Genomic DNA, 55,301 nt, shown 5'->3' on the forward strand with positions numbered 1-55,301 from the left:
AAGGACCGCGTCCCCGCGGACGTCATCGGCGCGCTGGGCCGGCTGCACTACGACATCGCCATGTCCGCCCACGAGTTCGCGCTGCCCGCACTGACGCGCCTCGCCGGCCCTGGCCACATCCTCTACGGCAGCGACTACCCCTTCATGCCCGCCTCCCACACCGCGGAGAACACGGCCGGCTTCGCCGCGTACGACGGATGGACGGATGCCGAGCGCGCCGACGTGGGCCGGACGAACGCCCTCCGGCTGCTCCCCGCCCTGGCCGCCCGCCTCGCCGCCTAGACCCGGTCGGGCCCGCGGGCGGCCTCTGTCGGGCCGTCAGCCAGGCCGGTCCTCCGCCCCGTCAGCCGCCGTCGTCAGCCGGGCCGCCCCGGTGCGGGCGGACCCCGCGCAGGTCCGAGTCGGCGAGGGGCTCGAGCGTGCCGCGGGTGTCCAGCCGGTACAGCAGCGCCACGGCCGGTCCGATGAGCAGGAGGGCGACGAGGCTGACAAGCGACAGCCACGCCAGGGTCTGGGGGTCGCCCGCGGCGTCCGCCACCGTGAGGGAGGTGGGGATGAGGTAAGGGCGCTGCGCGAGGCCCCAGGCGAACACGGCCGTCCCGACGGCCGCGACGGCGCCGAAGCGGGCCCACCGCGCCCTGCCCCGCAGGACGAGCAGTCCGGTGGCGGCGAGGGAGGCGGCAGAGGCGGCGGCGAGGGCGAGGCCCGCGCCGCGGGTGAGGCCCTGCCAGACGTGCGGGGCGTCGCTGCGGGTGGCGAGGAGCACACCGCACGCGGTGACGGCGACGGCGCCGAGGGCGACCAGCGCGCGGAGCCGGAAGTAGCCGACGAGGTCCGGGGCCTCGAAGCGGGCGGCGTCGGCGGTCAGGAACACGGCGCCGAGGAGGGCGGTCTCCGCGACGGTGAACAGCCCGAACGCCAGCGGGGCGGGTCCGGCCCAGACATGCGCCGCGGCCTCGGTACCCGGTGCGGCCCGCCCGGAGGCGATGCCTCCGACGGCCACGCCGAGGCAGAACGGCGTCAGCAGCGAGGCACCGGCGAAGGCGGCACCGTACAGGCGCCGGCGGGACAGCCGCCGGACGGGCTTGCGCAGCGCGAAGCCGGCCCCGCGCACGACCATGCCGAGGGCGGCCAGGGCGAGCGGGAGCCACATCGCGGTGAACACCGTCTGGAAGAGCACGGGGAAGCCGGTCCACATCAGGACCAGGACGAAGACCAGCCAGACGTTGTTGACCTCCCAGACGGGGGCCATGGCGTGGTCGATGAGCCGACGCGGGCGCCGTCCGCGCGCGGCCCCTCCGGCCGCCAGGTCCCAGAACCCGGCGCCGTAGTCGGCTCCGCCGGCGCAGGCGTACGCGGTCACCGCGAGCAGCAGCACGAAGGCGACGAGCCCGGCCATCACCGCCCGCCGCCCTCGGAGGGCGCGGAACTCCCGGGTTCGGCCGCGGCGTCGGCGGCGCCGGCGGGGGCCGGCGGGCGCGGCCCGTACGGGGTCGCCGCCTCGGGGGCCTCCGCACCGTCCGGGCCCGGGCCCGCGCCCGAACCGGGCCCGGCCGGCTCATCGGACAGGCGCCACCGGTCGCGCATCTTCAGCAGGACGACCACGAACGCCGCGAAGACCAGGACGTACACCACGGCCACCAGGGCGAACACCGTCCACAGGGCGCTGGAGCGGGTCGGGGTCACGGCCTCGGCCACGCGCATGTGCCCGTAGACGATCCACGGCTGGCGGCCCACCTCTGTGGTGATCCAGCCGCATTCGACGGCGACGACCGATCCGACGCCCGCGCAGGCGGCTCCCCGGTAGAACCACCGGGAGCGGGGCGGGCGCCGGTGCCGCAGCCAGGCCAGCCCGTACCAGGCGGCGAGCAGGGCGAGCGCCGAGCCGATGCAGACCATGACGTCGAAGGCGCAGTGGGCGATGGTGGCCTGCGTGGCGTTCGGCCGGTCGGCCGCCGGCACGGCGGTCAGGCCCTGCACCACGGTGTCCGGGCTGAAGCCGGCGAGGATGGAGTCGAGCTGGGGGAACTTGATGCCGCCGGTGATCGACCCGTCGGGGTGCAGGCGGCCGAAGAGGTACTCCGGCACGTGGCTGTCGGTCTCCCAGACGATCTCCATCGCCGCGAACTTCACGGGCTGCTCGCGGAAGACCGCCCGGGTGATCGAGTCGCCCAGGAACAGCTGCACGGGGGTGGCCGCGGCGGCGAGGGTGAACGGCACGGTGAAACCGAGGCGGTGGTACCGGTCGCGGCGCCCCCGCAGCCACCCGACGGCGTAGACGCCGGCCACGACGTAGCCCGCCGTCATCAGCATCGCCACCACGAAATGCCAGTACTGGGGGCCGAACATCGGGGTGAAGACCGCCTTCCAGACGTCCACGTCGACCGGGTCGCCCCGCGAGTCGAGCGTGAAGCCCTGCGGCGTGTTCATCCAGGCGTTCGCGGACAGGATGCCGAAGGCCCCGAGCAGCGCCGCGGCCGGCAGCGGCAGCCCGAGCAGGAAGTGGGTGCGCGGCGGCAGCCTGCGCCAGCCGTACAGGTAGATGGCGATGAGCACCGCTTCGAGGAAGAAGGCCCAGGCCTCCACGCCGAAGCCGACGCCGAACACGTCACCCCACCGGCCCATCAGCCCCGGCCACAGCAGCCCGAACTCGAAGGACAGCACGGTTCCGGTGACGACGCCGATCGCGAACTGCACGGCCATCACGGCCGACCAGCGCCGGGCCAGCAGCAGGGCCACCGGGTCGCCGCGGCGCAGCCCGCGGTGGTGCATGACCAGGGTGATCAGCGGCAGCGCCACTCCCATCGGCACCAGGATGATGTGCGAGGCGAGGGTGAACGCCATCAGCTGCCGGGCCGGGAGGAGTTGGGCGGGGGCGTCGGCCGCCAGAAGGTGGACCGTGGTGTGCATCGCGCTCCTCGCCTCGCCGGGTGGACCGGTCCCGGCCGGCGGGGGTATCTCGGCCGCAGCCCGGGTCCGGTACGCCACGGAAGCACCCTCTGCGCCGATCGGGGGCCCGGGCGGCGTGGTCTTGGCCCACGCGGACCAGCGGCAACGCCCGCTCGGAGTACACCCGCGGGCGCGCGGCGGGGGAGGGGCGGGCGCACAGGCCCCGGCCGGTGACGGCCGGGGCCTGCGAGGTCAGGAGGGCCAGCCGCCGTACGGGACGGTGATCAGTTCCATGGCGTGGCCCGCCGGGTCCATGAAGTAGACCCCGCGGCCGCCGTCGTTGTGGTTGATCTGCCCCGGAAGGCGCCGCTGCGGGTCGGCGTAGTGCTCGATGCCGCCCTCGCGGATCTTCGCGTACGCGGCGTCGAACTCGTCCTCGGAGACGAGGAAGGCGTAGTGCTGCGGGGTGATGGCGTCCTCGGGGACCGAGGCGAAGTCCAGGGTGACTCCGTCGGCCAGGCCGACCGCGATGAAGGGGCCCCACTCCCCGGTGATGTCGAGGCCGAGGAGATCCGCGAAGAAGGCGGCGGACTCCCGGTTGTCCCGGGCGTGGACGATGGTGTGGTTGAAGCGAACCGACAAAGGAATGCCTCCAAGGGCATGTCCCGGCACCTCCATGCCTCCCCCGGACGGTGACCGGCACGCGATGCTGCAGGGGATCATACGCGGAACCATCGGCGGGGCAAGCGGCGGCAGTCGGCCCGCCCGCCGACCCGGCGCCCGCACCGCGGCCGCGCGGCCCATACAGAAATCCGACAGGAAAGTCTCGTAAGGTGCGGCAGGTCGGACATTCAGCCCGAAAAGGGCGGAGTACCTCGACCGGAAGGACCGTCGTGACCGCCGAGCCCCCGACCGCCGGCCCGCACGCCCCGCAGCCCGTGGCCCCCGACGCCGAGCGGGCGGCCCGGGCCGGGCGCCCCCGGCACGACCATGCCGCGGACTGGATGTTCTGCGGCGTCTACGGCACGGTCCTGGCCAGCGGCCTGCTCGCCGCCCTGGACGAGAAAGGCGGCACGTACACGCCCTTCAGCGACGCGAGCTGGGTGCTGGTCACCGCGATCACCGCCGCCTTGGCCCACGGCTACGCCCACCACATGTCCGGGCACCGGCAGGACCCCTCCCCGCGGCGATGGCGCCTGCTCGCGGTCGAGCTGTGGCACGAGTGGCCGATGGTGGCGGCCGCCCTGCCGACCGTGCTGCTGCTCGTCCTCGCGGGCGTCTTCGGCTGGGAGGCCCCCGGCACCACCGCCGCCGGCCTCGGCCTCAACACCGCGCTGCTCTTCGGCTGGGGCACGGCCCTCTCGCTGCGCCGGGGCTCCCGGCTCCCGTCCGCCCTTGCCGTCGGCGCCGCGGACGCCGCCATCGGATTCGCGATCATCGTGGCGAACGCCCTGATCAAGTAGGGCCGCCACGGCGCCCCCCCCGGCGGCGCAGCCGGCCCCGGCGGCGCGTCAGGACTCCACCACCTCGACGTGGTCGCCGACCGCGACCACCAGCACCCGCGTCCCCGGCCCGGTCGTCCGCCAACGGTGCCGGACACCGCCGGACAGCAGCAGCGTGTCCCCGCGCCCCAGCCGGTGCACCCGCCCCTCGGCCTCCACCTCCACCGAGCCGTCCGCCACGTACACCAGCTCGTCGTTGCGGTGCCGGAACTCCCGGTCCGCCTCGTGCGCGCCGACGAACTCCAGCGCGTGCAGCTGGTGCCGGCCCCGCACCACCGGCCGCACCTGCGCCGCCCCGTCGAGCCCGCTGTCGTCGGAGGCACGCACCACGTCGACCGCCCGGGTCTCGTCCGAAGCGGCGAAGAGCTGCACCGCCGTCGTCTCCAGGGCGTCCGCGATGCGCTGCAGCGAGCGCATGCTCGGCCGCGCCCGGTCGTTCTCGATCTGGCTCAGGAACGGGGCCGAGAGCCCGCTGCGCCCCGCGACCGCGGCGAGCGTCAGGTCGAGGGCCCGGCGCCGCCGCCGCACGGCAGCCCCCACCCTCGGTGCGTCCCCGGTCCCCATGGTGTCCCGTCCTTCCCCGCCCGGCGGCACGTTCCCCCTGGCCCGGGGGCGCCTGAGGGCACCCTACGCGGCCCGCGCCGCGCAACCGCAGACGGTTTCGCACTGCCGTCACACTGCCGTCACATGCGGGCCCTACGGTCAAAGCCAGTTGCTCCCATCAAAGAAAATTTGACGAAGGACGTGCGCGTGCCCGCCATCGACCAGAACTCACGCCGCCGGCGCCCCACCGGCCTCATCGCCCTCGACGAGACGGCCGCCTTCGCCGGCCACACCCTCTTCGCCCCGCTCACCGGCAGCGGCGCGACCTACCTCATCGACCTCCACGGCCGCACCGTCCACCAGTGGAAGCTCCCGTACCGGCCCGGCCGCCACGCCAGGCTCCTCGGCGACGGAACCCTCGCCTACAACGGCGTACTCCCCGGCGAGGAGGCGCTGTTCCCCATGTGGCACAAGTACCGGGGCGGCGCCATGCTCCACGCCGCCCCCGACGGCCGCATCCTGCGCGAACACCACGACCCCCTCCAGCACCACGACGCCCACCACCTCGACGACGGGCGCATCCTCTACACCGCCCTGGAGCCGCTCACCGGCCCCGACGCCGCGGCCGTACAGGGCGGAGTGCCCGGCTCCGAAGCGGCCGGCGGCACCGTCTGGGCCGACACCATCAAGGAGGTCGGCCCGGACGGCACCCTGCTCTGGTCCTGGCGCGCCTCCGACCACCTCGACCGCGCGTCCTTCCCCCTGCACGAGGCGTACGCCCGCGAGCACTGGCCGCTGGTCAACAGCGTCACCCCGCTGCGGGACGGCAACATCCTCGCCAGCCTGCGCAGCGTCTCCGCCGTCGTCGTCATCAGCCGCGCGACCGGCGACGTCCTCTGGCGCAGCCGCCCCGGCACGGTAAGCCAGCAGCACGCCCCCACCGAACTCGACGACGGCCGCCTCCTCGTCTTCGACAACGGCGTCTTCCGCCCCGGCCACGACGTCCCCCACTCCCGCGTCGTCGAGATCGACCGGGCCGGCGGCGACGTCGTATGGGAGTACCACGACCCCGCCCGCGAGTTCTTCTTCGCCCCCTTCATGGGATCGGCGCAGCGCCTCCCGAACGGCAACACCCTCGTCACCGACTCGCCCTCCGGCCGGCTCTTCGAGGTCACCCCGGACGGCTACCTGTGCTGGGAGTACGTGGTCCCGTACTTCGCCGGCTACGGCGAGAGCGAGGTCCGCGGCCTCTTCCCCTCCGAGCCCAACGCGGTCTTCCGGGCCTACCGCTACGCCGTGGCCGACATCCCCTGGCTGGAGGCGGACGCGTGACCGCCACACCGCCCCCCGCCTCCGCCCCCTCCTCCCGCACCCGCCCCGATCCCGACGCCGTGGACGCGCCCGTGCCCCTGCGGCGGCTGGTGCCGCTGTCCGCGCAGCACGTCCTCGCGATGATCGCCGCACCCGTCTCCACCGTCTTCCTCGTCGCGGGCACCCTGGACATGCCGCCCGGCGCCACGGCCTCCCTCCTCAGCGCCGTCCTCCTGCTGTGCGGGGCGGGCGCCCTGCTCCAGTCCCTCGGGGTGTGGCGGATCGGCGGCCGCCTCCCGTTCGTCATGCTCCCCGGCGGCGCCGCCACCGCCCTCTTCCTCCAGATCGCCCAGGAGCACGGCGCACCCACCGCCGCCGGAGCCGTCCTCCTGGCCGCCGCCCTGCTCCTGGCCGTGCTGCCGCTGTACGCACGCGTCGTACGGCTCTTCCCGCCCCTCGTCATGGGCGTGACCGTGCTCCTCATCGGCATCGCCATGATCCGGGTCGCCGCCCGGCTCGTCACCGGCCCGGACGGCACGGGCGAGCCCCGCGCAGTGCTCCTCGCCGCGCTGACCGTCGCGGCGACCGTCGCCGCGTACGTGTTCCTGCGCGGCGTCTGGCGCCAGACGTCCGTCCTCATCGGCATGGCGGCGGGCACCGCCGCGGCGGTCGCGACCGGCCTGGGCGCCTTCACGCCCGCGGCCGGCAGCGGCTTCGCACTGCCCGCGCTCCTGCCCTTCGGCGCGCCCCGCTTCGACGTCGTCGCCGCCCTCCCGCTGCTCGTGTTCAGCCTCACCACACTGGCCGAGATCACCGGGCAGACCGTGCTCAACAGCGAAACCGTCGGCCGCACCCCCGACCCGGCACGCGACGTCCCGCGCGTCGCACGCGCCGACGCGCTGGTGTCGCTGGCCGGAGGGCTGTTCGGCACGTCCGTGATGGTCACCAGCGCCGAGAACATCGGCATCGGCCGGCTCACCGGCGTCCGCAGCCGCTTCGTGACGGCGGGCGCCGGGGCGCTCCTGGTCGCCCTCGGCCTGGCGACACCGGTGTCCCGTGCGCTGGCCGGCATACCCGAGGCGGTCGTCGGAGGCTCCGCGCTCGTCGTCTACGCGGTGATCGCCGTGATGGGCGTCGAGATGCTCCGCCGCGCGGACCTCTCCGGCACCGGCAGCGGCACGCTGACCGCCTCGATCGCCCTGGCGGTTGGGCTGCTGCCGCTGCTCGCCCCGGACCTCTACGCCGGCTTCCCCGGATGGGCCCGCACGATCCTCGGCAGCGGCGTCGTCGCCGGCACGGTGACGGCGGTCCTCCTGGGCGCCCTGCTGCCCCGAGGGGCCCGCCCGGGCCCCCTGCCGGTCCCGCCCGCACGCGAATGAGCCGGCTTCCCGGGGCGCGTCAGTCCAGCGGCACCACCGCGACGGGCGCCGGGCTGTGGTGGACGGCGGCATGGGCGACGGGACCGACGTGCGGACCGAGCGGCAGCCTGCGGGTCCGGCGGCCGACGGCCAGCAGGGTCGCACCCTTCGCCGCGTCCACGAGCCGGGCGCCCGCCGCGCCGGTGACGGCCTCGTGGCCGACCCGCACCCCGGGGTACGTCTTCCGCCACGGCTCCAGGAGCTCCTCCAGGGCCTCGGCCGCCCGCTGCCCGAGCTCGTCGCCGATGTGCGGGTCCACCACCCCGGCGTACACGTAGACCGGGGGCAGGCTCCAGCAGTGCAGGACGTGCAGCGTGCCGCCCCGGCGCGCGGCCTCGGTGAACGCGAAGCCGAGGAGCCGGTCGCTGTGGTGCGCGAGGTCGATCCCCGCGACGATCCCGCCGTCCGGGGCCGGCCCGCCGCCGTCGTCGGGGGCGCGCACCAGCACGACCGGATGGCGGGCCGCGGCGACGACGCCAAGCGCCACCGAGCCGGCGAGGAACCCGCCGAGGGCCCCGAGCCCCCGCGAGCCCAGCACCGTCAGCTCCGAATCGTCCGCGGCCCGGCCCAGCACCTCCTCGGGCCGGCCCCGGACGCAGCGCACGTCCACCTCCAGGACCGCGCCCCCGCCGCGCGCCCGCTCGGCGGCGGCCGCGAGGAGCGCCGCGGCGCCGCCGTCCGGGTCCGCGGACCGCGCCCCCGCCTCCACGTGCAGCAACTGCAGCGGCACATCGCGCAGCACCGCCTCGCGCGCCGCCCACGCGACCGCCGCGAGGCTCCCGGGTGAGCCGTCCACGCCCACCGTGACCTGGGCCGTCATGGCATGCCTCCTCGGGGGTTCCGTATCCAGCCTGCCCCGCCGCCACGGCCGCGGCCAGGGCCCGAGCGGGCTGTACGGGGGCCCGAACGGCCCCTCCGCGGCCGCGGGACGGCAGCCGCACCGTCCCGCGCGCGTGTCGCGTACGACCGCGGCCCGCCCCGATGGCGATAGTCGGCGCATGGACACCGCAGTGGCGGTGGCGGCCGCTCTGCTGTCCGCCGCCGCCTTCGGCTTCGCGTCCGTCCTCCAGCAGAAGGCGGCGCAGCAGGCGCCCGCGCAGGAGGCCCTGCGGCTGCGCCTGCTGCTCGGGCTGGCCCGCCGGCCCGCCTGGCTGGCCGGCATGGCCCTCGTCGTCCTCTCGTACGCCCTCCTCGGCATCGCCCTCGCCTTCGGGCCCCTCGTGCTGGTGCAGCCGCTGGCCGCCACCGACCTCCTCTTCGCGCTGCCGCTGCTCGCCCGCCGCCGCGGGATGCCGCTGACCCGGCGGGACGTGGCGGGGATCGCCTGCACGGCCGGAGGCATCGCCATGTTCCTCGCGGTGCTCCCGCCGGCAAAGACCTCGCCGGTGCCGACCGCGGGCGAATGGCTGCCGCTGCTGCTCGGCATCGGCGGGGCGGTGACCGTCCTGGCGGCCGTGGGCCGCCGGAGCCGCGCGGCGGCCCGGACGGCCCTCTACGCGATCGCCGCCGCCCTGATGTTCGCGCTGCTGGACAGCCTGACTAAGAGCGCGGGCGGGCGGTTCCGCGGCGACGGGCTCGACGGGTTCGGGCACTGGGAGCCGTACGCGGTCGTCCTCATCGGCGTGATCGGGCTGGTGCTGTCCCAGAGCTCCTACCAGGCGGGCTCCCTCGCGATCAGCCTGCCGATCATCGACTGCCTCGAACCGGTCGGCGCGGTGCTGATCGGCGTCGCCCTCTTCGGGGAGCAGCTGGCCACCTCGCCCGGGGCGCTCGCGGTCCAGGCGGTGGGCGCCGCGACGGCGGTCGCGGGCATCGTCGTCCTCGACAGGTCGCCGCTGGCCCGTGCCTGACCACGGCGCCGGCGGCAGACGCCCCGCCCCGGGCCCGCCGCCGGCGCCCCGGTTGCGGCGGCGCGGCGGCGCGACACCCTGGAAAGGGCCCACCGGCCCCCGGAGGGGCCCGACCGGCCCGAGCGCGGCGCCGGGCCCGCAGGACAGCCTGGCATCGACACCTCCGTGCACAAGAGAGGAGGCCGCGCCATGAAGGCACTCGTCTTCCACGGGCCCGGACAGACCTCCTGGCAGGACGTCCCGGACCCCTCGGTCGAGGACGCCGCCGACGCCGTCGTCCGCGTCGACGCCGTCGCCCTCTGCGGCACGGACCTGCACATCGTCAAGGGCGACGTACCCGAGGTGGCGCCCGGCCGGATCCTCGGCCACGAGGCCGTCGGCACCGTCGTCGAAACCGGCGGCGACGTCCGCAGCGTGCGCCCCGGAGACCGGGTCCTGGTCTCCTGCATCTCCGCCTGCGGCCGGTGCCGGTTCTGCCGCGAGGCCCGCTACGGCCAGTGCCGCGGGGGCGGCGGCTGGATCCTCGGCCACCTCGTCGACGGCACCCAGGCGGAGTACGTGCGGGTCCCCTTCGCCGACCTCTCCGTCCACCCGCTGCCCGGGACCCTCGCCGACCACGAGGCCGTCCTGTTCGCGGACATCTTCCCCACCGCGTACGAGGTCGGCGCCCTCAGCGGCGGCGTCCGCCCCGGCGACACGGTCGCCGTGGTCGGCGCCGGCCCCGTCGGCCTGGCCGCCATCGCCACCGCACGCCTCTACAGCCCCTTCCGCATCATCGCGGTCGACCTCGCGGCCTCCCGTCTCGAAGCCGCCCGCCGGCTCGGCGCCGATGCCACCGCGACCGCGCGGGAGGAGCCCGAGCGGCTGGTGGCGGACCTGACCGACGGACTCGGCGCGGACGTCGTGATGGAGGCCGTCGGCCTGCCCGAGACGTTCGAGCTGTGCACCCGGATGGTCCGCCCCGGCGGCCGCGTCGCGAACATCGGCGTCCACGGCAAGCCGGCCGTCCTCCACCTCGAAGACCTGTGGATCAAGGACGTCAGTCTCACCACCGGCCTCGTCGACACCCACTCGACGCCGATGCTGCTCAGGATGGCGGCGGCCGGCCGCCTGCCCGGCGCCGCGCTGGTCACCCACCGCTTCGCGCTCGACCGGATGGAGGAGGCGTACGACGTCTTCTCCCGCGCCGGCGACACCGGCGCCCTCAAGGTCGTCCTCGGCGGCCCCCAGCACGACACCCTCGCCGTACCGCCCCGGGAGCAGTGATCACCGTGAAGAGCAGCCCGCACACCCCCCGACCCGCCTCCGGCGCCCCCGCCGGCCGCACCGACCTCGGCCGCCGCCTGGCCGCCCGCCGCGCCTCCCTCGGCCTGAGCCGGGAGGAACTGGGCCGGCGGTGCGGAGCGGACGCCAACTACATCGCCTACCTGGAGGAGCACGCCGCCTCCCCGTCCATCGGCACCCTCATCCGCGTCGCCGACGCCCTCGGGGTCACCGTCGACGACCTGACCGGCGCCAGCTCCGACCGGGCGCCGGGACGGGCCGAGCCCCGCCGCGACTCGGCCCTGGTCCCCCTGGACGAGGCCGAGTGCCGGCGGCTGCTGGGCACCCACGGGGTAGGGCGGATCGCGGTGTTCACCGCCGAGGGCCCCTCCGTGCTGCCCGTCAACTACATGACGGCCGGCCCCGCCATCGTCTTCCGCACGGCCGCCGACACGGCCGCCGCCCGGGCGGGCGGGACCGAGGCCGCCTTCGAGGTCGACCACATCGACGACGTCACCGCCGAGGGCTGGAGCGTGCAGGCCGTCGGCCTGCTCGAAGCCGTCACCGACCCCGACGAGCGCCAGCACCTCGTCGTCACCGCCCGCACCCACCCGTGGGCGGGCGGGATCCGCGTCCACTGGATGAAGCTGACCCCCGTCCGGCTCACCGGCCGCCGCGTGGTGCACGGGTGACGGGCCGGGGCTCCGAAGCCGACCGCAGGCCGTGAACAGCCCCTGGCGCCAGGAGTACCTCCGCGTCCAGCAGGCCCTCTCCCCGCACGGCGCGGAGCTCGACGCCGGCGTGCCCGCCCGGGGCCTGCACGGGGAGGCGTACCGCGGGCGCGTCTTCCGGGACGGGCTGTTCGTCCTGCCGTACCTCACGCTGCTCCGACTGCCCGCCCGGTGACCCCGCGGCACGCCGCCCCGCCCGGGGAGGGCCGCCCCGGCGCCGCCCCCGCTCGGTGGCGGACCGCACCCGCCTCGCCCACGCTGGACGTAGGGAGTCGGAAGGAGTGGGGCATGAGCACGCAGCAGGAGACTCCGCGGATCGTGGTGGGCGTGGAAGGGTCGCCCTCCTCCCGGGCCGCCCTTCGCTGGGCGGTGCGGTACGCCGGGCTCGTCGGCGGCAGGGTGGAGGTCGTCACCGCCTGGGAGGTCCCCGGCGAGGCGTCGTGGTCCGCCCCCGCCGTGGACACGACGTTCGACGAGGAGGACGCCGAGCGGCGCCTGGTCGAGGAGGTCCGCACGGTGCTCGGCGAGGACGGCGCCTCCCTGGTCCGCGAGCGCCTCGTCCACGGCCACCCCGTGGAGGTCCTGGTCGACGCGGCGAGAGGAGCCGACATGCTGGTGGTGGGCAGCCGCGGCCGCGGCGGCTTCCGGCGCGCCCTGCTCGGCTCGGTCAGCCAGCAGGTCGCGCTGCACGCCCCCTGCCCGGTGACCATCGTCCGCCCGGAGGCGCCCGAGGGGTGAGCGCCCGGCCCACCGCCCGGACGGCGGTCCGGCCACCGGTACGTACGCAGGGCGGAGGTGCGCCATGGACGACCGGACGACAGGAGCGGGAGGCAGGCCGCCCCTGCGCAGCGCCGACCGCGCCCGCACGTGGCTGCGCCGCGCCTTCGCCGCGGCCTGCCTGATCGCCGCCGTCTGCGGGACCGCCGCCGGGTACGCCTCCTGGTCCGACGGCACCCGCGCCGCCGAGGCGCTCGCCCGCGAGCGGCACGCAGTGACGGCCACGACCGTCGGCACGACCGGCTACCGCTCGGGGGACTGGCCGAGCGACCGGACCTCCACCGCCGCCTCCGCCACCTGGCAGTACCCGCCCGGCCGCGCGCACACCGGCACCGTGCCCGTCCCGCCCGGCACCCGCAAGGGCGACGCCGTCCGCGTGTGGGTCGACGACCGGGGCGCCGTCGCCTCCGCACCGCCCGGTACCGCCGAGCTGGCCCTGGAGGCGCTCCTCCTCGGCGCGGCGGCGGCCACCGGGGTGCTCCTCGTGTCGGGGGCCCTCGTCCGCGTCGGCCTCCGCGCCGTCGACGCGCGCAGCGCCCGCGCCTGGGAAGCGGAGTGGGAGGACGTCGAGCCCCTGTGGAGCGGTCGCCTGCGGCCCGGTCCCGGCGACGGCTGACGGCGGCCCGTCACGCGGGGCCGGCGTCCGGGCCCGCGAGCCTGTTGTCGACGTCCACGACGCCGTCGACGCTCTGGCAGAGCCGCTCGACCACGGGCAGCAGTTCCGCCCTGGGCACCGTCCCGCTGAGGACGACCACGCCGTCGTCCACGTCCACGGTGACCGACGAGGGGGCGATGCGGAGCGTGCGGACGATCACGTCCTCGACGATCTCCTCGCGGATGGCCTGGTCGCGGCGGAGGAACAGCCGCACCAGGTCGCTGCGGCTGAGCACGCCGACCAGCCGGCCGTCCGCACCGACGACCGGCAGCCGCTTGACCCCGTGCCGCTGCATCACGCGCGCCGCGCGGACCACGCTCCACTCCGGGCGGGCCGTCACCGCGGGACTCGACATCAGCTCGCCCGCCGCGGACGTGCCGCCGGCCCGGCGGCGCAGCAGGTCGGCCTCCGAAACGACGCCCACGGGGTGCCCGTCCCCGTCCACCACGGGCACGGCCGTGATGTCGTACTCGTGGAGCAGCCGGGCCACCTCCTTGAACGCCGTCTCCGCCCGGACGGCCACGGGGTGGGGCGTCATCAGGTCCGCGACGCTGCGGTGCCGCATGCCGGCCCTCCCCGCGGGCGTGCCGGGCCGCCCGCCCTGCTCCCCGGGGCCGCCGTCAGTCATGCGCGACCACCGCGACGGGGGCGGCGGCGTGGTGCAGCACCGCGTGGGCGACCGAGCCCAGGTGCGGGCCCAGCGGGGAGCGGCGTCGGCGCCGCCCGACCACGACCAGGCCCGCACCGCGGCTCTCCTGGACGAGCCGCTCGCCGGGAGACCCCCGGAACACGCTGCTCGTGACCGCCACGGCCGGGTACTTCCGCCGCCAGGGCAGCAGCATGTCGTCGACCGTGCGGGTGACGCTCCGGCCGATGTCCCGCTCGTCGTCCGGGTCGAAGAACGGCACGTACGTGTAGGCCGGGGGCAGCTTCCAGCCGTGGACCGCCCGCAGCGCGCAGCCCCGCCGGGCCGCCTCCTCGAAAGCGAAGTCGAGAACCCGGTCGCCCGCCTCGTGGATGTCGACGCCGACGACGATCCCGGCACCGGCATCGGTGTCGGAACCGTCCTGAGCCTCGTCGGCGGTGCGCACGAGGACGACGGGCGTGTCGGTCGCCGCGACGGCCGCCAGCGCGACCGAGCCGACCAGGAAGCCGACCAGTCCGCCGATGCCGCGCGAGCCGAGCACCAGCAGTGCGGCGTCCGCCGCCTCCGCCGCGAGGGCGGCCGCCGGGCGGGCCGTGGGACAGCGGGTGGTGATCTCCAGCTGCGGATGGCGCCGCTGCAGCTCCTCCGCCGCATCCGCCAGCACCCGGTCGGCCCACCGGTCCGCGTCCTGCCCGCCCACCCCGGGGAACACCGGGTCGAGCGGCCAGTCGACGGCGTGGACGAGCCGCAGCGGAACCCGCCGCAGCACGGCTTCACCGGCCGCCCAGAGCGCTGCCGCCCGGCTCTCGGGCGAGCCGTCGACGCCGGCCGTCACGTGGTCGTCCATCGGGAGGGGTTCCTTCCTCGGGGAGCCGGGCGTCACCACGGCATCGCCTGTCGCGCCCGCCCGGCGGTGGCGCCGGCGGTGTCGTCGGAGAGGGCCGTCACGCGCGGGGCGACGGCGACGACCCCGTCGAGCCGTTCGACGAGGTCGAGCAGCAGGCGGAGCCGGCTGCGGCGGGCCACCGTCCCGTCCAGGGTGACGACGCCGTCCACGACGTGCACCTCGACGGCGCCGTCCGGTACCTCCGCGGCGTCCGCGAGCACCTCGCCGACGCGGCGGCGGATCTCGGCGTCCGGACGCAGGAACACCCGGAGCAGGTCCCGGCGGGGTGACGATGCCGACGAGCCGGCCCTCCACGTCCACGACGGGCAGCCGCTCGATGCCCCGGCGCGTCATGAGGCGCGCCGCGTCGGCGGCGCCGTCACCGGCGCGCACGGTGACCGCCGGCGCGGACATGAGGCCGCCCGCCGCCGGGGGGCTCCGCCGATCGCCCGTCCGGGGCGTCCTGCGGGCCGGGCAGCAGGGCCGGAGCGCCGGCCAGGAGGTCGGTCTGCGAGACGACGCCCACCACCCGGTCCTCCGCGTCCAGGACGGGCACCCCGGAGACGTCGTGCTGCGCGAGCAGTTTCACGATGTCCTTGAAGGAGGTGTCCGGCGTGACGGAGACGACCTCGCCGGTCATCAGGTCCGCCGCCTTGGTGTGCTTCATGAGGCCCTCCTGCCGTGCCGCCGCCGTACGCGGCAGACGCCCCGTGCGGACGTGCCGTCCACGATCCGCCGGGGCGCGGGCGCGGCGCGAGGGCCGAACGGGCCCGTCCCGGGGCCGGACGGACCAGCGGACCCCGACCGCAGGCGGGTGCCCGCCGCGGGGTCAGATGCCGCTGCCGCTGCCGTAGGGGGCGTACAGGTCGAGCAGCCGGATCCGGGTGGCGTGCAGGCGGTGGGCGAGGACCTGGCCGACCCAGTGGCCGACGGCGTACCCGAAGGCCGGGTCGGCGTCCATCAGCGCCCGCACCTGCTCCGCGTCGAACTCGTAGGTCCGCACGGGGGTCATGGCCTCGGCGCCCAGCCGCCAGGTGCAGGGCTTGAACAGCCACGAGCAGCCGACCAGCTCGCCTGCGCCGAGGCTCTCGACCACGGCGGCACGCCGTCCGGGCACGTGGACGTCGAGGGTCACGGTGCCGGAGCGGACGATCCAGAACCGGTCCGCCCGGCCGCCCTCGCGGAAGATGCGGGTCCCCTCGGCGAAATTCACCTCGCGGGCCGCCTCCATCAGGCGGGCGCGGTGCTCGGCGGGCAGCGCCGTGGCGATTCGGGTGGGAGAGGGGGTGCTCATGGACGGCCTCCCTGGTTCGGGTCCCTCCAGTTTCGGCCCTGCGCCGCCGCCCCGCACGGGCCCTGCGGGCCCTCCCCGGGTCCGAACGGCCCTGGCGGCGGCCGCGCGGGCAGCGGTGGAACCCTGCAGCCGCTCCGTCCGCGTGCTGGCACCGCCGCACGGCCGCCGGTGCGGCACGATGGTCGCGCGAACGCCCGCGTCGCCAGCCCGGAGGTGCCATGCCCGTGCCCGGCAGGACAGTGCCCGTGCCGCCCGCCTTCCGCGGCTACCGGCCCGCCTGGCTGAAGGGCGACGCCCTGGCGGGCATCACCGTGGCCGCCTACCTGGTACCGCAGGTGATGGCCTATGCGGGCGTCGCCGGCCTCTCCCCGGTGGCCGGGCTTTGGGCGGTCCTGCCCGCCATGGTGCTGTACTCCCTGAGCGGTTCCTCCCGGCTGCTGTCCGTCGGCCCCGAGTCGACCACCGCGCTGATGACCGCGGTGGCCGTGGGGCCGCTCGCCGCCGGCGACCCCGCGCGCTACGCGGGTCTCGCCGCGGCCCTCGCCCTCACCGTCGGGCTGCTGTGCCTGGCCGCCTGGGCGGTCCGGCTCGGTTTCGTCGCCGACCTCCTCTCCAGACCCGTCCTCGTCGGCTACCTGGCCGGGGTCGCCGGCCTCATGCTCGTGGACCAACTGCCCAAGCTCGTCGGCACCGAAGGCGGCGGATCGGGGTTCTTCCCGCAGTTGGCCGTGTTCCTCGGGCAGCTGCCGCAGGTGCACTGGCCGACCGCCGCCCTGTCCGCCGGCTGCCTCGCCCTGCTGTTCGTCCTGCCCCGGCTGTCCCGCGCCGTGCCCGGCCCCCTGGTGGTGCTCGTCCTCGCCACCGCGGCGGTCGCCGCCTTCGGGCTCGACGAGGGCCCGGGCATCGGCGTCATCGGCGCCGTGCCGACCGGGCTGCCCGGCTTCGCCCTGCCCCGCCCGGCCGACCTCGCCGACCTGGTCCTGCCCGCCCTCGGCGTCCTCCTCGTCGGCTACACCGACGTGGTGCTGACCGCCCGCTCCTTCGCCCGGCGCGACGACCCCGTCCCGCTGGACTCCAACCGCGAACTGCTGGCCCTGGGCACCGCCAACCTCGGCGCCGGCGCCTTCCAGGGCTTTCCCGTCAGCAGCAGCGCCAGCCGCACGGCCCTGGCCGACTCGGCCGGAGCCCGCACGCAGGGATACTCGCTCCTCGGCGCCGTCTGCGTCGCCGCCGTTCTGCTCTTCCTCGGCCCGCTGTTGGCGTGGACCCCGGACGCGGCCCTCGGCGCGATCGTCGTCTACGCCGCGCTCCGCCTGCTGGAGGCGGGAGAGTTCCGCCGCCTCGCGGACTTCCGCCGCCGGGAGCTGCTGCTGGCCCTCGGCTGCACGCTCGGCGTCCTCGCCCTGGGGGTCCTCTACGGCGTCCTGGTCGCGGTCGCCCTGTCCGTCCTCGAACTCCTCGCCAGAGTCGCCCGGCCCCACGACGCGGTCCTCGGCACGGTCGCCGGACTGGCGGGCATGCACGACGTCGACGACTACCCGGACGCGCGCACGATCCCCGGGCTGGTCGTCTACCGCTATGACTCCCCGCTGTTCTTCGCGAACGCCGAGGACTTCCGCCACCGCGCGCTGGCCGCCGTCGACGCACAACGGGATCCGGTCCGCTGGTTCGTCCTGAACACCGAGGCCAACGTCGAGGTCGACATCACCGCCCTCGACGCCGTCGAAGCCCTGCGCGCCGAACTCTCGGACCGCGGCGTCGTGTTCGCCTTCGCCCGGGTCAAGCAGGATCTGCGCGGAGCCCTCGACGCCTACGGGCTGGCGCAGGCCGTCGGCCCGGACCGGATCTTCCCCACCCTGCCGACCGCGGTCGCCGCGTACCGTGCCTGGCAGCGCACCGGGGGAGACGGGCCAGGGGAGTGAAGGAGCCTCCACCCCGGCCGTCCGGGCGGGGGAGGGACCGCCCGGACGCCGACATCCCCTGCCCGGAAGGGGCCGGGAGACGCACCGCCGTCCTCGGGATCCGGTCGGGCACGGCTCCGCCGACGGGCCGCCTCGGGACCGAGGCCCGCGCCGGCGGCCCGCACCGCGATGCCGCGGACCGCACCATGCGATTCACCGCAGGTCCCGCCCCCGCACCGCGCGGGGCCGGGCGGCCGCCGCCGCGGGACCGCGCGGCCCTGGCGGCATCCGCCCCCGAGGGGCACCATGGCAGACACACCACCCACCGCTCCCGCTGCCGAGGTGACTGACATGGCATCCACGACATGGACCACCACGGGGGTGTTCACGGGCCCCGGAGGCGTGCGCACGGCGGAGGCCGGGACGCTCGCCGGGGAGCTCGCGGTGCGCACCACGTGGGAGTCGCAGCAGGCGCACGTCGCCGTCCAGTACGTGGGGGACACCGAGTGGCACCCGCTGGCCGGCAGCCCCGTGCCCTGCCCCACGCCGGAGGTCTGCCGCACCGTCCACCAGGGGGCGGTGGACGCGGTACGGGCCGGCGGGGCGGTCCCCTTCACGCTCCCGGCGGCCGCCCGGGCCGCGTACGGCGCGCCCACGCAGGCCGGCGGCTGAGCCCGGCTGCCCGCCGGGCCGGCGGGGAGCGCCGCCTCGGCGGCGCGGCGCCGTTCCCGGTCCTCCGCTGCCGGCGGCGGACCTGCGCGGCGATCACCGCCACCTGGGCACCGCGCTTGACGCCCGGCTGCCCTGCAGCCGGGAGGTGTCCGGTACGGCGGCGGCCCGCGCGGTGGCCGGGGCCGTCCGCCGCCCCCGATGCGCACGTCCGCGACCGCCTCGGCGGCGTGGACGGAGCGCGCCGGGCAACGGCACCAGGGCCCGGGTCCTCCGGCGGCTCCGAGGGTGACGACCCCGTCCGGGACGGAGGAGTCGAGCCCCCGGCGGGCACCACCCCCGTCGGCACCGCGCGGCGGATGTCCACGGTGTGGCGGGGTGCAGGCATGGCGGACTCCTTGGTCGTTCCGGTCGGGACCCCGCCGCAGCGCTCTGAGGCGCACGGGACGGCCCTTCCCTCCCACCCCACGACCCGGGCGCCCCGACGCCCAGGCCCCGGCCGGTCGTCAGGCGGGCAGGTCGACCCTCAGGTGGCCCGACAGGGCGCGCAGGAAGTCCGCCGCGTCGAAGAGCCGGCCCGCGGACGCGACGCCCACCGTCCGGGTGCGGCCCGTCAGGATGCGGTCGACGGCCTCCACCACCAGCGGGGCGGTGACGGCGTAGATGTCGGTGCCGCGGGCGACGGCCCGCCGCTGCGTCCCGCCGTACCGCACGGCGACGTCCACCGTGAACGTCTGGTCGGACCGGCCGTCCGCGGACACCGCCGCCGGCGCGGGCGAGTCCGCCGACACGACCTCCCGCGCCGCTCCGACCGTCATGTAGGTGCGGACCTCGGGCACGTCCAGGTGGCTGGGCACGGTCACCACGTCCGCCATGGTGAACTCGGCGATCACCTCCTGCGTCCCGACGGGCGGCGGGAAGTCCCACTGCGCGCTCGCGGGGGCGTCGTGCCGGTACCGCAGCCCGCCCCCGGTGAAGACGACGCGCCCGCCGCCCCGCCGCTCCCGCGAGACGGCGCCCGCCCTGCGGGTTCCCTCGGTGGGGTGCCAGCTGCTGAGCGCGTAGGCGACGTGCACCTCGTCCGCCGAGGTCCGGCCGTCCAGCGCCGCCGTGGCCAGCAGGTCGCCGAGGGCCCCGTAGAAGGCCATCGCCGGGAGGACCACCGTGCCCGCCTGCCGGGCCCGGTCGGCGAAGGCGGTGAACGTGTCGGCGTTGGCCTCGATCTCGGCGGCCACGTCCACGTACGGGATCCCGGCGCGCAGCGCCGCCTCGACCACCGGGGCGGCCGTGTGCGCGAACGGCCCTGCGCAGTTGACCACGGCCGCCGTCCCGGCCAGCGCCCGGTCCAGGGAGGCCGGGTCCTCGACCGCCGCCGGCCGGGCCTCGCAGCCCGTCCCGGCGGCCGCCTCGGCGAGCTTCGCCGCGTCCCGCCCCGACAGCACCGGGAAGAACCCGCGCCGCAGGAGCTCCGCGACCACGAAGCGCCCGGTGTGCCCGTACGCGCCGAACACCGCGACCGTCCGCGCCGATCCCCTCGCCGAACCCATGGCCGATCCCATCGGACACCATCCCCACTCTCGAACGACCGGCCCGCCACTGCGGCGGGCTCCGGCAACACGCCCATCCTCGCCACCGCCCCGGCAGCCCGGCGAGTGTCGGGAACGACACCACCCGTACACTTTCCGACATGACTGCAGTGGCCGTGGCCGTCACCGACGGGATGCTCCACTTCGAAATGGCCCTCGCCCTGGAGGTGTTCGGCTCCGACCTGCGCCACATCGCGGACCCCTGGTACGAGCTCTCCCTGTGCGGCCCCGAGGCCGTCAGTGCGGGCCGGTTCCGCCTGGAGCCGGACGCGGGCCTCGACTCCCTGCCCCGGGCGCACACCGTGATCGTCCCCGGTTGGGCGGACACCGCGGCCGCGCCGCCCGCGGAGCTCGTCGACGCGGTCCGCGCCGCCCACCGGGCGGGCGCGCGCATCGTCTCGCTGTGCACCGGCGCGTACGTCCTCGCCGCAGCCGGCGTGCTGGACGGGCTCCGGGCGACCACGCACTGGGCGCACGCCGCGGACCTGGCCGCCCGCCACCCGCGGGTCACCGTCGACCCGGACGTCCTGTTCGTCGACAACGGCAGCGTCCTCACCTCCGCCGGCAAGGCCGCCGCCATGGACCTGTGCCTGCACCTGGTCCGCCTCGACCACGGCTCGACGGCCGCAAACGCGCTCGCCCGCCGCCTGGTCGTCCCGCCCCAACGTGAGGGCGGCCAGGCCCAGTTCGTGACGACCCCGCTCCCCGAGCCCGGCAGCCACCCGCTCGCCGCACTCTTCCCCTGGGCCCTCCAGCGGCTCGACCGGCCCCTCGGCGTCGAGGACCTCGCCCGGCGGGCCGCGATGAGCTCCCGCCAACTGACCCGCCACTTCCGCGCCGTGACCGGCACCACCCCGCTCCAGTGGCTCCACACCCAGCGGATCCGGCGCGCCCAGGCCCTGTTGGAGACGACCGACGACACCGTCGACGCGATCGCCGCCGCCACCGGCATGGGCACCGCCACCACCCTGCGCCGCCACTTCCAGCGCACCCTGGGTGTCCCCCCGGACACCTACCGGCGCACCTTCCGCCTCCGCCGCCCCGACCTCACCGCCCCGTTCTGAGGGCGGCCTCCTCCCGCGCCGGTGCCGCGCGTACGGCGTCGAGGCACCGCGCGGCCTGCGCACGGCGCCGACCCGGCCCGCGCCTTCCACCTCGTGATCCCCTCCCTGCCGGGATTCGGCTTCTCCACCCCGCTGGCCGGGCCCGGGATGGACGCGGCCCGCACCGCGGCCGTCCTCGACGGGCTCATGCCCCGTCTCGGGTACGGGCGTTACGGAGTCCACGGCTACGACACCGGATCGTGGATCGCGCCGCAGATGGCCGCGCAGCAGCCGGAACGCGTCATCGGCGTCCACGTCAACGCCATGATCACCTTCCCGTGGGGGAGGACGGCGAGCTCGACGGCCTGACCGACTCCGACCGGCGGCGCTGGCAGGCCCTGCAGGATGCCGACGACAGCTACCTCCAGTGCAACTCCCAGCGCCCGCAGACGGTGGCGTACGCCCTCAAGGCCTCGCCCGTCGGCCAACTGGCTTGGATCGCCGAGAGGTTCGAGGAACTCGCCGACCCGGCAGGCGGCGCGTCCGGGGCGGGGACCGACCCGGACCGCCTCCTGGCCACCGCCACCCTGTACTGGCTGACCGGAACCGCCGCTTCGTCGGCCCAGATCTACTACGAGGAGATGACGGCGAAAACCCGGAGCGACACGGGCGGGGAAGGAGGCGGCCGGGACGCGGCCCCCGCGCGGGGGGCGGTCCCCACCGCGGTGCTGCTCTCCGCCCGCGACGTGACCGTCCGCCGCTGGGCGGAACGAGACCACCACGTGACCCGCTGGACCGAACTCGACCGCGGCGGGCACTTCCTCGCCATGGAAGACCCCGCAGCGCTCGTCGCCGACCTGCGCGCATTCTTCGACGGCTTGCGCTGACCGGCTGACCGGACGGGGCCGCCCGGATCAGCCGGAGGCGGGGGGCTCCGTACGCTCCAGCGCCCAGCGGCGCAGGTGCCCGTCTTCGTCCTCGGTGAGCCAGGTGCCGTCGCCCAGGACCGTCACGTCCCTGCCGACGGCGGCCGGGTACGCCAGCCGGCCGAGCGGGCGCAGCGCCGCCGCGTCGACCAGCCAGTGCCGCGTCTGCGGCGGCCCGCCCGCCGGGAACACACGGCCCGGCACGAGGACGTGGCGGCCGTCGAGGACCTCGGCGGAGCGGAACTCGTCCTCTTCCGGGTCGAGGGCCAGCTCCGCCAGGTCGAGCAGGGCGACCCGCCCGCCGGAACCGGTGTCGTACACGGCCAGCTCGTCGCGGTCGTCGTCCGGCCACACGTGCTCGGCGTACCGCTGGGTCAGCGTGCGGGAGCCGGGGAGGAAGCCCGCCAGCGCGTGCATCCACGTACCGCCGACGATGCGGATCCCGTCGTCGGCGTCCGCGGACCCGGTGGGCTCGGCCCACCACGTCGACCAGCTGTGCCAGGCGGTCCAGCACGACACCGCCAGGGCGCCGCCGTCCGGACGCCACCCCAGCACCGCACCCGACGCCAGCGAGCGGAGCTGCTGCCGGCCCACGACCCCGCCGGTCGCCGCGTCCAGGAACAGCAGCCGGTCCCAGACGTAGTTCTGCCCCGGCTCCGCGTCGTACACCAGGGCTGCCTGCGCCGGGTCGGGCTCCGGCGTCGGCACGACGACGCCGACGAGGCGGCCGTCCGGACTGAGCGCCGGCGCGGACCGGGCGCGGGGCGTGCCGTGCCACGGGTCGTGGGCGAACTCCCACCGCGTCCCGCCGTCCGGGCCCACCGCCCGTACGGAGGCCGCGCCGGCCACCAGGAACCCGCCGTCGGGGGTGGCCGCCGCCCGCTCATGCTCCTCCACCCGGAGGGAGGCGACCGGGCCGGCGGCCGCGCCGGCGAGGAACTCCTCCCGGCCGTGCACCTCCAGCAGCCCGCCCGACCGGACGAGGAGCCGCCCTCCGGCGAGCCCCTCGACGGTGCCCCGCGCCCGGACGGTGCCGAGCGGCACCACGTCGATCGGTTCGTTCCCCGCTGTGTCCATCCCCGCATGCTCGCAAGCCGCCCACTCCCGCCGCCAGCGCTTTCCCCGCCGCGCGTCAACCGCGTCCCGCTCCCGTCACCCCCCGACGAGCCGGACCCGTGAACGGCTGCGCAGGGGCCGGTACCCCAACGGCGGCGGGGCGTGCGGGGTGCGGCGGGCGTCGTGCGCGCGGGAGCATGCGCTCCGCCGCGCCGGAGGCGTCCCCGTTCGGTGCCACCATGCGTCGCGAACAGCGGCTTCAGACGACGAGAGGTTGCAGCGTGACACCCCAGGCGACCGGCGCATCCCCCCGGCAGCTCGAAGACGGACGGCGGGAGGACACCCCCGACGCCCACCCCCTCCCCGGGCCCTGCGACACCCCGGCCCTCCCCGAGACGGGTCCCGCCGGCAGCCCCGCGGCCGCCCCGGCGGACGGCGACCTCCTCATCGCCGCCTCCCTCCTCCTCGCCGACGCCGCGCTCGCCGCCCGCCAGGCCGGCGCCCACCTCACCGGAGCCCTGACCGGCGGCGGTTTCGCCCTTCAGGCCCTGCGCCGCCCCGCCTGGGCCGCCGGCACGGCCCTGTCCTGCCTCCGCGCCCTGACCAGCCGGGCCGGTCTCGGCTTCGCCGCCAACGGCGGCGCCGTCGGCGAAGCCGCCCGCATCGCCGGCAACCTGACCCGCCGCCGGCCCGCCGCGGTCGCCATGGCCGTCGACGCCTTCGCCCTGCGCATCGAGGCCGCCACCGCCGCCCACCCCAACCTCGGCTCCTCCCACGCCCGGCGCCTCACCGACGCGCTCGTCGCGGGCGACCGGCTGGAGGCCGTACGCGCCCTCCACGCCCTCGTCGAGCGGCTCGGCGTCACCCGCGCCCTCACCACCATCAGCCCCGTCATCATGGAACTCCTCGCCCTGATCGGCCTGCTGGACGAGAACCCCGTCAACGACAGCTTCTCCTGGGTGACCCTCGCGGGCGGCGTCCCCACCACCGACCCCCTCTTCGGCCTGCCCTGCTCCCTGATCAAGCACCTCAACCCCGGCCCGGGCCGCGCCGAACGCGCCGACCCCGACCCGATCCTCGCCAAGGTCCTCGGCACCTCCCGCAACGACATCGTCAGCTACATCAACGACATCGGCGCCCTCGGCAACCACGGCCTGGTCCTCCTGCGCCGCATCGCCTGCACCGACGGAGCCGTGCGCCACGTGCTGCTGCTCCCCGGCACCAGCTTCGGCCTGCTCAGCAACAGCACCCCGCAGGACCTGGTCGGCGCCTTCGACGGCTGTCTGCGCACCGACACCACCTACACCCGGGCGGCGAAGAAGCTCCTGAAGCGGGCCGGGGTGCCCGCCGGGTCGGAGCTGATGATGGTCGGCCACAGCCTCGGCGGCCTGACCGCGATGAACCTCGCCACCGACCTCGACGTCGCCTCCGAGTACCGCATCACCCACGTCGTCACCCTCGGCTCGCCGATCGACAACAAGCGGCCCGCCGACCACACCACCCGGGTCGTCAGCCTCGTCAACAAGCACGACGTCATCCCCACCCTGGACGGCCGCGGCCCCGCCTCGCCCCATGACGTCCCCGACAGCTGGGTCGAGCTCTCCTGGCTCGACGAGTCCTACGACTACCCGCTCTCGCACGCCCCGCAGGCGTACTCGGACAGCCTGCGCGGCGAACTGGCCCACCACCGGGACCGGGTGAACGCGCTGATCGGCAGCTACGACGGCGAGATCATCGGCAACCAGCCGTACATGCTCCGCGACAGGTGACCGGCTCCGCGCCGGGCCCGGCGCCCCGCCCCGCGCCCGCTCCCGGGCCAGGCGCCGCTCGGGCGCCGGAAGAGGCACCCGCTCGCGCTCGCGCCCCCGGCCCCGCCCCGGAGCACGCCCCCGCCCGCTGCTGCCGCGCCCCCGAGCCCGTCCCCCCGTACGACCCGAGGGAGAACCACCCCCGATGACCACCCCCGCCACCGCCCTGCCGCTGGAGAACGCCGTGTTCAGCGCGGCCCTGCTCGCCCGCCGCCTGCCCTGGTCGGACGCGCCGGCCCGCGCCCTCGGCCTGGACTCCCTCACCTGCGAGGGCGCCGCCCGCGGCGTCCTCGCCCACCTGCGGCGCAGCCGTTCCGGGCGCCCCGTCCGGCTGCGGACCCCGTTCGGCTCGTTCCTCGTCCCGCTCGGGCCGGCCGACACCGCCAGGCTCCTCGCCGCCGGCGCCGCCGCCGGCGCGCTCGCCCCCGCCGTCCGGCTCGACGAGGCCGGGCGCCGGCACGGCCTGCACCCCCACCACCCGCTGCCGTTCCCCGCCCCGCCCGAGGAGGCCCTGCCCGACGCCGCGCTCGCCGGCCCGCTCGCCGGGGAACTCCGCCGGCTGGCCGCCGCCCGCCGCGACGACCACGCCCTGACGTGGGAGGCGTGGCGGCCGGGCCTGCTGCGCGCCGCCCGCCGGGTGGTGGCAGGAGCGGCCGCGGCCGAGGACACACTGCTCGGCGAGATGCTCCGCAGGGCCGCCGAGGCCGCGGGCAGCCACGCCTACGAGTCCCGGGCGGCAGCCGTGCACCGGCGACTCGCCCCCTACCTGGCAGATCCGGACCCCGATTCCCTGGCCGCCTTCCCGGCCCGTCCCGCGACCGGCCCCGCCGTGCCCGCCGCCCGCGCCGAGGACGGCCGCCCGACCGACGCCGGCCGGCCCGAGGAGGCCCTGGCCCACACGCTGGCCGTGGTCTCCGAGGCGGCCGTCACCACGGCCCTCCAGGCGCTGGCCCTCACCGCCGCGGGCATGCCGGGAGCGGCGGGCGGCCCGGCCGCCGCCGTGGCCCTCGCCCTCGACCGCTTCCCGCCGGTCGCCGCCGCCGTGCACCCGGTCCGGTCCCGGTTCGCCTGGGAGGGCCTCGCCGTCGAGGCGGGCACCGAGATCCTGGCCGCTCCCGGCTGGCTGCGCACCGCCACCGACCCCGCCGACGACACGGGGGCGGAACCGCAGCCGCTGCCGGCCGGCGGGCCGTCACCACTGTGCGGATCGCCCACCGGCTGCGCGGCCGCCGCGGTCGCCGTCCGGGTCGCCGAGGCGGTCGTCCGGTTCTTCACCGAGGACGCCGACGCCACACGGCCCGCCCTGCTCGCGCCCGCGCTGACCCCCGACCGGATGCCGCTCACCCTGGCCCCGCACACCGTGCTGCTCGCGTTCCCCGCCGCCGGCGCGCACCCCGCCGCGCCGCCCGCGCGCGCCGACACCCCGGCCTCGTACGCGGCGTCGGCCCGCGCCGGCGCCGACCGCCTCGACCGGCACGCCCGCAGCCTCGCCGCCTGCGCCGCCGACGCCGGCTGGGACGGGAACGAGACCCGCGAGCGCTTCCGGATGCGGCTGCTGGAGCACGCCGACCGGTGCACGCGCGCCGCCTCCGACATCCGCGAGGCCGCCCGCCACCTCGCCGACTGACCGCAGCCGGCCGGCCGGCAGTGCCGGGCGGGCCGGGCGGGCCGGGCGGCCGCCCGGCCGGCCCGTCGGTCCGCCCCGCCCGGCCGCCGCGGCTACCGTACGAGCGCGTCCCGCCGCCCCCGCTCCCGTACGACCATCTCCTGCACGACGCCCTGCACCTCCTCGGCCAGCCGCCGGGCGGCCGCCGAGCGGGCCCCGATACCCCGCGGCCGCTCGGGCGGGGCGATCGGCTCCCCGATGGCGATCAGCCACTTCGCCGGCAGCGGGAAGAACGACGTCAGCGGAAAGGACGGAACGCCGAGGAACTTCGCGAGCGCGGGCAGCTCACCGATCCGCGGGGAGGACTCCTCGGCCCCGATGACGGCGACCGGCACGATCGGAGCCCCCGTGTGCAGGGCGGCCACCGCGAACCCGGGGTTGAACGGCTGGAGCCGGTAGCGCTCGCGGAACGGCTTCTCCAGCCCGGAGACCCCCTCGGGGAACACCGCGATCAGCTCGCGGCCGGCCAGGCGCTCCATGCCGGCCCGGAGGTCGATCGGCACGGCGCCCTTGCGTGCCGCGTACGGCCCCAGCACCGGCAGGTGGAAGACGAACGGCGCGGCCAGCACCTGCAGGGGCCGCCGCAGCGAACGCAGCAGCGCCTTCTGCATGACGAACGCGTCCAGCCCCCAGGCGCCGGAGTGGTTGGCCACGAGCACGGCGGGCCCCTCGGCGGGCACGTTCTCCAGCCCGAACACGTCCAGCCGGAACCAGTCGTCGATGAACCATTCGAGCAGCCGCTCCCAGGCGTTCTCCCCGGCGTCGCCGAGCACCTGCCGGAGGAAGCGGAGCTCGCTCTTCGCGATGTCGACGACGTCGATGATGCTCTCGGACACGGGAACCCTCTTTCTCGAACACTGCCTCCACCACCAACGGCGGCGGAGCCGGTGTGATCACGAGGAGGCCGCGAATCCGGAATTCGGCTCTTGGTTCGACCCTTCCCCTGCGAACGAGGCGCGGTAGGCGCGCGGACTGGTCCCCAGGCGGGACGCGAAGTGCTGCCGCATGGTCACCTCGCTGCCGAACCCGGCCCGCCGGGCCACCTCGGGAACGGGCAGGTCGGTGCGCTCCAGCAGCTTCTGCGCGGCGGCGATGCGGTGCTCCAGGAGCCACCGCAGCGGCGTGGTCCCGGTGGCGGCGGCGAAGTTCCTGGCGAACGAGCGCGGCGACATGCCCGCGCGGGCGGCCAGCGCGGCGACGCCGAGGGGCTCGTCGAGGTGCGCCAGGGCGTACGCCCGTACGTCGGCCAGTGCGTCCGCGCCGCGGTCGGTGCGGGGCGTCGGGCGCTCGACGAACTGGGCCTGGCCGCCCGTCCGGAACGGCGCGGTGACCATCGAGCGGGCGATGGCCGCGGCGGCCTCCGCCCCGTGGGCGGTGCGGACCAGGTGCAGGCACAGGTCGATGCCGGCCGCGGTGCCGGCGGAGGTCCACACGTTGCCGTCCTCGACGAACAGGGCGTCGGGCTCGACCCGCACACGCGGGTGCCTGGCGCGCAGCAGGTCGGCGAGCGCCCAGTGGGTCAGCGCCCGGCGGCCGTCGAGCAGCCCCGCCTGGGCCAGGGTGAACGCGCCCCCGCACAGGGCGGCGATGGCGGTCCCGCGCGCGTGGGCGCGGCGCAGCGCCGCGAGGACGGGTTCGGGCGCCGGCGCGGTGTGCTCGTCCAGGCCGGGGACGAGGACGAGGCGGGCGCGCGGCAGCCAGGCGAGGGTGCGGTCCGGCGTGAGGGCGAGCCCGCCGCGCATGGGCACCGGCTCGGGCCCGGCGGCGACCCGGCGCAGCTCGAAGGCGGGCACGCCGCGGTCGGTGCGGTCCACGCCCCACACCTCCGTGATGACCGAGACGTCGAAGGCGCGGATGCCCGGGAAGGCGAGCAGGGCGATGCGGTGGGCCGGCGCCGGTCGGTTCATGGTGGCAGTAAACCATCGACCGCCGTCTTCCTGCCGTCTGGAAGCGGGCCCGGGGGAGGGGCAGGATGGCGGCATGGAGATCACGGAGAACACAGCCCTGGTCGTGGTGGACGTCCAGAAGGGCTTCGACGACGCGGCCTACTGGGGCCCGCGCAACAACCCGGCGGCCGACGACAACATCGCCGCGCTGATCACGGTCTGGAAGGACACGGGCAGGCCCCTCGTCTTCGTCCGGCACGACTCGGTCAGCCCGGACTCGCCCCTGCGGGCCGGCTCGGCGGGGAACGCCTTCAAGGACTACGTGGAAGCCGGGCGCGGCATCGGCGCGGGCCCCGAGCTGCTCGTCACGAAGTCGGTGAACTCGGCGTTCTACGGCACCCCCGACCTCCACGCCTGGCTCCGGGAGGCCGGCATCACCCGGATCGTGCTGGCCGGCATCCAGACCAACATGTGCGTGGAGACCACCGCCCGCATGGCCGGCAACCTCGGCTACGACGTCCTCTTCGCCCTCGACGCCACCCACACCTTCGACCTGGCCGGCCCGGACGGCCTGCACCTGACGGCGGACGAGCTGGCCCGCGCGACGGCCGTCTCCCTCCACGGCGGCGGCTTCGCCCGCGTGGTCACCACGGCGGCCCTGACGACCGCGGCCCGCACCTGATCCGCTGGCGGGATGCCGCGCGGTGGGTGGCCGGAATTCGCCGCCGTTATGCTGCGAGGTGCTTGGATCTTGTACAACTGCCGTGGTGCGGTTGTCGGACCGGTGCCGGTGACACGAGAACGCGCGGCCGCTCCGCGCAGCGCGTGTCCTCAACCCCATTCAGCCGCGGCTACGGAGGCCCTGTGAGTACCTTGCGTCCAGAACACCCGGGACACGGCCATGGCGCGGTGCCGCCACCGGGCTGCCCTGCGCACGTTCAGGGCGGCTCGGGTATAGCCAGGCTCTACGGCCCCGAGGCGCTGGCGGAACCGTCCGCCTTCTACGAGCAGCTGCGCGCCCGGCACGGCGCCGTCGCGCCCGTGCTCCTGCACGGTGACCTCCCGGCCTGGCTGGTGCTGGGGCACCGCGAGAACCTCGAAGTGATGCGCAAGCCGACCCTGTTCTCGCGCGACTCGCGCCGCTGGACCGCCTTCCAGGAGGGGCGGGTCTCTCCGGACTCGCCCCTGGGCCCGACGGTCGGCTGGCAGCCCATCTGCGTGTTCGCGGACGGCGCGGAGCACGAGCGGCTGCGCGGCGCCGTCACCGACAGCCTCGCGCAGGTCGACCGGCGCGGAATCCGCCGGTACGTCGTGCGGCACACCAAGCAGCTGGTGGACGCGTTCGCCCTGTCCGGTCAGGCCGACCTGGTCGCGCAGTACGCGGAGAAGCTGCCGATGCTCGTCATGTGCCAGCTCCTGGGCATGCCCGACCGGTACGGGCCCCACCTGGTGAGCGCCTGCCTCGACCTGATGAAGGGCAGTCAGACGGCGCTCGCGAGCAACGACTTCCTGGTCGACACCCTGCGCGAACTCGTGCAGCAGAAGAAGGGCTCTCCCGGCCGTGACTTCGCCAGCTGGCTGATCGGCCACGCCTCCAACCTCACCGACGACGAAGTGCTGGAGCACCTGCGGCTCGTCCTCGTCGCGGCCAATGAGACCACGGTCAACCTGATCGCGAACACCCTCCGCATGGTGCTCACGGACCCGCGGTTCCGCGCCAGCCTCGCGGGCGGCCACATGACCCTCCCGGACGCCCTGGAGCAGGTCCTCTGGGACGCGCCGCCCCTGTCGGTCGTCCCCGGACGCTGGGCGACGGGCGACACCGTCCTCGGCGACCAGCCGATCCGACAGGGAGACATGCTGCTCCTCGGGCTCGCGGCCGGCAACGTCGACCCGGACATCCGCTCCGACCTGTCCGTCCCCGTCCACGGCAACCGGTCCCATCTGGCCTTCAGCAGCGGCCCGCACGAGTGCCCCGGCCGGGACATCGGCAGGGCCATCGCGGAAGCCGGCATCGACACGCTCCTCTCCGAACTGCCCGGCCTGGAACTGCGCGTCGCGGCCGACGAGCTGAGCCTGACCACCTCCTGGGTGTCCACCCGCGTGAACTCGCTGCCGGTGCGGTTCCCGCCCCGCCGGGTCACCCTGGCCGACACCGCGCAGCCGGACGCCGCGGCGCACCCGCCGGCTTCCGCCTTCGCCGCCGGCGCGCGGCAGCACGGGCAGCAGCACGGCGGGACGGCCCGTCGCCCCTGGTGGAAGTCCCTGCTCAAACTGAACTGACTGCAGGCGCAGTTGGCGGATGCGGCCACCCGGCGCCGACCGGCGAACAGGCGCCGGTGTTGTGCCGCTCACCCCAAGCCTGGTGGTTTGACCGCCCCCACCTGCACGTGCCATGTGCGGGCACTATTGGACGCGCCAGTTCCGATGGGTACGATGCGCCGGGATGATGATCACTCGTGCATGGCGCCAGGCTTAGCTGGGAGCCTCACCGACGCCAGCTGCGCGCAGGCCGGTAGTTGCGTCGCACGACGGCTGAAAGGCGATTACGAGTGAAGAGTGAGCCGGGACTCATAGTCCCGCCCATCTACACGCCCATCCCGCCGGCCATCCACCCGCGGTACGAGGCTGTCGAAGCGCACACCGCGGCGTGGGCGGAAGCCTTCCAGGTGGGGTCCGACGAGCTGCGCACGCGCCTCCTGCGCCACAGCATCGGCACCTTCGCCGCCCGCATCCTGCCCGCGGGGCAGGAGCCGGTGGTGGCCCTCCTCGCCGACTTCGTCCTCTGGCTCTTCGCCGTCGACGACGGCTTCTGCGAAGAGGGCGCGCTCGGGCGAAGACCGGGAGACCTCGCGGGCGTGCTCCACCGCCTGCTGCGCGTGGCGCAGAACCCCGAAGCGCCCATGCTCCCGGGCGACTGCCTCGCCGACGGGCTGCGCGACCTCACGCGCCGGGTCTCCCGCCACGGCACGGCGAGCCAGGCCGCGGCCTGGTGCAACGCCCTGCGCGAGTACTTCTTCTCCGTCGTGTGGGAGGCCTCCCACCGCCGGGAGGGGACGGTGCCGTCCCTGGCCGACTACACGCTGATGCGCCTCTACGACGGTGCGACGACCGTGGTGTACCCGCTGCTGGAGATGGGGCACGGGTACGAACTGCCGATGCACGAGCGCGACCAGCCGTACGTCCGGGCGGCCACCGAAATGGCCTCCTTCGTCATCACCTGGGACAACGACCTCTTCTCGCACCACAAGGAGAGCCGGGGCGAGGGCTACTGGCTGAACGTCATCCGCGTCCTGCAGGAGGAGCGCGACCTGACGCCCGATCAGGCGCTGGCCACGGCCATAGAGCAGCGCGACCGCGTGATGTGCCTCTTCATGCGCCTGCAGGAGAGCCTCGTCGACCAGGCGAGCCCGCAACTGCGCACGTACCTCCAGGGGCTCGGCAGCTTCATCCGGGGCTCCCAGGACTGGGGTGTGTCCTCGCACCGCTACACCACCCCCGACGACCCGGCCAGCCTCCCCACCAGCTTCCGGCAGACGCCCGTCGTCGATGACGCCGAGCCGCTGGAGATCCCCGCCATCTCCTGGTGGTGGGACCTGCTCCGGGAGCCGCACCGGCGCGTGCCGAGCGCCCGCATGCCGATGTCCGCCCTGCTCGCGCCCACCCCCTGATGAAAGGATTCACCGTGCCCCAAGGGCTGGAATCGATCCCGCCCGCGCCCGGGCGGGTGCCCCTGCTCGGCCATGCCGTGAAGCTGGGACGCGACCCCCTCGCGTTCCTGCGGTCGCTCCGGGAGGTCGGCGACCTCGTCCGCGTGGACCTGGGCAGCATGCCCATGTACGTCGTCACCAGCGCGGCCCTCGTCCGCGACGTCACCGTCGGCCAGGCGCGGGCCTTCGAGAAGGGCCGCCTGTACGACCGGGTGCGGCCACTGGTCGGCAACGGGCTGGCCACGGCCGGGGGCGACGTCCACCGCCGGCACCGCAGGCTCATCCAGCCGATGTTCCACCAGACGTGCATCGCCGGCTATGCCGAGACGATGAGCAGCCGGGCCCGCGCCCTCGCCGACTCCTGGACGCCCGGGCAGACGATCGCGGTCGAGCAGGTCATGGGCGAGCTGGCCGTCGAGATCCTGGCCGCGACGATGTTCTCCACGGACATCGGGCGGCCCGCGGTGGAGGCGGTGCGCCGGGACCTGCCGGTGATCCTGAAGAACATGCTGCTCCGGGCAGCCTCGCCCAAGGCGCTCGACCACCTCCCGATCCCGCCGAACCGCGCCTTCGACGCCGCGGCCCGCAGCATGCGCCAGGTGATCGACGACGTGATCGCCGGCACCCGCCGGTCGGGCGAGCGGCAGGAGGGCGGAGGCGACCTGCTGTCGGTCCTGCTCGACGCACGGGACGCCGACACGGGCGAGGCACTCACCGACGAGGAAGTCCGCGACGAGCTCGTCACGATCCTCTTCGCGGGCACCGAGACCACGGCCTCCACCCTGTCCTGGGCGTTCCACGAGATCGCCCGCCACCCGGAGGTCGAGAAGCAGCTGGTGGCAGAGGTCGACGAGGTCCTGGAAGGCCGCCCGGCGACCATCGCGGACGTACCGCGGCTGGTCGGGATCCGGCGTGTGCTGGACGAGGTGATCCGCCTCCACGGAGTGACGCTGCTGATGCGCCGCACCACCGAGGAAGTGGAGCTGGGCGGCTTCCGCCTCCCTGCGGGCACGGAGGTCGCCTTCAGCCTCTACGCCCTCCACCGCGACCCGGCGCTGTACGCGGACCCGGACCGCTTCGACCCCGACCGGTGGCTGCCCGAGCGGCGGGGGGACATCCCCCGCGAGGCGTTCGTGCCGTTCGGGTCGGGCAACCGCCGCTGCATCGGGGACGCGTTCGCCTGGACGGAGGCGACCATCGTCCTGGCGACGGTCCTGTCCCGGTGGCAGCTCCGCCCGAGCCCCGGGCACAGCCCGCGGGAAGCGGCGTCCGCGATGGCCCACCCGGATCACGTGCCGATGGAAGTCCACCCCCGCGGCACCGCCCGCTGACACCCTCGTCCGTACGCCGGCTCCGCAGTCGGCCTGACCGCGGGGCCGGCGGGCGGGCGGGGTGTCGGTCGGCTCGGCTAGGGTGCCCGTCGTCGTACATCCGTCCGAAAGGCCGAGGCAATTGACCGGCAAGTCTGCTTTTCCCCTGCCCTTTGAATCCGTGCGCTCCGCACTGTTCGCGACTCCCCGCACCCTGCGGGAGATCGAGATGATGCAGTGCAGCGCGCACATCCGGACGAAGCCGGCGTGGTTCGACAAGATGAACGACCCCGAGGTCGTCGCCAGGTGGACGAAGGAAGCGGTCGCCCAAGGCCTCACCGAGGCGCAAGTGGCGTACGTACTCGCCGAGCTGGGGCACTACGCCGCGCTGCGGGACCCCGGCACCGGCATCGAGGTGTCCGCCGTCGACGGGGTGTGGCAGTCGGACACCCTGGTCGACGCGGGGCTCCGCTCCCGGCTGCGCGAGGCGGTGCGGGTGCTGGAAGAGGTCCCCGAGGAGGAGAAGGACTGGCATCCCGGATCCGGCGGCCAGGTCCTGGACCTGGTGCACCCCTCGCTGTTCTGCCTGGTGCGGGATGTGAGCGGCGGGCCCGAGCGGGCCTGGCGGAACCCGACGAACCACTACTCGAAGCACGAGTTCTCCGAGAAGTTCCAGTGGCTGCCGAGCGACGTCGACGTCAGCGACGACGGCGAGGCCGTGTTCCGCTCGTACGTCAACAACGTGCACCCCGAGGAGCACCGGGAACTCGCCGCCGTCCTGCCCGACCTGTTCGCCCGTATGCTCCCGCTGCTGGAGAACGTGCTCACCGACCTGCGGCACCCGCGGCCCCTGCGGATCGAGGCGGACCCCTACGGCTGGTACGACTCCGAACCGGAACGCCCGGACAAGGCCGCGTTCGACGACGACGAGGCCTACCAGGCGGCGCTCCGTGCGTGGGGGACGGCCCAGGACGACTGGTGGGAGAACCGCAGCCCGGTCGTCCCGGACGCCCCGGAGTTCACCCCGCCCGCGCTGCCCGACGCCGCCTCCCGGGTCGGCCTGCGCGGCCGCCGGCTCCAGGTCATCGTCAAGCTCGCCACGGTCCACCTCACCCCCGAGCAGCCCGAGTACCCGGGCGGCTCCTGGCACGTCGAGGGAATGCTGAACGAGCGGATCGTCTCGACCGGCATCTACTACTGGGACAGCGAGAACATCACCGAAAGCCGCCTGGGCTTCCGCGCGGCACTCGACGACCCGTACTACGAGCAGAACGACGACAACGGGGTGCGCGAGGTCTACGGCCTGGAGAACGAGGACGCACTGAACCAGGTGCTCGGATCGGTGCCGACGCCGGCGGGCCGCTGTCTGGCGTTCCCCAACGTCCTGCAGCACCGCGTCGACTCGTTCCGCCTCGCGGACCCCACCCGCCCCGGGCACCGCAAGATCCTCGCCTTCTTCCTCGTCGACCCGTCGGAGACGATCGTCTCGACCTCCGACGTGCCCCCGCAGCAGCCCTGGGCCGACACCACGACCATGACGCTGGAGCAGGCGAAGCAGTACCGCGAGGAGCTCATGCGGGAACGCAAGTTCTTCGTCGCCGAGCACAACGAGCAGGTCTACGAGAGGGAGTTCTCCCTCTGCGAGCACTGACGGCCCCCCACGGGCCGTGGGGGCGCGCGCGCCGCGTGCGCCCCGAGCTCACCCCCCGGGCGCGGGTCGCCGGCGCCGTTCCCCGCCCGGGGCGGTGGCCGGCGCTTCCGCCCCGGCGGCGGGGACGACCGTACCGCTGGAGAAGTCCGGGTCCCAGGTCGTGTCCCAGACCACCTCCACCTCCACCCCGTGCAGGTCGCGGGCCGCTCCGACCACCCAGGCAGTCGCGGCGGCCCTGGCCGCGTCCGGGCCGGCCGCGGCCGTCAGGCCGTGAGGGGCCCCGCCGCAGACGATGCCGTCGTCGACCGTGAGCAGGCTGTGGCGCCAGCCGTCCGGCGTGGCCATCAGCGTGACTTCCTTCGGCAGGCCGAACACCGGCTGTCCGCCTCCCGTCCCCCGTCCCGGCACGTCCGCCCCCTCCGTTCCTGCGGCAGGACCGCCCCACTCTCGCACGCGCCGGTCCGCAGGCGAACGGGTTTGAACGGGAGGCCGTCGCCCGTGCGGGTGTGCTGCGCACCAAACGGGTGATCACGGTCAAGGCCCGCCCCTTCGCCCGACTAGATTCGGCGGACCGAACCGAGTGAAGGGGAAGCCTGCTGTGAGCGTGCTGGACATGAAGCTCGACCGGTCCTTCGACGTCTTCGACGCGGACCGCGACGGACGGCTGCGCAAGTCGGACGTGACCGGCCTCTCGGACAAGCTCGCCGAGTCGCTCGGCGTCGCCCCGGACGCCGTCGCCGGACTCCGCGGCTCCCTGGAGGACCTCTGGGACACCGTCTTCCAGAAGATGGACCGCGACGGCGACGGCGGCGTCGACCGCCAGGAGTTCCGGGCGGCGTTCCGGGCCCGGATCGTCACCGACCAGAACCGGATCTGGGACCGCATCAGGAGCATGAGCAACGCCTGGACCGAGCTCGGCGACCGCGACGGCGACGGCATGCTCAGCCGCCAGGAGTACGCCGACCTCCTCCACGGCATGTTCCGCCTGCCGCGGGAGACCTTCGAGGAGGCGTTCAACGGGCTCGACTCCGACGGCGACGGGCAGCTGAGCCGTGACGAGATCAGCCGCGCGATGAAGGAGTACTACACCAGCGAGGACCACACCGCCCGCGGCAACCACTTCTTCGGCCGCCTCTGATCCCGGCGGGGCAGGGGGCGGTCGGCGGGGCCGTCCGGCGCCGAACCGCCGCCCCCGCCGCACTCGGGCCGGATCGAAGCCGCTTCGTATCACCCGCCCGCTCGTTGACCCCGAGCGGAAGCCGATCATCCCAGCCCGCTCCCTTGGAGGATCCCTTGATGGCCGATGCCGCACTGCCGGTGATTGTCCTCTCCGACCCCGACCCGCTCCGCCGCCACGAAACGGCCGAGCTGGTGCAGAGCTGGTACCGGACCTCCTTCCGGGTGCTCCAGGTCGGCGGGCCGGCCGAGGTGGTCCGTGCGCTGAACTCGCTGGCCGACCGACAGGTGCCCGTCGCGGCCGTCCTCGCCGACGAGGCCCCGGCCCCCGGTGCCGCGCAGCACCCCGGCGTCCGCTGGCTGCCGCTGGCACGGCACCGCGACGCCGCCCCCGCCGCCGCGGAAAGCGAGGCGCCGGCGGCCGCAGGGAGCCGCGCCGAGGACCTGCGGGGCGCACTCGACGACTCCCTGTGCACCTGGAACGCCCACTCCCGCGGCGAACTGCCCACCGCCGAGGTGCGCGGGAGCCGCTTCTCGCCCGCCGCCTACGCGGTGCGCGACTTCCTCGGCCGCAGCGGGGTCATCTTCCGCTGGCTGCCCGAGCAGGAGGCGCGGGACGCCCCGGTGACCGTCCGCCTCGGCGACGGCACCGAGATGGCGGACCCGTCGATCAGCGAACTCGCCGAGCGGCTCGGCCTCATCCGCCCCGCCGGACAGGACCACTACGACGTCGCGGTGATCGGCGGCGGCCCCGGAGGCCTGTCCGCTGCGGTGTACGCGGCCGCCGAGGGCATGAGCGTCGTCGTCATCGAGGACGACGCTCCCGGCGGGCAGGCGGGGACCACCTCGCGGATCGAGAACTACCTCGGTTTCCCGACGGGCCTCACCGGCGGCGACCTCGCCCAGCGCGCCCTGCAGCAGGCCCGCCGGGCCCGCGTCGAATGGCAGCCCACCCGCGTGGCCAGCCGGGTCTCGCCGGCGGAGGACGGCCGCCACCGGATCGAGTTCGTCAAGGCGGGCACCGACGAGACGGCCTCCGTGACCGCCGCCGCGGTGGTCGTCGCCACGGGCGTGGACTGGAACCGCCTGAAGGCCCCCGGCGTCGACCGCCTGCTCAACTCCGGCGTCTACTACGGCTCGTGCCTCTCCGACGCGCCCTCCGCCGCCGGCGAGGACGTCTACATGGTCGGCGCCGGCAACTCCGCCGGCCAGGCCGCCCTCTACTTCGCCCGCTACGCCCGCACCGTCACCCTCCTCGTACGGGGCACCGACCTCGGCGCCTCCATGTCCGACTACCTGGTCCGCCGCATCGAAGGCACCACCGGCCTGCGCGTCCTCCTCGGAACCGAGGTCGCCGAATGCCTGGGCGGCACGACCCTCACCGGCCTCCGGCTCCGCGACCGCGACGGCAAGGAGCAGACGGTCCCCGCGCACTGCCTGTACGTCCTGATCGGCGGCCACCCCTCGACCGACTGGCTCCGCGGGGCGCTCGCACTCGACGACCGCGGCTACGTCCTCACCGGGAGCGGCGTGGCCGGCGCGGACGCACTGCCGATGGAGACCAGCGTCCCCGGCGTCTTCGCCGTCGGCGACGTGCGCTCCGGATCGGTCAAGCGGGTCGGCGCCGCCGTGGGGGAGGGCGCCGCGGTCGCCCAGTGCCTGGTCGAATACCGCCGCCGCCACCCCGCCCTCTTCCCGGACGTCCGGGCGGTCTGCGGCTTCTGACGGGCGCACGGGAGGGCGCCCGGTGCCGCCGCCCCGCCGCGGGGCCGGGTCGCCCGCGTACGCCCGGCAGGCCGCGGCCTTCCGCCTTGCAATGCACGGCGCCGCCACCCTGCTCTTTCCCGGCCGCGCGGATGGTACTGCGGCCCCTGACGGGAGTACGGCCTCCTGGGGGCGGGGCCGGTTCCGGGCATGGCGCCTGCCGCGCGTCCGGGTCGTCCGTGCAGGCCCGTGAGGTGGGCGGTCTTCCGCCTTGCGGTGCGCTGCGCCGCCACCCCGCTCCCTCCGGGGCGGGCGGATGGTCTGCGGTCTGCGGCTATGAGTACCGCGCTGCCGGGTCGCCCGCATACGCACAGTCAGGCGGACGGCCTTCCGCGATGCCGCCCCTGCGCACGACCGCGCCCGGGGCCGCGTATCGGCGGCCCCGCGGCCTCGGTGCGGAACGAGGCCCTGGGACGCCGTTCCCGCAGGTGGGCGGGCCCGCGGCAGCCGGGGCGGCGCGGCGGCTCGCCGGGGGTCCGGCACAATGGGCCCGGTGCGTTACCTCATCCTCGGCGTCACCGAAGCGCGCAGCGCGGCCGGTTCCCCCCTTCCGATGGGCGGGGCGCGCCTGCGCGCGCTCCTGGCCGCCCTCGCCCTGCGCGCCGGCGGTCCGGCCGCCGCCTCCGTCACCGACCTCGTCGACGACGTCTGGGGCGACCGGCCTCCCGGGGACGCCCCGGCCGCCCTCCAGGCGCTCGTCGCCCGGCTGCGCCGGGCGCTCGGCGGACGGGACACCGTCCTGGCCGACCCCTCAGGCGGCTACCGCCTCGCCGTCGACGACCGCGACGACGTCGACCTGCACCGCTTCACCCGGCTCGCCCGCGAGGGCCGCGCCCGGCTGACGGCGGACCCCGCCGATCCCGCCGGCGCCGCCGCCGGCCTGCGCGCCGCCCTCGACCTGTGGCGCGGACCCGCCCTCGCCGACCTCCCCGAACCCGCCCGCAGCCGGCACGCCGCCGCCCTCGACGCACGGCGCACCGCCGCTCTGCGCGACCGCATCGAGGCCGACCTGCGCTCCGGCGCCGGGGACCCGGCGGGGCTGCAGGCCGAGATCGAGGCGCTGATCCGGGAGAACCCGTACGACGAGACGCTGCGCGCCCAGCAGGTGCGCGCCCTGCGCGCGGCCGGCCGGCCCGCCGACGCCCTCGCCGCGTACGAGCGCACCCGCCGCACCCTCGCCGACGCCCTCGGCACCGACCCGGGCCCCGAACTCGCCGCGCTCCACGCCGAACTGCTGAACCCCGCCCCCGGCGCGCCCCCGGCCGGCCGGCAGAACGCGCCCGAGCGCCCCGGTCACGAGGGCGGCAACCTGCGACCCCGCCTGAACTCCTTCGTCGGACGCGAACCGGAACTGGCCGCCCTCCGGGCCGACCTCGCCGGCCGGCGCCTCGTCACCCTCACCGGGCCGGGCGGCTCCGGCAAGACCAGGCTCGCCGAGCAGGGCGCCGCCGCCCACCCGGACCCGGTGTGGCTGGTCGAACTCGCCCGCCTCGACCAGCCCGCCGCCGTGCCCGGCGCCGTCCTCAGCGCCCTCGGCCTGCGCGAGGACACCCTCGTGGCCCGCGAGGCGCCCGCCGCAGACCCCGCCACGCGGCTCGTCGCACTGTGCGCCGACCGCCGCCTGCTGATCATCCTCGACAACTGCGAGCACGTCGTCGGCGCCGCCGCCGCACTCGCCGAACTGCTCCTCACCCGCTGCCCCGGTGTCCGGATCCTCGCGACGAGCCGCGAACCCCTCGGCGTGCCCGGTGAAACGCTCCGCCCCGTCGGCCCCCTCCCGCCGGAGCCCGCGCACCGCCTCTTCGCCGACCGAGCCGCCGCGGTCAGCCCCGGCTTCACCCCGGACGACGACCCGGACGCCGTCGCCGAGATCTGCACCCGCCTCGACGGCCTCCCGCTGGCCATCGAACTGGCCGCCGCCCGGCTGAGGCTGCTCACCCCGCGCCAGATCGCCGACCGCCTCGACGACCGCTTCCGGCTCCTGACCGGCGGAGCCCGTACGGTCCTGCCGCGCCAGCAAACCCTGCGCGCCGTCGTCGACTGGTCCTGGGACCTCCTCGACGAGGGCGAGCGGACCCTTCTGCGCCGCCTCTCCGCCTTCGCCGGCGGCTGCGACCTGGCGGCTGCCGAGGCCGTCTGCGATGAGGGCGGCGGCTTGGACGTCGCCGACCTCCTCGGCTCGCTCATCGACAAGTCCCTCGTCGTGGCGGTCCCCGACCCCGACGGCCGCGGCATGCGCTACCGGATGCTGGAGACGATCCACGAGTACGCCGCCGAACGCGCCGCCGCAGACCCCGCCGACCGCCTCGCGGCCGCCGACCGGCACGCCGCGTACTTCCTGGCCCTCGCCGAGGAGGCCGAACCGCTCCTGCGCGGCTCCGCGCAGCTGCCGTGGATCCGGCGCGTAGAGACCGAGCTGGACAACCTCCGGGCGGCCCTGCGGCACACCACCGGGGCCGGATCCGCCGAGGCCGGAGAGCGGTTCGCCGCCGCACTCGGCTGGTTCTGGTGGCTGCGCAACTACCGTGCCGAGGGCGCCGACTGGGCGGGCCGGGTCCTGCGGAACCGGTCCGCGGAGCCGCCCGAGGGCAGTCCCGCCTACTGGCGCATGATGCGCGTGCGCATGCTCGACGTCTTCCTGCGCGCGCAGGGCGAGACGCCCGAGGAGTTCCGGACCCCCGCCAACGCCGCGCTCGCCGCAGGGCTGCGGAAGGTGTTCGAGACGCCCGGCCCCGAGACGGCCCGCTTCCCCGGCATGCTGTGGCCCATGACACTCCTCCTCGCCGGAGACGTCCTCGACGTCCGCGGGGCGCTCGACAAGGCCGTCGAGAACTGCCGCCGCCACGGCGGGGACTGGGAGCTCGGCGTCACGCTCCTGCTGCGCACCCACCTCGCCATCGACGTCACCGGCGGCCTGCCCGCCGTCGACGCCGACCTCGCCGAACTCCACGACCTCGCCGAAGTCGTGGGCGACCGGTGGACCCGAGCCCAGGTGGCGGCCGCCGCCGGCGAGGTGGCGCTCTCCCGGGGCCGGTATGACGTGGCGCGCGGCGAGTTCGACGAGTGCCTGCGCCTCGCCCGCGAGGTCGGCGCCCACACGGAGACGCCGTTCATCACGGCCCGCATCGCCGAAGCAGCCCTCTGCGCCGGGGATTTCGCGGGCGCGGAGCGACTCCTCGCCGAGTCGGCCCGCGAGGTCGACCGGTACGGGGGCGTGTACGACGTCCGCGCCTATGCCGGACTGCTGTCGAGCCTCGTCGCCCTCATCCGGGGGGACCTCGCAGGCTCCCGTGCCGCACACGGCCGCGCCCGCGCCGAGGCCGCCCGGTTCGCAGCCCCCGCCCAGCTCATCGCCGGCCTCGACAACATCGACGCCGTGCTGCGGGGCCGCGAAGCCGGCCCGGAGGCGGGCCTCGCCGCCATCGGGCCCGCGCTGGCCGGCGCGGTCGCCGCGCACTGCGCGGAGCGCGTCCTCGCCTCGCTCGCCGACACCGCGGCCGCGCTGCTGTCGCGGGCAGGACGCACCGCGGAGGCCGTACGGGTCCTCGGCGCGGCCACGGCGTGGCGCGCGGGGCACCCGCGCTCCGTGGTGGAGCAGGCCGCCGTCGCGGCGATCCCGGACGAGGCCCGCGCCCTGCTCGGCCCGGACCGCTACGAGGAGGAGGCGGCGGAGGGCGCCGCGCTCACCCCGGCCGAGGTCGCGGCCCTGCTCGCGGCCGGCTGAGCCGGCCGCGCCCCGCGCACCCTGCCGCCGGCGCAGCGTCAGGCCGTGCCGTCCTCGCTGCGGGGCCAGATCGCCACGGCGACGAGGACCGCCGCCCATACGGCGAGCGGGGCGACGGGCCAGTAGTACGTCAGCTCCCCCTTCTGAAGGCAGCGGACACCCCATACCGCCGACAGGACGACCGATCCGCCGAGCCAGTACCGCCACTCCGCGAGCCACTCCGCCAGGTCCCGGCGGTCCCGCTCGGCCCGGCTCGGCGCCGGGGCGGGCAGGTCGGCGGTCAGGGCGGCCAGGTCGCCCGCGGTGCGCGCGTCGAGGGCCCGCCGGACCCGGTCCGCGTGCTCCTGCGCGTCGAGCCGGCCTTCCGCCAGCGCCGAGGCCAGGATGCCGAGCGTGCCGTCCCGTTCCGCGTCCGACACCCGCACCGCGGGCGCGGACGGCTTGCCGAGGCTGTTCTCCATCGACTTCTCCCTTCCCGTATTAGAATACGACTGTATCTCAAAGAAGGTGGGTGGCCCCCGTGCCGAAGACCGTGGACCGGCCGGAGCAGCGCCGGCAGATCGGCGCCGCGCTGCTTGCGCTCGCCGCCGAGCGCGGCCTCGACCAGATCAGCGTCCGCACCGTGGCGGCCGCGAGCGGCCGCTCCGCCGGCGCCGTGCAGAAGTACTTCCGCTCGAAGGAGGAGATGCTCGTCTTCGCCGCCGAACTCGCCGGCGAGCGCATCGAGGAGCGGATGTCCCGGGTCGACACCGGCCTTCCGCTCCGGGAGGCGCTGCGCGCCCTGGTCCGCACCGTGCTGCCGCTGGACGAGGAGCGGCGCGCCGAGGCCGCGGCGCAGCTGGCGTTCGCGGTCCACGCCGCGCACCACCCGCGGCTGGCCGCGATCCGCCGCCAGGTCGACCGCGACGTCCGCGATGCGCTCGCCGCCTGGCTCGAGGACGCGGCGTGCCCGCACGCCGAGGCCGCGGCCGACGCCGTCATCGCCCTCGGCGACGGGCTCGCACTGCGGATGCTCTACGACCCGGCCGGACACGAGGCGCTCCTGGACGCCCTCGACCGCACCCTCGACGCCCTTGTCCCGTGAGCAGCTTCGACAGGGGACTGCGGGAGCCCCGCGAACGGCCGTGCACGCAGGTTCGACCCTCATGTGAAGGCACGTCAAGTGCCGCTCCGGGCAGCCCGGGCGAGGCGCTGCAGCGCGCACGGCTCCGGCCGGCGCTGTCGGACCCCGCTGTTAAGGTCGCCGCATGGCCAACCGCTCATACCTCTACGCTGCCGACACGCTGCCCACCGAGCAGGAGAACGCCCAGGCGATCCGCTGCGTCTCGGAACACAACTGGTCTATCCCGCTCGCCCACAAGCTCCTGGTGGGGCGCGGGACGACCATCGTCCCCTCCATGATCTGGAACCCCCGCATAGGCATCGCGGCGGACTACGCCGGCGGTGCCGCCCTGCTCGGCGACCTCCTGCGCGCCGTCGGCCGCGGACTGGAGGACGACTCCGACTTCGCCCGGTGCGTCGAGCGCACCACGGCCCACCTGGAGAAGCAGCGGGCGCGGTATTTCGTCCTGGAGACGGGCGAGATGGTCTCCCTCACGGACGACGACCCCGAGGCGGGCGTCCGGCGCCTCGTGGCCGACGACATCCCCGCCGCCGTGGCCCAGGCCGAGGCGGCGATCGCCGGCCGCAACGACGCATGGCTGGCCTCGCTCCGCAGCGACTGGGAGGACCACTTCGCCTCCTTCTACAGCGACGCCCTCTACTTCTCCTTCCCCGGCTAGCCCACCCGCCCCTGCGACCGACGGAAGGAGGGCGCCAGGCGTGGAGGCGACCGGGCCGAAGGTGCACGACTGGCGGATTGACCCCCGGGAGTACGCCCGGCAGGAGGCGCGGCGCGGCCGCAGGCATGCCTACGAGCACCTCGACCCCGCCCGGACAGCCTTGGTCGTGGTCGACATGCTGCCCTTCTTCGTCGAAGCCAACCCGTACGCGCACGGCATCGTGCCCCGTATCAGCCGCATCGCCGGGGCGCTGCGCCCGGCCGGGGGAGTGGTGGCGTGGGTGCTGCCCGCCGCGGCGCCGCCGCTCGGCAGGGCGAGCGCCGAGTTCCACGGACCGGCGGCCGCCGCCCTGTTCGCCGCCGCCGGCAGAGGAGAGGGGCCCCTCCGCTCGCGCCTCTGGCACGCCTTCGACGTCCGGCCGGAGGACCTCGTCGTGGAGAAGAGCGCGTACAGCGCCTTCTTTCCCGGCAGTTCGTCACTGCCTCACCTGCTGGCCCGGCGCGGCGTCGACACCGTGCTCGTCACCGGGACCGTCACGAACGTCTGCTGCGAGTCCTCCGCGAGGGACGCCGCAACGACGGGCCTGCGCGTGGTCATGGTCGCCGACGCGAACGCCGCCCGGACCGACAGGGAGCACAACGCCGCCCTGCACACGATCTACCGGTCGTTCGGCGACGTGCGGACCACGGCCGAGGTGCTCGACCTGATCCGATGCGGAGCCCGCCGCCCGGCAGGACCGTAGCGGTCAGCAGCAGTCCTCCGCTTCGGCGTCCGGGCAGGTGCGGTCCGCCGCCACGGACACGACGGCGGTCCGCAGGTCGTCCAGGGCGTGCCCGAGCCGGTCGTCGGCGAGCGCGTAGCGGGTGCGGCGGCCGTCCGGCTCCGTGGCGACCAGGCCGCAGTCGCGCAGGCAGGCCAGGTGGTTCGACAGCCGGGTGCGGGAGACGCCGATCGCGTCCGCGAGGTCCGCCGGGTAGGCGGGCGCAGCCCGCAGCGCGAGCAGGATGCGGCAGCGGATCGGGTCGGCGAGTGCCCGCCCGAACCGGACCAGCACCTCGATGTCGGAGTCGGCAGACGGCACCCCACCACCCTACACAGCCGGCCGGTGCGGGCCGGCGGCCGCCGTGGGCTCCGCTAGGGGAAGGGCGATGTCGCAGGCGGGATCGGCCGCGCCGATCGCGGACCAGTCCGCGAAGTAGACCTCGCGCGGAGGGCCCGCCGGGGCCCGGCCGCGGGCGTTCGCCCACGCGTACACCGCGTCGTACGCGGACAGGATCTGCGGGTAGGCCGTCTGCGCCTTCGTGATGCGCGCGTACGCCTCCACCCGCGCCGGCTCGATCCGGTGGGCCGCCGGCAGCGCGCCCTCCCGGGCCGGATCCACCGGAACGCACAGCTCCACCGGGCCGTCGCCGTCCTCGTTCACTTCCCCGTGGTAGACGACGAACGGGTGGCCGAAGAACCCGCCGTGCGCCTCGGCGACCGGGGCCAGCCGGCCCAGGGCCGCCGGAATCCAGTCGGGGAGTTCCTCCGGCGTGATGTGCCGCTGCTCGACGAGCACCAGCTGCCGTGCCACCTCGCGCGTCCCGATCTCGTACATGTCGTCCGTCATCCCTTCGTCTCCCAGCAGGTGGATGCGGAGGTGCGCGGCCAGCTCCCGCTGGGCCGCGACGCGGCGCTCGACCCCGTCCCAGTACGCGGCGACCAGCCGGGCGGCCTCCGTCGCCGGGGCCGCCAGAACGGCCCCGACCTGCGCCAGCGGCATGTCCAGCCCGCGCAGCCGCACGATCAGCCGGGCTTCGCGCAGCCGGCTCTCCCGGTAGTACCGGTAGCCGGTCGCCGGATCGACACGGTCCGGCGGCAGCAGGCCCTGGCGGTCGTACAGCCGCAGGGCCTTCTGCGACAGGCGGGCCCGTCGCGCGAACACGCCGATCCCGAGCAGTGCGTCTTCCTCCACGCCGGCAACGCTCCCGTCTTCCCCAGGGGCAAGGTCAACCCGCCCGCCCACCAGAAACCCCGCTCCACGCGGCCCACGACGAGCCCCCCGAAGGGGCCCGGCATGCGTGCTCGTACGGCGGCCGCACCGGCGCACACTCCACATCACTGCATGCAAGCGCTCAACTCACCCCGCCTACAGGGCATTTGTTGCGCACGACCCTTGCCCTGTCGACCTCGTTCGCCAATGATGCTCCGGGCGTGTGCCGTCGGGGCGGTGACCGGCGGCCTGCATGCCCCGCCACCACCCCCCACAGGCCGGGAGGCCCGCCGTGCGTGCGAACCGTCACCTCCGCAGATCAGCCGCCACCCTGGGCGCCGCCCTCGCCCTGGTCATCGGCGTGCCCCAGACCGCGTTCGCCGCGCCCCCGCCCGCGCTCCCCGCCAACGCCGAGCCGATGGAACTGGCCTTCCAGCCCGCCTTCGACTACGACACCGACGGCTGCTACCCGACCCCCGCCATAGGCCCGAACGGCGTCCTCAACGGCGGCCTCAAGCCCACCGGCGCCCTCGACGGCAACTGCCGGGACGCCGCCGACCTCGACAACACCAACAGCTACTCCCGCGCCGCCTGCAACAACGGCTGGTGCGCCGTCGTCTACGCGCTCTACTTCGAGAAGGACCAGGCCGTCCCCGGCATCAGCCTCGGCGGCCACCGCCACGACTGGGAACACGTCGTGGTGTGGATCCAGGGCGGCGAGGCCAAGTACGTCGCCACGTCCGCCCACGGGGACTTCGTGATCCACTCCCGCGACCGGATCCGCTGGGACGGCAGCCACCCCAAGGTCGTCTACCACAAGGACGGCTGGGGCACGCACTGCTTCCGCGCCGCCAACACCAACGACGAGCCGCCGGAGAACCACGAGCGCACCTGGCAGTTCCCGGCGCTCGTCGGCTGGTCCGGCTACCCGGCGACCCTGCGGGACAGGCTCAGCCAGGCCGACTTCGGCAGCGCGCACTTCGGCCTGAAGGACGGCTCCTTCCAGTCGCACCTCGCGGAGGCGAAACCGGCGGGAATCCCCTTCGACCCCTACCTCTAGCCGCTCGGCGTGCCGTACGCTCAGCCGCCGCCGCGGTGGAGGAAGAGCAGGAGGTCGTGCGCCTGAGCGGGAGTCAAATCGACCGGAGCGGGCCGAGGGGCCTGCTCGCCGTTGGCGACGGCCGTGAGGTAGGCCTCGGCCTCCTCGGGCGGGACGCCCTCCAGCATCTCGTTGACCAGCCTCATCATCTCCTCGTCGGAGAGCTGCCCCGGCTCGTCGGGATCCGCGGGTGTCCTGTGGTCCATCGCCCCACCTCGCTGTGGAGCCGCCGGCCGCTTCCGACGGCAGCACAGAACATATACGCGGCGACGGCCCGCGCCCGGTACGGCACGCGCGTGCCCGGCGGACACGGCGGCCGGGGCGCTCAGTGGAGCCAGAAGAAGATGGTGTCCTGCGTGCGCCCCGCCGCCTTCGCGGCCTCCCATTCGACGGCCTCGTCCCGCATCGGCCCCAGCAGCACTTCCGCCGTCTCGCGGACTTCCGGGTCGAGCCGGTCGAGGACCGCCTCGTACGCCTCGACGACCTCCGCGGCCCGCGAGGCCGGGAAGGTGCCCATGCAGGGGACGGCGTCGCCGGGATGCGGCAGGCGCAGCGGCGGGCCGCCGAACAGGAGCGAGGCCGGCGCCAGGTCGCCGGGGACCCCGTGGCGGGTCATCTCGTCGTCGACTGTGTGGAACCACGAGGGCCGGTTCCAGTGGCCGAGGTCGTACGTGTCGGAGAACTGCACCGCGACCAGCGCCTGGAAGGCGTACGTGTAGCCGGGCCCCGAGTCCGTGCTGGGAGCGCCCTCCAGCAGCTCCTCCAGCGCTTGGGCGACGGGAACGTCCAAGGGGATGCCCTCGTCCTCGAACCGTGCGTCCGCCCGCGCGCACCTCTCCCGCGCCGCTCCGAGGACCCGGTCCTGCTCGGGCGTCCGCTCCACCGCCGTCAGCAGGCGGATCACGTTCCGCATGTCGCCGGTGCTCATTTCCAGGTTGCCCACAGCCCACTCCTCCGTATGCCGGCGTCCATGATCGCCGACGGGGAGGCCCCGGACGCACGGGCCACACCACAGCGGGTCGGGATGTGCCCGTGATGTCGCCGGTCCCGAGGAACACGACCGGTGCCCCCACGCGACCAGGCGCCGGGTCCGCCGACCGGGGCCGGGGAGCCGCTGCTCCCCGGTCCCCGGCTGCGCGGCCCGCCGCGCCCGAGCGCCGGGCGGCCGGGGGCCTCCCCGCTGACGCCCCGGAGGGCGTCACTCGAAGACGTAGAGCGCCCATCCCCGGGCGCCCACGAAGACGCACCCGTGCTCGCCGACGATCTCGGCCCCCGCCGCGTAGCACTCCTCGCTCGTGCCGTAGAACCCGACGAGCACGGGTCCGGCAGCCGCCGCCTCCGATGCGGCGGCTGCCGTGCCGGTGACGCCCCCGGTCAGCAGCGCGGCCGCCAGCGCGGCAGCGGTCGTCCACGTCCTGATGCGCATGTGCCCCTCCTCCGTCGTTCCCGCACCGGGCCGACTGCCGCGGCGCGGGCCTGTCCGTAGACAGCCTTCACGTGAAGGAAGGTAGGCGCGGGGTTCTGCCGGCCGGTACCAGCCGGAACAGGCGGGTACCGGCCGCGCCGGGTCAGTGGTCGTGCCGGGCGCCGTGCTCCAGATGGTGGGGCCGGTCCGGGAGCGCCACGCCCAGCGGCCACGGCGGGGACTCCCCGTCGGGGCCGGTCGTGGTGAGGGGGATGCCCAGGCTCCGGCACATGCGGTGGACGCGGGCCAGCGCGCTGAAGGTCATGGGGGAGGGGTGGCGGGACGGCAGCCGGACCACCACCCGCCCGGGGCGGTGGGCATGCACCAGCACCTCGATCTCCAGGGCGGCCGCCGCCCGGTTGCCGACGTCCAACTCCCGCGGCACCTGCACGTACAGGGCGCCTTCCGCGATGTGGTGGGTGATGACCACGGTCTGCCTCCCGCTCACCGGGCTCCGGACCCTCCGCCGGAGCCGCGACGGCTGGTACCAGTCTGGGCCCTGCGCCGCACCCGTGCGAGCCCGCGCCACCGGGCCCCGGACGCGGTGTCGTGCCCGCCGGAGGCGGGCCCGGCCGGATCGCCGGGAGGGGCTACCGGCCGCGCCAGGCGAACTTCCCGGGCCGCACCTCGATGCGGTACTGGACCTCCTGCACGGCGGCGCGGGCCTCCAGCCAGCAGCTGTACAGGGCCGCCTCCCGCTCGCCGGCCACCCCGTTCATGATCCGGTCGCGGGTCGCGTGCATCCGGTCGCTGCTCAGGTTCGCGACCCATGCGACGTACTCCTCCAGGCTCCGCCCCTCCTCGCGGGCCGCGGCCTCCAGGACTTGCCGATACCGGGGGAGGATGTCGCCGATGCGCTCCATGCGGACCCGCCACCGGCAGGCCTCCCCGTTCCCCATGGGCTCGACGGTCCAGCCGTCGCCGCCGGCGTCCCGGCGCTGGAACAGCGGCATGCTCTCCCCTCCCCGGCGACAGCGCCCCCGCTGCCGCCCGCTCCGGCGGCCCGGCCCGGCGCGCACCGGCACGGCCCGCCCCGGTGGGGGCCCGCCCGCCTCTGCCCCCAGGTTGGCAGCGGCCCGCCCGGCGGGGAAGGGCCGCGCACGCGGAGCCGCCCCCGGCCCGATCCGCCGCTTCCGCCTCCCCCACCTCGGCGACGATCCGTGCTAGCCTGGTCACGTTGCAGTTTTGGCACCCCATGGATTTGTGTGCGCCCGACGCTATGCGATGGGCGCACTTTTTGTTTTCCGGCACCTCCGGATGGGCTCATTTCAGCGACGGGGCCGCGCACGGTGTGCGACCCAAAAACTCCCAGAAGGAGAACTCATGGCTACCGGTACCGTGAAGTGGTTCAACGCTGAAAAGGGCTTCGGCTTCATCGAGCAGGACGGCGGCGGCCCGGACGTCTTCGCCCACTACTCGAACATCGTCGCCAACGGCTTCCGCGAGCTCCAGGAAGGCCAGCGCGTGAACTTCGACGTCACCGCCGGCCAGAAGGGCCCGCAGGCGGAGAACATCACCTCGGCCTGACCCGAGCTTGATGCCTCGCGGCGCGGTCCGTCCCCACCGGGGACGGACCGCGCTTTTTTCGTACGGGGCCCCCGGATCTGCGGTCAGCCGGTGACGGCGTAGCCCAGCGGGCCGCCGGGGCTGATCTGGCCCTCGCAGTTCGGGTCGTTGGACTCGAACAGCTCGCGGCTGCCGTTGACCAGGCAGCGGTAGAGGGGCGCGCTGGCCACCCCGGCCGGCGGGGCGTCGTGGATCCAGCCCAGGCGCGTCACGTACTGCTGCCCCTCGCAGTTGACGTCGACGGTCAGGAAGTGGTCGCCGCGCACGACGCACAGGTAGAGCGGATGCGTGCCGGCGGCCGGCGCCGTGTAAAGCCGGCCCATGCTGCCCTCGCGGGCGTAGCCGTCGGGGACGTGCCAGACGCTGCTGAGGTGGTCCTTCCCCGACTTCAGGAAGCGGTCCAGGCTCAGCTGCGGCGCGGCGACCGCCGGCTCCCCCACGCAGGTGAGCTCGCGGATGGACGTCCAGTAGCCGCCGATGCCCGGAGAGTCCGTTCCGTTCGTGATGCGGCACTGGGAGGCGTTGAACCCGGTGGCCGCCGCCTTGGCGAGGGCCGCCTCGTAGGCGGCACGCTGCGCGGTGTTCAGCGGCCCGCCGCCGACGCCGGTGTAGCGCAGCTGGACGGGGCCGACCCCCGCCGCGGAAGCGGCCGCGGCGGGGCCGGGAGCCGGTGCCGCCTGGGCCTGGACCGAGCCGGCCAGCGCGGTGGTGCAGGCCACGGCCACGGCCAGGAGCACGGCCCGTAAGCCTCGTTGACGTCGCATGGTGCTTCTCCCAGGGGTCGTCCGGCCGGGTGGCCGGGCATCGGCCCGACCGCCCGGGGGATTGTCTTGACGCCGGGAAACGTAGCCGGCGGCGCCGAAGGCACGGCACCCGCCTGTTCAGGGGGCTCGCGTCAGGACGACGGGTCGGTCAGGATCGCCGGATCCGACAGCCCGGGCGCCCCGGTCTCGACCTTGCCGGCGAAGCGCCGCACGAAGTCGGCCGTACCGGACGCGGTGACCGTCACGTCGTACCAGTGGCGGCTGCCCTGCAGGGACACCGTGTGCGCGACCGTGGCGCCCCGCGCGACCGTGAGGCGCTGCGGGCTCCCGCCGTAGGCGCTGGTGACGGTGAGGACGGCCGTCGAGGCCCCGTTGTTGGTGCAGGTGAGGTCCAGGTCGCCGGTCGCGGCGTTGTGGCGGGCGGTGACCTCGGGCCCGGGGATCGTCCCGGGATTGCGGAAGCCGCGCACGAAGCCGTTCGGGCCGTGCACCGTCAGGTCGGTGACCCCGCCCGAGTAGCGGGTGTTCCAGGTGTCCGCTATCGACGTCCCGGCCGCCGTCGTGTACGTCCAGGGGGCGTCGGTGCGGTTGCCGGACGTCACGTGGAACTGCGCGCCCAGCGCCGGTCCGCCACTGAACGTCAGCCGGAACTTCCCCTCGGCGGTGAGCGCCGTGCCGTCCGCGTACGGGGCGTATCCCAAGGGGCGGGTGGGGCGCGCGCCCCTCTCCTGGCGCGGCATGCTGCCGACGGCCGGGGCGGGGGCCGGGAAGTCGGGGTGCCGCTCGCGGTCCCGCGGCTCCCAGGCCCCCGTGTCGGGCAGCGGGACGGCGCGGGTGTCGCTGCGTCCGAAGTCGAAGGCGGAGGTCAGGTCGCCGCAGACGGCGCGGCGCCACGGCGAGATGTTCGGCTCGCGGACGCCGAAGCGCTGCTCCATGAAGCGGATGACGGACGTGTGGTCGAAGGTCTCGGAGCAGGAGTAGCCGCCGGTGCTCCACGGGGACACGACCAGCATCGGCACGCGCGGGCCCAGGCCGTACGGCCCGGCGGCGTAGCCGGGTTTGCCCGGGAAGACGTCCAGGGCGGTCGGCACGGTGGACAGGCCCTGGCCGGCGTTGGCCGGGGCGTACGGGGGGACGACGTGGTCGAAGAACCCGTCGTTCTCGTCGTAGGTGATGAACAGGGCCGTACGGGCCCACACGTCCGGGTTCGAGGTGAGCGCGTCCAGGACCTGCGCGATGTACCAGGCGCCGTAGTTGGACGGCCAGTTGGAGTGCTCGCTGAAGGCCTCGGGGGCCGCGATCCAGGAGACCTGCGGCAGCCTGCCGGCCTTCACGTCCGCCCGGAGCCGGTCGAAGTAGCCCTCGCCCGCCTTGGCGTCCGTGCCCGTGCGGGCCTTCTCGTGCAGCGGGCTGCCGGGTTGCGCGTTGCGGTAGCTGTTGAAGTACAGGAGCGAGTTGTCGCCGTAGTTGCCCCGGTAGGCGTCGTTGATCCAGCCCCAGTGGCCGGCCGCGTCGAGGCCGTCGCCGATGTCCTGGTAGACCTTCCAGGAGATCCCGGCCGCCTCCAGCCGCTCGGGGTAGGTCGTCCATCCGTAGCCCAGCTCGGCGTTGTCGAGGACGGGACCGCCGCCCTTGCCGTCGTTGCCGGTGTGGCCGGACCACAGGTAGTAGCGGTTGGGGTCGGTGGAGCCGATGAACGAGCAGTGGTAGGCGTCGCAGATCGTGAACGCGTCGGCGAGGGCGTAGTGGAACGGGATGTCCTCCCGGGTCAGGTAGGCCATCGTCGTGGGCGTCTTGGCCGGCACCCAGTTGTCGTACCTGCCCTTGTTGAAGGCGCTCTGGCCGCCCGCCCAGTCGTGGTTGAGGCCCTGCAGGAACTCCATGCCGAGGTCGTCGGACGGCGGCCGGAAGGGCAGCGTCACCTTGCCCGACCGGTCGGCCTGGTGCCAGACGGACTTGCCGCTCGGAAGGGTCACCGGGCGCGGGTCGCCGAAGCCGCGCACGCCGCGCAGCCTGCCGAAGTAGTGGTCGAAGGAACGGTTCTCCTGCATGAGTACGACGATGTGCTCGACATCGGCGAGAGTGCCGGTGGCGCCCTGCGCCGGGATGGCGGCGGCGCGCGCGATGCTCTCGCCCAGCACGCCCAGGGCGGCGGCGCCACCGGTGAGCTGCAGGAACCGGCGGCGGTTGAGTTCTGCCATGGCGGACGACCTCTGCGGTAGGGGGCGGGGACCGGCCCCCAGGACATCGGGCGCCGGGGGCCGGAGGGGGAGCCTGGCGTGACGGCGGGGGATACGCCAGGCGAACGGCAGCCGGATCCCGCAGCGGTTCGGCCATTCGTCCCAAGTCCCCCTGCCCGCCTGGCCGTCCGCCCCTCCGCGTGTCCGCCCCCCCGTCGCGCCGCCCCCGCCCGCCGGCGTGCCCCGGGCCCCGCCGGCCCGCCGCGCCCCGCCGGCTACGCGGCCCGAGCCGGGGCCGGGGCCGTCAGCGGGGGGTTCAGGCGGGCGAAGCCCTCCTGGCGCTCGTACGGGAAGTACGGGTAGGGCGCCGGGCGGTGGCTCACGGCGTCCAGCCGGGCGCTCTGCTCCGGCGTCAGGCTCCAGCCGACGGCGCCGATGTTCTGCCGCAGCTGCTCCTCGGTGCGGGCGCCGATGATCACGGACGACACGGTGGGGCGGCCCAGCAGCCAGTTGAGCGCGACCTGCGGGATCGTCCGGCCGGTCTCCTGTGCGATCGCGTCGAGCACGTCGACGGTGTCGTAGAGGAGTTCCTCGTCGACGGGCGGGCCGTAGTCCGCGGTCGCGTGCAGCCGGCTCCCTTCCGGCAGCGGCCGGCCGCGCCGTACCCTGCCGGTGAGCCGGCCCCAGCCGAGCGGGCTCCACACGAGGGCGCCGACACCCTGGTCGTGGCCGAGCGGCATCAGCTCCCACTCGTAGTCGCGGCCGACGAGCGAGTAGTAGACCTGGTGGGCGACGTACCGGGGGAAGCCGTCGCGGTCGGCCGCGGCCAGGGACTTCATCAGCTGCCAGCCCGCGAAGTTGGAGACGCCGACGTGGCGGATCTTCCCCGCCCGCACCAGCGTGTCGAGCGCCGACAGCACCTCCTCGACCGGGGTGGCGGCGTCGAAGGCGTGCAGCTGGAACAGGTCGATCCGGTCGGTGCCGAGCCGGCGCAGGGCGTCCTCGGTGGACCGGATCAGGCGGGACCGGGAGGTGCCCGCGTCGCCGGGCCCGTCGCCCATCGGCAGTCCCGCCTTGGTGGACAGCAGCACCCGGTCGCGCCGGCCCTTCACGGCCGCGCCGAGGACGGACTCCGAGGCTCCGGCCGAGTACACGTCGGCGGTGTCGAAGAGCGTGATCCCGGCGTCGATGCAGATGTCGACCATGCGGCGCGCCTCGCGGACGCCGGTGTCGCCCCACGCCCCGAAGAGCGGCCCTTCACCGCCGAACGTGCCGGCGCCGAAGCTCAGGACCGGGACCGTGGGACCGGATGTGCCGAGCTGCCTGTACTCCATGACGAGCCCCCCTCGGGAAAGGATGACGGATACGACTTAAGGGAACTGTGGACCCCTTAAGCTGGCCCCACCGTAACAGCGGAAACGCATTAATGGAACTGGAGACCCGTTATGACGTCGGATGGTGGGAGCACGGAGCCGGGCACCCTGCGGCCCGGCGGCCGCACGGCCCGAGTGCGGGCGGCGGTCCTGCACGCCGCGGGCGACCTGCTCGCCGAAGCCGGCTTCGACCGGCTGGACCTGGCCGAGGTGGCCCGGCGCGCCGAAGTCGGCAAGACCACCGTCTACCGCAGGTGGGGCACGCCCTCCGGTCTCGTCGCGGACCTCCTCGGCGACATGGCCGAGCAGTCCGCGCCCCGCACCGAGACGGGCTCCCTCGACGGCGACCTCCTCGCCAACGCCGACCTCGTCCGCCGCACCCTCGCCGACGCGCGCCAGGGGCCGCTGTTCCGGGCCGTGATCGCGGCCGCCGGTACGGACCCCCGGGCCGCCGAGGCCCTGCACCGCTTCTACACCGTCCGCGTCGCCGAGTGGGCGCCCTGCGTCCGCCAGGCCGTCGTCCGCGGGGAACTGCCGCCGGACACGGACGCGGAGGAGGTCGTCCGGAGCGTTTCCGCCCCCCTGTACTACCGGCTGCTGACGACCGGCACGCCCCCGGACGCCGCCGCAGCCGAGCGTGCCGCCCGCGCCGCCGCGGCCGCCGCCCGCGCGGGCGTCTTCACTGCGGCGGGCCCGGGGCCCGCCGCGGGCTGACGGTCAGGCGTACAGGAACACGGCGTCGAACCACACCCGGTCGTCCGCCTCGTGCAGGAGGAACCGCCCGTCGGCCCGGTCGTTGCCGTCGGCGCCCGGCTGCGCCGGGTCCCGGGCCAGGACCGTCAGGTCGTACGCCGTGCTCGCCCGCCAGCCCGCCCGGTCCGGCACGTACGGCGCGAGCGGGGCCGGGACGTCGCCGGCCAGGGCCACCGTCTCGAAGCGCTCGCCCGCCGGGGCCGCCGCGAGGGTGGCTGCCACCGTGCCGGGCGCCGTCCGGGCCACCCCGACGAGCCGGACCCGCGCGTCCGGCCCGGGTGCGGCCTGTCGCTTCCCCGCCGCGTCCAGGTCGTAGCCGAGCCAGTGCGCGTCGGACAGTTCGCCCAGGGCCGCGAACCGCTTGTGCAGCGGCTCGACGTCGGTCCGTACGCGGAGGTGGTCCTCGTTCGGCCGGAGACCGGCACAGCCGACCGCCCCCGCCGAGGGGGCCAGTGCGGCACTGCCGAGGAGGGCCAGGAATCCGCGGCGCCCCGTCCGCCCGCCCCGCATTCCGCTCACGATCCCCCCTGCACGTCCGCGCGGCCGACCCGCCCCGCTGCGCCGCGGCTCGCGCAGAAGGGGACACCGGGGGGACGCGCGGGCGGCCCGGGCGGTTCCACCGAGGGCCGGCCGGCTGTCAGGGCGCGGGGGTGAAGAGGCCTTCCGGCGCGTCGTCGAGGACGAACCCGTTGTCGAAGCGGATCCGC

58 protein-coding genes and 2 pseudogenes (2 of these 60 cut by a window edge) are annotated in these 55,301 nt (G+C 75.3%); 31 read left to right on the top strand and 29 right to left on the bottom strand.

Annotated features, from left to right (window positions below; all coding sequences use genetic code 11):
• Window positions 1-282, top strand: the end of a protein-coding gene (locus tag IE170_RS14645; RefSeq protein ID WP_189809799.1) for an amidohydrolase family protein. 684 nt of this gene lie to the left of the window's left edge; 282 of the gene's 966 nt are visible here — the last part of the coding sequence; its start codon lies beyond the left edge, outside the window; it ends in the stop codon at window positions 280-282.
• Window positions 283-343: 61 nt separating this feature from the next.
• Here IE170_RS14645 and IE170_RS14650 read toward each other — a convergent pair whose 3' ends face one another.
• The 3 genes from IE170_RS14650 to IE170_RS14660 form a co-directional block, all read right to left on the bottom strand.
• Window positions 344-1,399, bottom strand: coding sequence for a cytochrome d ubiquinol oxidase subunit II (locus tag IE170_RS14650; protein WP_189809800.1), 1,056 nt, complete (start codon window positions 1,397-1,399; stop codon window positions 344-346).
• Window positions 1,399-2,910, bottom strand: a complete 1,512-nt coding sequence (locus tag IE170_RS14655; RefSeq protein ID WP_189809801.1) for a cytochrome ubiquinol oxidase subunit I — start codon at window positions 2,908-2,910, stop codon at window positions 1,399-1,401. The genes IE170_RS14650 and IE170_RS14655 overlap by 1 nt, the downstream gene beginning before the upstream one ends.
• 231 nt (window positions 2,911-3,141) lie before the next feature.
• Window positions 3,142-3,531, bottom strand: a complete 390-nt coding sequence (locus IE170_RS14660; RefSeq protein ID WP_189809802.1) for a VOC family protein — start codon at window positions 3,529-3,531, stop codon at window positions 3,142-3,144.
• 251 nt (window positions 3,532-3,782) lie between these two features.
• On the opposite strand from IE170_RS14660, the gene IE170_RS14665 reads away from it, so the two are divergent.
• A complete protein-coding gene (locus IE170_RS14665; RefSeq protein ID WP_229884735.1) occupies window positions 3,783-4,352 on the top strand; it encodes a hypothetical protein in 570 nt (189 codons plus the stop codon).
• A gap of 48 nt (window positions 4,353-4,400) precedes the next feature.
• On the opposite strand, the gene IE170_RS14670 is transcribed toward IE170_RS14665, so the two are convergent.
• Window positions 4,401-4,955, bottom strand: a complete 555-nt coding sequence (locus IE170_RS14670) for a helix-turn-helix domain-containing protein (protein ID WP_189809803.1) — start codon at window positions 4,953-4,955, stop codon at window positions 4,401-4,403.
• Window positions 4,956-5,141: 186 nt separating this feature from the next.
• On the opposite strand from IE170_RS14670, the gene IE170_RS14675 reads away from it, so the two are divergent.
• Both IE170_RS14675 and IE170_RS14680 read left to right on the top strand, forming a co-directional pair.
• Window positions 5,142-6,266 (top strand): aryl-sulfate sulfotransferase, encoded by a 1,125-nt coding sequence (locus IE170_RS14675; RefSeq protein WP_229884736.1) that lies wholly within the window; start codon window positions 5,142-5,144, stop codon window positions 6,264-6,266.
• The gene (locus IE170_RS14680) at window positions 6,263-7,624 is read left to right on the top strand and encodes a solute carrier family 23 protein (protein WP_229884738.1); all 1,362 of its coding nucleotides are present in this window, start codon (window positions 6,263-6,265) and stop codon (window positions 7,622-7,624) included. Before IE170_RS14675 ends, IE170_RS14680 begins: the two co-directional genes overlap by 4 nt.
• Before the next feature lie 19 nt (window positions 7,625-7,643).
• Here IE170_RS14680 and IE170_RS14685 read toward each other — a convergent pair whose 3' ends face one another.
• On the bottom strand, window positions 7,644-8,483 hold the full coding sequence (locus IE170_RS14685; RefSeq protein ID WP_189809805.1) for a universal stress protein: 840 nt from the start codon (window positions 8,481-8,483) through the stop codon (window positions 7,644-7,646).
• Between the two features lie 178 nt (window positions 8,484-8,661).
• Between IE170_RS14685 and IE170_RS14690 the strand changes: the two genes are divergently transcribed.
• The 6 genes and pseudogenes from IE170_RS14690 (at window position 8,662) to IE170_RS14715 (ending at window position 12,900) form a co-directional block, all read left to right on the top strand.
• Complete coding sequence (locus tag IE170_RS14690; protein WP_189809806.1) at window positions 8,662-9,513, top strand: DMT family transporter; 852 nt, start codon at window positions 8,662-8,664, stop codon at window positions 9,511-9,513.
• A gap of 189 nt (window positions 9,514-9,702) precedes the next feature.
• Window positions 9,703-10,779: a zinc-dependent alcohol dehydrogenase family protein gene (locus IE170_RS14695; RefSeq protein ID WP_189809807.1), complete on the top strand. Its 1,077-nt coding sequence runs from the start codon at window positions 9,703-9,705 to the stop codon at window positions 10,777-10,779.
• Window positions 10,776-11,468, top strand: coding sequence for a helix-turn-helix domain-containing protein (locus IE170_RS14700; protein ID WP_229884740.1), 693 nt, complete (start codon window positions 10,776-10,778; stop codon window positions 11,466-11,468). The genes IE170_RS14695 and IE170_RS14700 overlap by 4 nt, the downstream gene beginning before the upstream one ends.
• 64 nt (window positions 11,469-11,532) lie before the next feature.
• Window positions 11,533-11,661, top strand: a pseudogene (locus IE170_RS14705) (hypothetical protein); the annotation flags it as partial.
• 134 nt (window positions 11,662-11,795) lie between these two features.
• The gene (locus IE170_RS14710) at window positions 11,796-12,245 is read left to right on the top strand and encodes a universal stress protein (RefSeq protein WP_189809808.1); all 450 of its coding nucleotides are present in this window, start codon (window positions 11,796-11,798) and stop codon (window positions 12,243-12,245) included.
• A gap of 64 nt (window positions 12,246-12,309) precedes the next feature.
• Window positions 12,310-12,900, top strand: coding sequence for an Rv1733c family protein (locus IE170_RS14715; protein WP_189809809.1), 591 nt, complete (start codon window positions 12,310-12,312; stop codon window positions 12,898-12,900).
• A 10-nt stretch (window positions 12,901-12,910) separates the two neighbouring features.
• On the opposite strand, the gene IE170_RS14720 is transcribed toward IE170_RS14715, so the two are convergent.
• From IE170_RS14720 to IE170_RS14735, 6 genes and pseudogenes are all read right to left on the bottom strand, one after another.
• A complete protein-coding gene (locus IE170_RS14720; protein ID WP_189809810.1) occupies window positions 12,911-13,504 on the bottom strand; it encodes a CBS domain-containing protein in 594 nt (197 codons plus the stop codon).
• A gap of 55 nt (window positions 13,505-13,559) precedes the next feature.
• Window positions 13,560-14,432: a universal stress protein gene (locus tag IE170_RS14725; RefSeq protein WP_189809811.1), complete on the bottom strand. Its 873-nt coding sequence runs from the start codon at window positions 14,430-14,432 to the stop codon at window positions 13,560-13,562.
• A 32-nt stretch (window positions 14,433-14,464) separates the two neighbouring features.
• A complete protein-coding gene (locus IE170_RS33380; RefSeq protein ID WP_308428401.1) occupies window positions 14,465-14,737 on the bottom strand; it encodes a BON domain-containing protein in 273 nt (90 codons plus the stop codon).
• A 79-nt stretch (window positions 14,738-14,816) separates the two neighbouring features.
• Window positions 14,817-14,864, bottom strand: a pseudogene (locus IE170_RS33385) (hypothetical protein); the annotation flags it as partial.
• The gene (locus IE170_RS33390; RefSeq protein ID WP_308428396.1) at window positions 14,851-15,138 is read right to left on the bottom strand and encodes a CBS domain-containing protein; all 288 of its coding nucleotides are present in this window, start codon (window positions 15,136-15,138) and stop codon (window positions 14,851-14,853) included. The gene IE170_RS33390 and the pseudogene IE170_RS33385, both read right to left, overlap by 14 nt.
• Window positions 15,139-15,300: 162 nt before the next feature.
• Window positions 15,301-15,765, bottom strand: a complete 465-nt coding sequence (locus tag IE170_RS14735) for a Crp/Fnr family transcriptional regulator (RefSeq protein ID WP_189809812.1) — start codon at window positions 15,763-15,765, stop codon at window positions 15,301-15,303.
• 218 nt (window positions 15,766-15,983) lie between these two features.
• Between IE170_RS14735 and IE170_RS14740 the strand changes: the two genes are divergently transcribed.
• Entirely contained in the window at window positions 15,984-17,687 is a 1,704-nt protein-coding gene (locus tag IE170_RS14740) for a SulP family inorganic anion transporter (protein WP_189809813.1), read from the top strand.
• Between the two features lie 330 nt (window positions 17,688-18,017).
• Window positions 18,018-18,338 carry a hypothetical protein gene (locus tag IE170_RS14745; protein WP_189809814.1) on the top strand — a complete coding sequence of 107 codons (321 nt, stop codon included), beginning with the start codon at window positions 18,018-18,020 and terminating at the stop codon, window positions 18,336-18,338.
• Between the two features lie 503 nt (window positions 18,339-18,841).
• Here IE170_RS14745 and IE170_RS14750 read toward each other — a convergent pair.
• On the bottom strand, window positions 18,842-19,882 hold the full coding sequence (locus IE170_RS14750) for a saccharopine dehydrogenase NADP-binding domain-containing protein (protein ID WP_223856416.1): 1,041 nt from the start codon (window positions 19,880-19,882) through the stop codon (window positions 18,842-18,844).
• Between the two features lie 140 nt (window positions 19,883-20,022).
• On the opposite strand from IE170_RS14750, the gene IE170_RS14755 reads away from it, so the two are divergent.
• The 3 genes from IE170_RS14755 to IE170_RS32625 all read left to right on the top strand — a co-directional run bounded on the left by IE170_RS14755 (window position 20,023) and on the right by IE170_RS32625 (window position 21,851).
• Window positions 20,023-20,985, top strand: coding sequence for a helix-turn-helix domain-containing protein (locus IE170_RS14755; protein ID WP_189809816.1), 963 nt, complete (start codon window positions 20,023-20,025; stop codon window positions 20,983-20,985).
• A 93-nt stretch (window positions 20,986-21,078) separates the two neighbouring features.
• Window positions 21,079-21,333 (top strand): alpha/beta fold hydrolase, encoded by a 255-nt coding sequence (locus tag IE170_RS32620; protein ID WP_229884749.1) that lies wholly within the window; start codon window positions 21,079-21,081, stop codon window positions 21,331-21,333.
• Window positions 21,303-21,851, top strand: coding sequence for an alpha/beta fold hydrolase (locus IE170_RS32625; RefSeq protein WP_223856415.1), 549 nt, complete (start codon window positions 21,303-21,305; stop codon window positions 21,849-21,851). The genes IE170_RS32620 and IE170_RS32625 overlap by 31 nt, the downstream gene beginning before the upstream one ends.
• A gap of 27 nt (window positions 21,852-21,878) precedes the next feature.
• On the opposite strand, the gene IE170_RS14765 is transcribed toward IE170_RS32625, so the two are convergent.
• On the bottom strand, window positions 21,879-22,967 hold the full coding sequence (locus IE170_RS14765; RefSeq protein WP_189809817.1) for a hypothetical protein: 1,089 nt from the start codon (window positions 22,965-22,967) through the stop codon (window positions 21,879-21,881).
• A gap of 260 nt (window positions 22,968-23,227) precedes the next feature.
• Here IE170_RS14765 and IE170_RS14770 point away from each other — a divergent pair, with 260 nt between their 5' ends.
• Window positions 23,228-24,715: a lipase family protein gene (locus tag IE170_RS14770; RefSeq protein WP_189809818.1), complete on the top strand. Its 1,488-nt coding sequence runs from the start codon at window positions 23,228-23,230 to the stop codon at window positions 24,713-24,715.
• Between the two features lie 184 nt (window positions 24,716-24,899).
• On the top strand, window positions 24,900-26,381 hold the full coding sequence (locus IE170_RS14775; RefSeq protein WP_189809819.1) for a hypothetical protein: 1,482 nt from the start codon (window positions 24,900-24,902) through the stop codon (window positions 26,379-26,381).
• 92 nt (window positions 26,382-26,473) lie between these two features.
• Here IE170_RS14775 and IE170_RS14780 read toward each other — a convergent pair whose 3' ends face one another.
• Window positions 26,474-27,256: a 1-acyl-sn-glycerol-3-phosphate acyltransferase gene (locus IE170_RS14780; protein WP_189809820.1), complete on the bottom strand. Its 783-nt coding sequence runs from the start codon at window positions 27,254-27,256 to the stop codon at window positions 26,474-26,476.
• A 57-nt stretch (window positions 27,257-27,313) separates the two neighbouring features.
• Window positions 27,314-28,327 carry a GlxA family transcriptional regulator gene (locus IE170_RS14785; RefSeq protein ID WP_189809821.1) on the bottom strand — a complete coding sequence of 338 codons (1,014 nt, stop codon included), beginning with the start codon at window positions 28,325-28,327 and terminating at the stop codon, window positions 27,314-27,316.
• Between the two features lie 73 nt (window positions 28,328-28,400).
• Between IE170_RS14785 and IE170_RS14790 the strand changes: the two genes are divergently transcribed.
• From IE170_RS14790 to IE170_RS14810, 5 genes are all read left to right on the top strand, one after another.
• Entirely contained in the window at window positions 28,401-28,988 is a 588-nt protein-coding gene (locus IE170_RS14790; protein WP_189809822.1) for a cysteine hydrolase family protein, read from the top strand.
• A gap of 227 nt (window positions 28,989-29,215) precedes the next feature.
• Complete coding sequence (locus IE170_RS14795; RefSeq protein WP_229884757.1) at window positions 29,216-30,589, top strand: cytochrome P450; 1,374 nt, start codon at window positions 29,216-29,218, stop codon at window positions 30,587-30,589.
• A 269-nt stretch (window positions 30,590-30,858) separates the two neighbouring features.
• Window positions 30,859-31,977, top strand: coding sequence for a selina-4(15),7(11)-diene synthase (locus tag IE170_RS14800; RefSeq protein WP_229884759.1), 1,119 nt, complete (start codon window positions 30,859-30,861; stop codon window positions 31,975-31,977).
• Window positions 31,978-31,991: 14 nt separating this feature from the next.
• Window positions 31,992-33,347: a cytochrome P450 gene (locus IE170_RS14805; RefSeq protein WP_229884766.1), complete on the top strand. Its 1,356-nt coding sequence runs from the start codon at window positions 31,992-31,994 to the stop codon at window positions 33,345-33,347.
• An 82-nt stretch (window positions 33,348-33,429) separates the two neighbouring features.
• Window positions 33,430-34,977 (top strand): DUF4246 domain-containing protein, encoded by a 1,548-nt coding sequence (locus IE170_RS14810; protein WP_373298988.1) that lies wholly within the window; start codon window positions 33,430-33,432, stop codon window positions 34,975-34,977.
• A 48-nt stretch (window positions 34,978-35,025) separates the two neighbouring features.
• On the opposite strand, the gene IE170_RS14815 is transcribed toward IE170_RS14810, so the two are convergent.
• Window positions 35,026-35,322 carry a hypothetical protein gene (locus IE170_RS14815; RefSeq protein WP_189809825.1) on the bottom strand — a complete coding sequence of 99 codons (297 nt, stop codon included), beginning with the start codon at window positions 35,320-35,322 and terminating at the stop codon, window positions 35,026-35,028.
• A 253-nt stretch (window positions 35,323-35,575) separates the two neighbouring features.
• Here IE170_RS14815 and IE170_RS14820 point away from each other — a divergent pair, with 253 nt between their 5' ends.
• The 3 genes from IE170_RS14820 to IE170_RS14830 all read left to right on the top strand — a co-directional run bounded on the left by IE170_RS14820 (window position 35,576) and on the right by IE170_RS14830 (window position 41,641).
• Entirely contained in the window at window positions 35,576-36,115 is a 540-nt protein-coding gene (locus tag IE170_RS14820; RefSeq protein WP_189809826.1) for an EF-hand domain-containing protein, read from the top strand.
• Window positions 36,116-36,273: 158 nt separating this feature from the next.
• Entirely contained in the window at window positions 36,274-37,878 is a 1,605-nt protein-coding gene (locus IE170_RS14825; protein ID WP_189809827.1) for an NAD(P)/FAD-dependent oxidoreductase, read from the top strand.
• Window positions 37,879-38,410: 532 nt separating this feature from the next.
• The gene (locus IE170_RS14830; RefSeq protein WP_189809828.1) at window positions 38,411-41,641 is read left to right on the top strand and encodes an ATP-binding protein; all 3,231 of its coding nucleotides are present in this window, start codon (window positions 38,411-38,413) and stop codon (window positions 41,639-41,641) included.
• Between the two features lie 38 nt (window positions 41,642-41,679).
• On the opposite strand, the gene IE170_RS14835 is transcribed toward IE170_RS14830, so the two are convergent.
• Window positions 41,680-42,102, bottom strand: coding sequence for a DUF1707 SHOCT-like domain-containing protein (locus IE170_RS14835; protein WP_189809829.1), 423 nt, complete (start codon window positions 42,100-42,102; stop codon window positions 41,680-41,682).
• Window positions 42,103-42,161: 59 nt separating this feature from the next.
• Between IE170_RS14835 and IE170_RS14840 the strand changes: the two genes are divergently transcribed.
• The 3 genes from IE170_RS14840 (at window position 42,162) to IE170_RS14850 (ending at window position 44,164) form a co-directional block, all read left to right on the top strand.
• Window positions 42,162-42,725 (top strand): TetR family transcriptional regulator C-terminal domain-containing protein, encoded by a 564-nt coding sequence (locus IE170_RS14840; RefSeq protein ID WP_189809830.1) that lies wholly within the window; start codon window positions 42,162-42,164, stop codon window positions 42,723-42,725.
• Between the two features lie 163 nt (window positions 42,726-42,888).
• A complete protein-coding gene (locus IE170_RS14845; protein ID WP_189809831.1) occupies window positions 42,889-43,422 on the top strand; it encodes a DUF7822 domain-containing protein in 534 nt (177 codons plus the stop codon).
• Between the two features lie 40 nt (window positions 43,423-43,462).
• Window positions 43,463-44,164 carry a cysteine hydrolase family protein gene (locus IE170_RS14850; protein WP_189809832.1) on the top strand — a complete coding sequence of 234 codons (702 nt, stop codon included), beginning with the start codon at window positions 43,463-43,465 and terminating at the stop codon, window positions 44,162-44,164.
• A 3-nt stretch (window positions 44,165-44,167) separates the two neighbouring features.
• On the opposite strand, the gene IE170_RS14855 is transcribed toward IE170_RS14850, so the two are convergent.
• Together IE170_RS14855 and IE170_RS14860 are read right to left on the bottom strand one after the other, a co-directional pair.
• The gene (locus tag IE170_RS14855) at window positions 44,168-44,503 is read right to left on the bottom strand and encodes an ArsR/SmtB family transcription factor (RefSeq protein WP_189809833.1); all 336 of its coding nucleotides are present in this window, start codon (window positions 44,501-44,503) and stop codon (window positions 44,168-44,170) included.
• Window positions 44,504-44,512: 9 nt separating this feature from the next.
• Complete coding sequence (locus tag IE170_RS14860; RefSeq protein WP_229884768.1) at window positions 44,513-45,376, bottom strand: MerR family transcriptional regulator; 864 nt, start codon at window positions 45,374-45,376, stop codon at window positions 44,513-44,515.
• Between the two features lie 310 nt (window positions 45,377-45,686).
• Between IE170_RS14860 and IE170_RS14865 the strand changes: the two genes are divergently transcribed.
• On the top strand, window positions 45,687-46,454 hold the full coding sequence (locus IE170_RS14865; RefSeq protein WP_229884775.1) for an NPP1 family protein: 768 nt from the start codon (window positions 45,687-45,689) through the stop codon (window positions 46,452-46,454).
• 20 nt (window positions 46,455-46,474) lie between these two features.
• Here the strand turns inward: IE170_RS14865 and IE170_RS14870 are convergent, their stop codons facing one another.
• The 5 genes from IE170_RS14870 to IE170_RS14890 all read right to left on the bottom strand — a co-directional run bounded on the left by IE170_RS14870 (window position 46,475) and on the right by IE170_RS14890 (window position 48,911).
• Window positions 46,475-46,699, bottom strand: coding sequence for a hypothetical protein (locus IE170_RS14870; RefSeq protein ID WP_189809836.1), 225 nt, complete (start codon window positions 46,697-46,699; stop codon window positions 46,475-46,477).
• 119 nt (window positions 46,700-46,818) lie between these two features.
• Window positions 46,819-47,436: a DUF7691 family protein gene (locus IE170_RS14875; protein ID WP_229884777.1), complete on the bottom strand. Its 618-nt coding sequence runs from the start codon at window positions 47,434-47,436 to the stop codon at window positions 46,819-46,821.
• Between the two features lie 255 nt (window positions 47,437-47,691).
• Window positions 47,692-47,919 (bottom strand): hypothetical protein, encoded by a 228-nt coding sequence (locus IE170_RS14880; RefSeq protein WP_189809837.1) that lies wholly within the window; start codon window positions 47,917-47,919, stop codon window positions 47,692-47,694.
• Window positions 47,920-48,061: 142 nt separating this feature from the next.
• Window positions 48,062-48,406: a hypothetical protein gene (locus IE170_RS14885; protein ID WP_189809838.1), complete on the bottom strand. Its 345-nt coding sequence runs from the start codon at window positions 48,404-48,406 to the stop codon at window positions 48,062-48,064.
• A gap of 142 nt (window positions 48,407-48,548) precedes the next feature.
• A complete protein-coding gene (locus IE170_RS14890) occupies window positions 48,549-48,911 on the bottom strand; it encodes a hypothetical protein (RefSeq protein WP_189809839.1) in 363 nt (120 codons plus the stop codon).
• Window positions 48,912-49,281: 370 nt separating this feature from the next.
• Between IE170_RS14890 and IE170_RS14895 the strand changes: the two genes are divergently transcribed.
• Window positions 49,282-49,485, top strand: coding sequence for a cold-shock protein (locus IE170_RS14895; protein WP_125544771.1), 204 nt, complete (start codon window positions 49,282-49,284; stop codon window positions 49,483-49,485).
• An 83-nt stretch (window positions 49,486-49,568) separates the two neighbouring features.
• Here the strand turns inward: IE170_RS14895 and IE170_RS14900 are convergent, their stop codons facing one another.
• The 3 genes from IE170_RS14900 to IE170_RS14910 all read right to left on the bottom strand — a co-directional run bounded on the left by IE170_RS14900 (window position 49,569) and on the right by IE170_RS14910 (window position 53,802).
• Window positions 49,569-50,288: a hypothetical protein gene (locus IE170_RS14900; protein WP_223856758.1), complete on the bottom strand. Its 720-nt coding sequence runs from the start codon at window positions 50,286-50,288 to the stop codon at window positions 49,569-49,571.
• A gap of 131 nt (window positions 50,289-50,419) precedes the next feature.
• Window positions 50,420-52,489 (bottom strand): phosphocholine-specific phospholipase C, encoded by a 2,070-nt coding sequence (locus IE170_RS14905; protein WP_189809840.1) that lies wholly within the window; start codon window positions 52,487-52,489, stop codon window positions 50,420-50,422.
• Window positions 52,490-52,743: 254 nt separating this feature from the next.
• On the bottom strand, window positions 52,744-53,802 hold the full coding sequence (locus IE170_RS14910; RefSeq protein ID WP_189809841.1) for an aldo/keto reductase: 1,059 nt from the start codon (window positions 53,800-53,802) through the stop codon (window positions 52,744-52,746).
• A 111-nt stretch (window positions 53,803-53,913) separates the two neighbouring features.
• Here IE170_RS14910 and IE170_RS14915 point away from each other — a divergent pair, with 111 nt between their 5' ends.
• Window positions 53,914-54,555, top strand: coding sequence for a TetR/AcrR family transcriptional regulator (locus IE170_RS14915; RefSeq protein ID WP_189809842.1), 642 nt, complete (start codon window positions 53,914-53,916; stop codon window positions 54,553-54,555).
• 3 nt (window positions 54,556-54,558) lie between these two features.
• On the opposite strand, the gene IE170_RS14920 is transcribed toward IE170_RS14915, so the two are convergent.
• Both IE170_RS14920 and IE170_RS14925 read right to left on the bottom strand, forming a co-directional pair.
• Entirely contained in the window at window positions 54,559-55,113 is a 555-nt protein-coding gene (locus tag IE170_RS14920; protein ID WP_189809843.1) for a hypothetical protein, read from the bottom strand.
• Window positions 55,114-55,231: 118 nt separating this feature from the next.
• On the bottom strand, window positions 55,232-55,301 hold the final stretch of the coding sequence (locus IE170_RS14925) for a hypothetical protein (RefSeq protein ID WP_189809844.1). It continues 329 nt past the right edge of the window; 70 of the gene's 399 nt are visible here — the last part of the coding sequence; its start codon lies off the right edge, out of view — the gene reads right to left on this strand; it ends in the stop codon at window positions 55,232-55,234.

The organism is Streptomyces toxytricini (genome assembly GCF_014649915.1).
Taxonomy (GTDB): domain Bacteria; phylum Actinomycetota; class Actinomycetes; order Streptomycetales; family Streptomycetaceae; genus Streptomyces; species Streptomyces toxytricini.

Bases quoted from the DNA above. Each gene is read 5' to 3' on its own strand.
- IE170_RS14740 (WP_189809813.1), top strand. From the start codon at position 15,984: ATGCCCGTGCCCGGCAGGACAGTGCCCGTGCCGCCCGCCTTCCGCGGC.
- IE170_RS14715 (WP_189809809.1), top strand. From the start codon at position 12,310: ATGGACGACCGGACGACAGGAGCGGGAGGCAGGCCGCCCCTGCGCAGC.
- IE170_RS14725 (WP_189809811.1), bottom strand. From the start codon at position 14,432: ATGGACGACCACGTGACGGCCGGCGTCGACGGCTCGCCCGAGAGCCGG.
- IE170_RS14655 (WP_189809801.1), bottom strand. From the start codon at position 2,910: ATGCACACCACGGTCCACCTTCTGGCGGCCGACGCCCCCGCCCAACTC.
- IE170_RS14735 (WP_189809812.1), bottom strand. From the start codon at position 15,765: ATGAGCACCCCCTCTCCCACCCGAATCGCCACGGCGCTGCCCGCCGAG.
- IE170_RS14825 (WP_189809827.1), top strand. From the start codon at position 36,274: ATGGCCGATGCCGCACTGCCGGTGATTGTCCTCTCCGACCCCGACCCG.
- IE170_RS14690 (WP_189809806.1), top strand. From the start codon at position 8,662: ATGGACACCGCAGTGGCGGTGGCGGCCGCTCTGCTGTCCGCCGCCGCC.
- IE170_RS14910 (WP_189809841.1), bottom strand. From the start codon at position 53,802: ATGGAGTACAGGCAGCTCGGCACATCCGGTCCCACGGTCCCGGTCCTG.
- IE170_RS14835 (WP_189809829.1), bottom strand. From the start codon at position 42,102: ATGGAGAACAGCCTCGGCAAGCCGTCCGCGCCCGCGGTGCGGGTGTCG.
- IE170_RS14915 (WP_189809842.1), top strand. From the start codon at position 53,914: ATGACGTCGGATGGTGGGAGCACGGAGCCGGGCACCCTGCGGCCCGGC.
- IE170_RS14745 (WP_189809814.1), top strand. From the start codon at position 18,018: ATGGCATCCACGACATGGACCACCACGGGGGTGTTCACGGGCCCCGGA.
- IE170_RS14815 (WP_189809825.1), bottom strand. From the start codon at position 35,322: ATGGCCACGCCGGACGGCTGGCGCCACAGCCTGCTCACGGTCGACGAC.
- IE170_RS14720 (WP_189809810.1), bottom strand. From the start codon at position 13,504: ATGCGGCACCGCAGCGTCGCGGACCTGATGACGCCCCACCCCGTGGCC.
- IE170_RS14775 (WP_189809819.1), top strand. From the start codon at position 24,900: ATGACCACCCCCGCCACCGCCCTGCCGCTGGAGAACGCCGTGTTCAGC.
- IE170_RS14750 (WP_223856416.1), bottom strand. From the start codon at position 19,882: ATGGGTTCGGCGAGGGGATCGGCGCGGACGGTCGCGGTGTTCGGCGCG.
- IE170_RS14845 (WP_189809831.1), top strand. From the start codon at position 42,889: ATGGCCAACCGCTCATACCTCTACGCTGCCGACACGCTGCCCACCGAG.
- IE170_RS14890 (WP_189809839.1), bottom strand. From the start codon at position 48,911: ATGCCGCTGTTCCAGCGCCGGGACGCCGGCGGCGACGGCTGGACCGTC.
- IE170_RS14710 (WP_189809808.1), top strand. From the start codon at position 11,796: ATGAGCACGCAGCAGGAGACTCCGCGGATCGTGGTGGGCGTGGAAGGG.
- IE170_RS14685 (WP_189809805.1), bottom strand. From the start codon at position 8,483: ATGACGGCCCAGGTCACGGTGGGCGTGGACGGCTCACCCGGGAGCCTC.
- IE170_RS14695 (WP_189809807.1), top strand. From the start codon at position 9,703: ATGAAGGCACTCGTCTTCCACGGGCCCGGACAGACCTCCTGGCAGGAC.
- IE170_RS14880 (WP_189809837.1), bottom strand. From the start codon at position 47,919: ATGCGCATCAGGACGTGGACGACCGCTGCCGCGCTGGCGGCCGCGCTG.
- IE170_RS14905 (WP_189809840.1), bottom strand. From the start codon at position 52,489: ATGGCAGAACTCAACCGCCGCCGGTTCCTGCAGCTCACCGGTGGCGCC.
- IE170_RS14785 (WP_189809821.1), bottom strand. From the start codon at position 28,327: ATGAACCGACCGGCGCCGGCCCACCGCATCGCCCTGCTCGCCTTCCCG.
- IE170_RS14870 (WP_189809836.1), bottom strand. From the start codon at position 46,699: ATGGACCACAGGACACCCGCGGATCCCGACGAGCCGGGGCAGCTCTCC.
- IE170_RS14755 (WP_189809816.1), top strand. From the start codon at position 20,023: ATGACTGCAGTGGCCGTGGCCGTCACCGACGGGATGCTCCACTTCGAA.
- IE170_RS14650 (WP_189809800.1), bottom strand. From the start codon at position 1,399: ATGGCCGGGCTCGTCGCCTTCGTGCTGCTGCTCGCGGTGACCGCGTAC.
- IE170_RS14670 (WP_189809803.1), bottom strand. From the start codon at position 4,955: ATGGGGACCGGGGACGCACCGAGGGTGGGGGCTGCCGTGCGGCGGCGG.
- IE170_RS14790 (WP_189809822.1), top strand. From the start codon at position 28,401: ATGGAGATCACGGAGAACACAGCCCTGGTCGTGGTGGACGTCCAGAAG.
- IE170_RS14895 (WP_125544771.1), top strand. From the start codon at position 49,282: ATGGCTACCGGTACCGTGAAGTGGTTCAACGCTGAAAAGGGCTTCGGC.
- IE170_RS14765 (WP_189809817.1), bottom strand. From the start codon at position 22,967: ATGGACACAGCGGGGAACGAACCGATCGACGTGGTGCCGCTCGGCACC.
- IE170_RS33390 (WP_308428396.1), bottom strand. From the start codon at position 15,138: ATGAAGCACACCAAGGCGGCGGACCTGATGACCGGCGAGGTCGTCTCC.
- IE170_RS14900 (WP_223856758.1), bottom strand. From the start codon at position 50,288: ATGCGACGTCAACGAGGCTTACGGGCCGTGCTCCTGGCCGTGGCCGTG.